The following is a 57,671-nucleotide window of genomic DNA, read 5'->3' as shown; positions in this document are numbered from 1 at the left end:
AAAGATGGTATCATAGGAAGACTGTATCACGATTTAAGATGGATATATGGTTTTTTCAGAGAATATATAGGCAGAATTGTTGCATATATCGGTGTTGAAATGATCCACATGATTGTAGAGTTTATTATTACCTACAAAATTGGAAAAATCGTTGATTATGCAGTAGAAAATGATGCAAAAAAAATACTAGTAATGGGTCTTACATATATAGGACTTTTCATTTTAAATGCATTAATCAGTATTGCATCTAACAGATTTGCTACATGGAATTACAATTCTATGCAATCGCATTTGGTTAAAAAGCTATTTGACAAAATTGTCAGAGCTGATTGGGAAGAACTCACCCGCTTCCATTCGGGAGATTTAATTACACGTTTGACAAACGATGTTAAGGTTATATCTGGAAATGCTAATGGATTTTTAACTACAATCATCACTAGCACACTGATGATACTTGCCTCTCTTTTTGTCATAATAATTAATGATGCAAGTATGCTTGTAGTAGTTATTATAGTTGCTCCAATAATTCTGTTTTCATCAAAGATATTCATGAACAAAATCTACGAATGTCAGTCAGAAATCAAAATTATCGAAAGTAAAGAAAATTCATACCATAAGGAATCATTCCATAATATTCAGGCCGTTAAGGCTTTTGGTCTTGCAGATGAATTCTACAGCAGGATAGAAGCTCTTGAAAAGGAAAGATATGCTGCAGATATGAAATCAAATGTATTCTCATTACTATCATGGGGAGTTACATATCTTGGCGGTATTTTTTCAGGAATCATTTGTATTGCATGGGCATTTTATAGAGTAAACACAGGTGTTATGACACTTGGAGCACTGACAGTAGTCATTATGATGGCTGTTAGAATAGCGACCTCTGGAAAAGTATTATTAAATCTTATACCAGTATCGCTTCAGATAGCTGTTTCGACAGAACGTGTCAAGGAAATACTTGATATACCAAACGAAGAACAAATTGTTACACCAGAGTTCAATGCACTTATGGATAAAGCAAAGAACACAGGTGTTGCTGTACAGGTAAAGGATATGAGCTTCGCCTACAAAAACAGCAGAAATATATTCAACCAGGTATCTCTCGAAGCGCATCCTGGCGAAATCATAGCACTTGTAGGTCCTTCAGGCGAAGGAAAAACTACAATGCTTAGAATTCTCCTCGGAATTCTTAATGTGCAGCAGGGAGAAGTATATGCATGTGCTGAAGGAGATATTACTTCAAAACGCAGTCTCTCACCTGAGACCAGACCACTCATTGCCTATGTTCCACAGGGCAACACAATGCTTTCCGGTACTATCGCGGAAAATATGCGACTCATCGCACCAGACGCAACAGATGAAGAAATTATAGATGCCCTGAAGCAGTCTTGTGCATACGATTTTGTTCAAAAGCTTCCTGACGGCATCTACCACAACATCGGTGAAAGTGGTATCGGCTTCTCAGAAGGTCAAAATCAGAGACTTGCCATTGCAAGAGCTATCCTTCGCAAGACACCAATCCTTCTTATGGATGAGGCTACATCAGCTCTCGACGTTGCCACAGAGCGTAAAGTATTAAGCAATATTATGCAAAAAGATAGCAAACGTACCTGTATCCTTACTACACACCGCCCTAGTGTATTATCGGCTTGTGACAGAGTGTATAGAATCAGCGATACCAAGGTTACAGTTATAAATGAAGCTGAAATCGCTCAGCTTATGAATGATTTTTAGGAGTATAAATAATGGAAGAGATTTTCGTCACCAAACCGGTCCTTCCGCCAATGGAGGAGTACATGAAGTATCTTCAGGATATATGGGAAACCCATAACCTGACAAACGTTGGCAAATACACAAGACTTTTTATGCTAGAGCTGATGGATTTTCTATCTGCAAAGCATGTCCTTCCAATGTGTAATGGTCACATGGCTCTTGAAATGACATTGCAAGCCATGGAGCTTAAGGGCGAGGTAATTACCACTCCATTTACATTTGCATCCACTACACATGCAATAGTAAGAAATGGCCTAACTCCGGTATTCTGTGATATCAGAGAAAGTGACTGCACTATGGATCCAGACAAAATTGAGTCATTAATCACAGACAAAACATCGGCCATTGTGCCGGTTCATGTATATGGTATGCCATGTGACGTAGAAAAAATCGAAGCAATTGCAAAAAAGCATAATCTAAAGGTTATATATGATGCAGCCCATGCCTTTGGAGAAAAGTTTAATGGTAAAAGCTCTGCAAAATATGGTGATGCATGTATGTTCAGCTTTCATGCTACAAAGGCTTTTAACTCTATAGAGGGCGGCCTTTCAGTGGTACATGATACAGCAACTCTCACCAAGGTTTATCAGCTTCACAATTTTGGAATCATGGATGAAGAGCATGTAGAATTTGTCGGTGCCAATGCCAAAATGAATGAATTTCAGGCGGCCATGGGATTATGTAATCTCAAACACTTTGAGGAAAATCGCTTAAAGAGGAAAGATTTATTTACGTATTACAGGCAGCGCCTTTCAGATATCAAAGGTATCCGCTTCCTTGATTATGACGAGGTTCGCAATGAGTTTAATTATACTTATTGCCCAATATTTATAGACAAAGAAACCTATGGTATGGACAGAAATGAGTTGTTTGAAATATTATCGTATAATCATGTCCATTCCAGAAAATATTTTTATCCAATTGTCAATGAATTTAATTGCTATAAGGATGCTGGTTTCAGGGGAGAAACACCTATAGCCAAAAAGCTATCTGAGGAAGTACTTACCCTTCCGCTTTATACAGATTTAAGGCTCGATCAGGTCAAGATGATATGTGATATTATCGAAGCCAATGCAAAAACTAAATAATATATTACGAGAGGTAATGTTATGAAATTAGGAATTATGCAGCCATATTTTTTCCCATACATTGGTTATTGGCAGCTGATGAATGCGGTAGATGAATATGTTCTTGCAGAAGATGTGAACTACATCAAGGGAGGCTATATTAATCGTAATTCTATACTTATGAATGGCGCTCCATCATATTTTAGAATTCCTGTAGTTAAGCAGTCTCAGAACAAAATGATTAATGAACATGAGGTTGGACTTACAGAAGCAGAAATTGACAAAATGCTCCTTACAATCCAAAGTGCATATGCCAAGGCGCCTAATTTTGAAAGAGTGTATGCTCTTATCAAAGATGTCCTTGATTATGGGCTCACAGAAGAAGGTAAAAATCTTGCGGCCTTTTTAGCAAATGCAATCAGACGCACTGCTAAAGCTTTAGGTATAGATACACCTATTATTCGCACTACAGATGATCCTTCTATAAGACTTCATAATGTCTATGCCAAAGAGCACTATGTAATTGCCATCTGCAAAGCCAGAAATGCAGATGAATATTATAATGCCATTGGTGGAAGAAAACTATATTTCCAGGATTTCTTCAGAGAAAATGGAATGGGTTTAAAGTTTGTACAGACTAATTCGGATATATCTTACCACCAGTTTGGTGATGAGTTTATTCCAAACTTATCAATAATAGACGTTATGATGTTCTGCTCAGAGGAACAAATAAAAGAATTACTAAATGCATTCACATTGGTAGATGGTTATGAATCTCCAAGCGATGTGCCGGAGGAGTAAAAATGGGAAATAAAAAAGTAAGCGTTGTTATAGCCACATACAACCAGGAAAAATACATTAGACACACATTAGAGAGTGTAGTTAATCAAAAGACAAATTTTGAATTTGAGGCATTGGTAGGAGATGACTGCTCTACAGACGGCACAGCTGCTGTTGTTAGAGAATTTGCAGAAAAATATCCAGATATAATTGTTCCATTTATTCGTGAGAAAAATCTTGGAATGGGTGGCAATACAGCAGACCTTGTTATGCGCACAACTGGTGAATATGTCGCCTTCATCGAGGGTGATGATTATTGGATTGATGACCACAAGCTTCAAAAACAGGTGGATTTCTTAGATTCTCATCAGGATTATGTGGCTTGCTTTGGACTTTGCCAGATTGTTGATGAAAACGAAGTGCGTCAGCCAGATAGGGAACAGTATAGCGGTTTCATGAAAGAAGGCGGAGAATATACTGTAAAGGCATTTCAGGACTATTTATTACCTGGACAGACTGCTACATCTCTGTACAGAAAGGTGGGATACGCAAAGCTTCAGGAAAAAATTACAAAGATTGATGTTGATCCAAGATTTTTGATTGATAGAAGCCAGGTTTTACTCATGCTTTCAGTAGGAAAGATGTACAACATGGGTGAGTATTTCGCAGCATATCGATATGTGCTAAATGCAAATAGTGGTTCATGGTCTTCAAAAAATGATTATTACAGCAAAGAAAATGTAATAAATTACCTTGAAGGTATGAAAATCATGGAAAAAATAGCAGAAGCTGTTGGGCTTGAGCTTGATTTTGATGAACGTCGAAATTATGAGCTTAATAAACTTGAGGATAATGCAAGCCAATTTAACAAAAATGATTATGATGAGATTCTTGGAAAAATCATCAATGATGCAAACAATACAAAATTTATAAAAGACCTACATAAGAAGAGACAGAGAAAAAGAGTTATTAATAAAATCCTTGGTAGATAACCAGGAAAAGTTTTATAGAAAGTTTAGTTAGGTTTTATATTATGAAGAAATTATTATTTTTAGGCAACAACTGCCACGTGGATGAACTTATTAAATATGCAAAAGCCAGAGGAGTTTACACTATCGTAACTGACAACCTTACAGTTGAGCAATCTCCAGTTAAGGCTATGGCAGATGAAGCATGGGATATTAGTGTATTTGATTATGATGTCCTCGTAGAAAAATGCAAAGAGGAAAACGTAACAGCTGTATTATGTGGTTCTTCAGAGGTATGTATAAAGGCCAATAAAGAATTATGTGAAAGACTCAATCTTCCATTCTATGCCAATGAGAAAGCATGGAATATCACAAATGACAAAATTTTATTTAAACAGGCCTGCATAGAATGTGGATTACCAGTTCCTAAAGATTATGATTTAGATATCAATTTTAATGCTGAGGACTTAGCAAATATAGAGTACCCGGTAGTTGTAAAACCTACTGATTGTTGTTCAAGTCTGGGACTTCACATTTGTAATAATGAGCAGGAACTCATTGAGGGCTACAAGGATGCATATGAAAAGTCTAAAGTCAAAAAGGTAGTAGTTGAGGAGTTCGTTGCAGGCGAACAGATTGGAATTATTTATGCCTTTTTAAATGGTCAATCACACTTTATTGCATCAGGTGATGATTGTGCATGTAAGCATGATGCATCTCGACGCGTATTTGGTTGCTCTCCTACTAAGCACAAGGATATTTTTGAGAAAAGACTTGAAAAGCAAATAGAAAAACTGTTTAATTTATTAGAAATAAAGGCTGGTACTGCCGGAATCCAGGTAATTACAGATGGTGAAAAAGCAGCAGTACTTGAGATGAACTACAGACTTCCAGGTGGAAAATTCCCAGGGGAAGAAATTCTTTGTACAGCCATGCTTGATAATGCCCTTGGAGAGGACAGTGGTATTTCTCCAGAGAGACAAAAGGGACAGTTTGCAAGCTATGCATTATGGCTTAAGCCAGGCAAGATTGCAGAAATCAAAGGCTTGGATGAGTTTAAAGCACAGCCACAAAAGTATAGTGTTCAGCAGTTTAGACAGGTTGGAGATGTGATTGAGGACGAAACAGGCATGCGACAGGTTCTTGGTTATATTATGGCCTTTACAGACCCTAAACATGCAGATGAATTTATTAAATCCGTAAACGATAATATTCAGGTTATTTCTGAGACTGGCGAGGATTTACTTTGCAGATATCGTTTTGAAAAAGGTTACGCAGTTTAATATTGGCCTTTTATAAATAGGGGAGACAAACAGGGGGATACTAAATGAGTGAAAGGTGAGAATGATGGACAAGATTTTATTTTTAGGCAACAACTTGCATGTGGATACTTTGCTAAGACTATCTAAGGAGAGAGGTATATACTCCATTGTTACTGATAATTTATCAGTTGAAGATTCACCAGTTAAGCAAATGGCAGACGAGTATTGGGACATTAGTGTTACTGAAATTGATGAGCTTGAAGAAAAGGCAAAAGAAGCTGGTATTACAGCAGTTTTGTGTGGTGCCAGTGAAGTATGTATGTCTGCTAACAGAGAGCTTTGCAAGAGACTTGGCTTCCCATTTTATGCTTCTGATGAAGCTTGGAAAATTGTCAATAACAAACAGCTTTTTAAGGAAGAATGTATTAAGTATGGCGTTCCTGTTGCTAAGGATTTTCAATTGGATATTAATCTTAAGGCTAGTGATTTGGCTGCAATAGAATACCCTGTAGTAGTTAAGCCGGTGGATGGATGCAGCAGCATAGGACTACATATTTGCTTCGATGAAGAGCAGCTTATTGCTGGCTACAGAGATGCCTATGAGAAGTCAGATGCAAAAAAGGTGGTTGTTGAGAAGTTCTTTGCCGGAGAAGAGGTGTCATTATTATTCTGTTTTGTAAATGGTGAACCTATTCTTGTCGAGTCTGGTGATGTATTAGGCGATAAAAAGGGCGGAAGACCTTTCCTATTTGGTGGAACACCAACAAACTATATGGCTCTAATTAAGGAAAAGTTGGAAAAACCATTGAAAAATCTTTTTTCAGGAATAGGATGTCAGGCAGGTGTTGGCAGTATTCAATTTATTATAGATAATGGCGAGCCTGCTGTTATTGAAATGAACTATCGTTTACCTGGCGCAAAGACTATGAGTAGTGAGTTTATATGCAATTGTATGATTGATTATGCTATAGGAGTTACTGAAGAAAAGGAAAAGCTTATGGGTAATCTCCCTGTAATACCTAATACAAAGGCATATTGTGTATGGGTAAATCCTAGCACAATTTCAGAGATAAGTGGACTTGACCTGATAAAGGAGAATTTGAATACATTATCACTAAATCCTAATTATAAGGTTGGAGATACTATCCCAGAAAATTCAGGAATGAGACAAATTTTCTTATATGCTGTTCTAGATGGTAATAAAGAGGATTTGGCCTCAGCTACTAATTATATAAATGAAAATCTGAAGGTCCTTGATGAAAATGGTGTAAATCTTATTTGCAAATATAACTATGAAATAAGTGATGTAACTCAGTCATTAATTGGCGAAACATCATTTGGTGTGGTATAAAGGACGCTGGCTGAAGTTAGTGTGTCAAATAACCATTATGCAGTATAATTTTGTACCATTTTTATGCACATTTTTTGCGCAAAAGATAGTATCATATATACACTTGTGAATAAACTGTGAACGATCGAATATTAGGCTGTATAAGTTCACAGAATATATGGGATAGGGAGACGGAGAGAAATGAATAAAGAAGAAGCAATTGAACTATTGGAAAAGGCTGGTCAGGGCCACGTAATGAATGGCTTTGATAATCTTTCAGACGAGAAAAAAGAATCTTTGCTTGCGCAGATTGAAAATATCAACTGGTCAGATTTCAAGCTTATTGGAAATGATTCAGCAGATGTTAGAGGCGAGTTTGCGGTACCACCAGCTATTGAGCTTCCAGAGATTGAGGCTAGAAAGGCTGAGTTTGAAGCTGCAGGTCTTGAGGCTATCAAAAAGGGTGAAGTTGGTGCGGTTCTTCTTGCAGGAGGAATGGGCACACGTCTTGGCTTTGATTTACCAAAGGGTTGCTACAATGTTGGACAGACACATGAGCTTTTCATTTTTGAGTGCCTCATTAACAACCTCATGGATGTAGTTAAAAAGGCTGATGCATTTGTACCACTTTATATCATGACTAGTGAGAAAAATGACGAGGCTACACAGGCATTCTTCAAGGAACACAACTATTTCGGTTACAACCCAGAATACGTTAAGTTCTTCATTCAGGATATGGCGTGTGCGGTTGATTACGATGGAAAGCTTCTTCTTGAAGAGGAAGGACGTCTTGCTACATCACCAAATGGTAATGGTGGTTGGTATGCATCAATGCTCAAGGCAGGTCTTAAGGGCGATATCGAGGCAAAGGGTCTTAAGTGGATTAATGTATTTGCTGTAGATAATGTTCTTCAGAGAATTGCTGATCCTCTATTTATTGGCGCTACAATCCTTGGTGGATATGTATCAGGCTCTAAGGTTGTTCGTAAAGTAGAGCCAGCTGAAAAGATGGGTCTTCTTTGCCTTGAAGATGGCAAGCCAAGCATCGTTGAATACTACGAGATGTCAAAGGAAATGTCTGAAGCAAAGGCAGAGGACGGAAGCCTTCTTTACAAATATGGCGTTATTCTTAACTACTTATTTGCAGTTGAGAAGCTTGATGAAATCGTTGATAACAACATGGTTGTTCATGTAGTAGAAAAGAAAATCCCTTACATCAACGAAAATGGAGAAAAGATTTCTCCAACAGAGCCAAACGGCTATAAGTTTGAGCTATTAGTTCTTGATATGATTCACATGATGGACAACAACCTTGCATTTGAGGTAGACAGAGTTCATGAATTCGCTCCTATCAAGAATCTTCATGGTGTAGATTCTGTTGATAGTGCCAGAGAGCTTCTTCAGCAGAATGGCGTAGTATTATAAAGGGGTTGTCTAATGTATAGAAAAAAGAAGAAATTTTGGGCAAAACATTGGGATTTCATCACATTAGACACATTGGCCGCACTACTTGCGTTGGGTTTAGCTTTATTTTTTAGATTTGACAGAGTTGTTTTTTCAGATATTGTTCCTCATGAATATATCTACGAAAACATGTTTATAATGATCATATTTGTCAGCATCTTAAACTGTTCTTTGCGAGATCCGTACACAGGAATAGTACACAGAAATAAGTGGCAGGAATTAATGGCTGTTGTAGTTCATTCATTTGTCAATCTGGCAGGCATCCTTATATTTTTGGTAGCCTTCAGATACACAAATCGCATTTCCCGCACAGTAATATTTGCATGGGCAGGCATGATGGTTTTAATCATGTTTGCATTCCGCATTGTTTTCAAAAGATTGATTCGCTACAGGAAGCATGATGATAGTACAAAATCTACAATGCTTATCATTGCAGACTCAAGCACTATAAATCATTGCCTAAGCCAGCTTGCAGGTTCAGACTACGTTGAATATAAGGTAGTAGGTTGCGCCATTATCGATAAAAACTGGGTAGGTAAAAAGATTCAGGGAGTTCCTGTTGTAGGAGATTGTGATTCTGTCTTTGAGTACATTCGTACAAATGTAGTCGATGAAGTGTTTATCGATGGAAAGAACAGATACAGCGAGGAACTTTTAGCAGAAAGACTTACTGATTTGGGATGTACAGTTCACATTTCCCTTATTCATACAGAACATCTGATGAAGAACCGCACAATAGAATACTATGGTGACTATATTACTATGACCACCAGTATGCATATGGCTACTAACAGAGAGGCATTTGCAAAACGTACACTAGATATCATCGGCGGTTTGGTTGGCTTGGTTTTCTGTGCTATAGCATTTGTATTTTTGGCACCTGTTATCAAGCTCCAGGCACCAGGACCTGTGTTCTTCTCTCAGACTCGTATAGGTAAAAATGGTCGTAGGTTCAAATTCTATAAATTCCGAAGCATGTACACTGATGCCGAAGAACGCAAAAAAGAATTGATGGATCAGAACGAAATGAATGGACTCATGTTCAAAATGGAAAATGATCCACGTATTTTCCCAGCAGGCCACTTCATCAGAAAATACTCTATTGATGAACTTCCACAGTTTTGGAATGTTTTAATAGGTGATATGTCATTGGTAGGTACTCGTCCACCGACAGAAAACGAATTCGTTCAATATGAGCTTCATCACAAAGCACGACTTGCCGGTCGTCCAGGTCTTACAGGAATGTGGCAGGTAAGCGGTCGAAGCGATATTAAGGACTTTGAAGAAGTTGTTGCACTAGACACAGAATATATTAGAAATTGGTCCCTTGGTTTGGACCTACAGATTCTTTTCAAAACAGTAGCAGTTGTTGTAAAGGGTTCTGGCTCTAAATAGACAAGAAGACCCCGTAAAGGTTATAATAATCTTTACGAGGTCTTTTTTAAATAAACTATAGGTTTCCGAAAGCAAAAGAGGAAACTCATTATTCTATAGGATGGGGCATAAATGAAAATAACAGTAATTACTCCCTTTTACGAGGGTGAAAAATATATGGCAACGCTTGTTAATTGCCTTCTTGCAAATCAGCAAAGCCTGCAGAAAAAAGGTCATGAGCTGGAAGCCATTTTAGTAAATGACAGTCCATGGAAAAGGCTAGAAGCGCCAAACATTCAGGGTCAGTTTTTTAAAGTCATTACAAACGAAAACAACAGAGGAATACATTACAGTCGTGTTGCAGGTCTGGCAGAGGCAACCGGTGATTATATCATGTTTTTAGATCAGGATGATTCGTTGGAAGGAGAAGCTTTGATAAAACTCCTGAAAGCTATTGCCACAGATGATGCAGATGTTGAGGTTGCTAATGCCAGACTGGAGCAAGCTGATGGTAGTGAGTTGTTGTGGTACAGAAACAGCTATCACAAGAAACTGATTGGGGATTTGAAAACATATTTAAAAGTAGGAATCCAAATCATTTCACCAGGGCAGTGTCTGATAAGAAAATCTTCTATTCCAGATTTCTGGAAGACACATATAATGTCAAAAAATGGTGCTGATGATTACTTCCTTTGGCTTTTAATGCTTGCCCAGGGAATGAAGTTTAAGTGCTTAGACGAGGCTTTATATACTCACAGATATACAGCCGCAAATATATCAGCAGATACCACTGTAACTGACGAATCAGTTTATGATTTTATAGATTTACTAAATGACTGTGATTATTTCAAACAGGAAGATATATATACTCTCCATGAAATGATTACCTACAAAAATCAGTTTAGGGCCAGCAATACCATTGGTAAAATAACATGCTCCCTGGCAAATCTGGATTTGTTTATTTACAATATTATCTACAAGAAAAAAACTGGGACAGGATACGGGTTTAACAGATAATGAAAGATGTAGCAGTGTTACTGGCCACCTACAATGGTGGTAGGTATCTAAAACAACAGTTAGACAGTTTGCTTGAGCAGACCTATCAGAATTTTCGAATAGTAATTCATGATGATGGTTCAACTGATGATACCGTAGACATCATAAATGAATACAGAGAAAATTATCCAAATAAAATAGAGATATATTTTGGTCACCCATGCGGCGGACCCAAAGAGAATTTCCTTTGGATGCTCACCAGAGTGCATGCTGACTACTACATGTTTTGCGATCAGGATGACGTTTGGCTGAAAGAAAAAGTCGAACGCTCTGTAGAAAAGTTAGAGAAAACAGAGTTTGACCTGATAAAGGCTAAAACTCATATGGATACCGATGAGTTTGACACCCCGATTTGTGTATTTACCGATATGAAGGTCGTAGATGAAGAGCTTAATATTCTTTCTGATTCTTTCATCAGATACATTGGACGATTGCCTTCAAATACTGCTTATACCCAGATTATTATTGATAATCCAGCGGCTGGTTGTACTATGTGCTTCAACAAACCACTCCGTGATTTAGTGGTAAAAATGTTGCCATACCTAGACTTAAAAAACATTCCTATGCATGATGCTCTGATATTAGAGTTGGCATCCATTAATGGAAAGGTGGTTGCTATTGATGAGCCTCTGGCGTATTATAGACAAACAGGGCAAAATGCAATGGGGGCGATAACTGAATCTGACTCCGAAAAGGCGGGCAGAAACATTCAGGATATTAAGCAGGGCAGCTTCTTTGAAAAAAAGAAGGAATTTGTTTCTGAATCCAGATTGTTTGCGAACGAAATAATAAAAGCAGATTTTTTGCCAAAGGACAAAAGAGATGTTCTTATGTGTTTCGCAAACATAGGACGTAAAAACAAATTACAAAGAATGTATTTTTATCGCAAGCATAATTTTACAAGGGCAGTACACAATCTTTGGTTTAGATTGTTTGTATAGGCCATGGCTATGCCGTAACGGGGAAATTCTTAAGGAGAACAATTAATGAAAAAATTACTACTATATATGAAGAAACATGCGGACTTCATAATATTTGATATGGTTGCACTGGTTTTTGGCTATTGGTTGGTGGTTCAATTCAGATATGAGCTCAGCACAGTACACCATGGAGAATTGTTTTTTGACTATGGTATAGTTCTTGCTGTGGTTTATTTCCTTATTTTGTTAATCAGCAAGAATTTGTCCGGAGTTATTAAAAGAAGCTTTTTCAAAGAATGCCAAACATTGTTAGCACAGGTATTTGTTAGCTGGGCTTTCTTCACAGTTGTACTTTATGGTATCAAGACAGCTCAGAACTTTTCACGAAGCGTATATGCCGCAGCCTTTGCTGTATGCTATTTATGTTTGCTATTTGAAAGAAGCGCTCTTAAATGCTTCATACGTTTCAGCAGATTTCACTCAGCGCTTTGTCCAAAACTAATCGTTGTCTGCGACAGTAACCATTCACAACAGGTAATCAAACGAGTCCTCAAGGGTTCATTTGAAAACGATTATGAAATTGTAGCAGTGGCGATGAATAATGAAGGCGCCTCAGACTACATCGATCATTTTGATTCGTTGATAGGTCTTGATAAGCTTGAAGAATTTATTGCCGATAAAAAGATTGACGAGGCCTTTATCGAGGTTGCCGATGCAGGGGTTGAGACTCATGTGATTAACCTTCTGTTAAAGCACAACATTATCGCTCATCGTAGTCTTCAGGATAGCACCATGAACTATGTTGAACAGGAGATTGATGAAATCAGCGGTCATTCCGTAATTACGATACGTGATACTCAGGTTTCATTTGTAACCAGAGCAGAGCGCCTCGAAACAAAACTATTTAGAAAGTTAACAAAAAAGGATTAATATGAAATCAGCAGTATTTTTTGATATAGACGGTACACTTTGGAACTACGACAAATACATCCCAGAAAGTACCAAACAGGCCATTAAAAAGCTTAGAGAAAATGGCCATCTCGCTTTTATTTGCAGTGGAAGAGCCAGATCATTTATTAATGACCCAGACTTATTAGCATTAGGTTTCGATGGAATAGTATGTTCTTGCGGTTGCCACATCGAAATCGATGGCAAAATCATTTATCAAAAGCTCTTAGATAAGGACTTCGCAGTAAAAACCATCGAGATGATACGAAGCTATGGATTTAGACCAATCCTGGAAGGCCCAAAGAAAATCTACATGGATGATAATGAATTTGGTCCTGAGGACGGATTTGGAAATATATTGCGTCGAGACTTAGGCCACAACTTGGTAGGTATCAATGGCGAACATTACGGCAATTGGGTAATCAACAAAATGTCATGCACAACAGATGTAGACCCTGAGAAGCGCATGGAGTGTTTTGACAGACTTGCTGATGATTTTGCAATTATAGTTCACAGTGATGATGTATGTGAATTAGTTCCAGCAGGCCACAACAAAGCTACAGGTATGCTCACAGCATGTGAGATTGTTGGTGTTGACCCAGCAAATACCTATGCTATCGGTGATAGTGAAAACGATTTAGATATGCTCACTGCGGCAGGTGTTGGTATCGCTATGGGCAACGGCACAGATAGAGCAAAGGCTGCAGCAGATTATGTAACCACAGCCTTTGATGAAGACGGCATCTACAATGCACTTAAGCATTACAAATTAATCTAAAATCTATCTTAAAACATTAATAGTTTACTTCTATATAATTGAATTGTACTGTGGATGAGCATGTTACGGTTTCGCCCAAGGCATGCCCGCCCCAGTTTTCATCTCGTGAATACATTTCCACTACTACGTAAACACCCTCTAATTCTTCATCTGAATATCCTGATAGATTCCAGGTGCACTCTGATGCTCCTGATTGGGCAATAAGTTCTTGCCTTGATCCTTTTAGTTCCCCGGTTATAGGATTCATAAGTCTGTAGATAATGTCATGGCCAACAGCATTTACTGTTATGGATTTTGCGCCTGCCCCAATCGCGCCTGATTTTAATGCTACAGTACCACTTGCGGTTGTGACTAATTGTACTGCATTTCCATCACCCTCATATACCCTGGTAATATTATGTGTTCGTCCAAAATTAGTTAGCTCAGATGAGGCTGATAAATATCCTGAATTAACAGATGGGGTAAATCTGGTGGCAAAGGATGATTGAGTAGGAGCAAAAACAGTATGAGATTTAGTGCCTAGGTTTGGAACACTGCTATGAGCGAAAGCTGCAGTGTATATAGTTGAATTTCCATTTTTATTTACTTTTAATTGGGTGTCCTTGTATTCGGCCTTGTGCCCGCAATTTTTACATATACCACTAGCTAAACAATAAGCAGGGATAGATGTTTTGTTATCATCTGTAATCATTTTCCCATCTGAATCATAAAAGTTATAGGTCCATGTGAAGTCATGATTATTAGCTACACAAGCAGAAACGTTGGCATAGGTAAAGTTGATGGTTGTAGTTCCATGATGGGTTTGAGGACAACTTCCACTTCTTTCTACGTGCCCTTGGTTACCATCGCGGTAATAGGTTATTCCTTCAATGGCGAGTGTTGAACTCCACACGTATTTTGCTGGAACTGTTATAGTTCTTGTTTTGGAAACTTCGCCAATTATGGATACAGTTCTGTTATTAGTAGTATCGTAAAGGCGATATGATATAGTGGAATCAACATTAAGCCCGTGAGTAGGAATGGTAAATGAAATTGTTTCGACTCCAAGTGGCTTGGCTATATTCCAACCTTGAACAGTTTGGTGTATACCACAGTCAAAGGCATTATCCCTGGTGTAGAGGATTTCTCCGTTACCACCATATACATTTTCAGGGCATGTTTTTCCACAACCACTCCAGGTGGCATTGCTGACAACTTCCGAAATAGTTTGCCCTGCTCTGGCAACAGCGTTGGCAAATTCATTTGAACTAGAGGCGGCTTTTGTGTTGTAGCGCATAATCCAGTCTTCCATTTGCGTGCGGGTTGTAGGATTTGTTGCAACTAGATTTTTTAGGTTTACCCAGTATGCTCCGGAGTCAAAACATATTTTATAGCAGAGCCAGTCATAGTCATTGTCCGCAGATTGTCCCTGGGGTTCTCTATATCCGATCCAGGAACTGTTGGTATAGTAGCAGTCTCCATCACTTAAATCCCATATAACAGACATATCAGTATTTGATGAAATATCATCAACACCCGTGTAAAGAGCAGATTTTAGTCCATGACTTTCGGTGGAGTTTGCAATGAATTCTCCTATGTTTGCATTTGTGTTATTTATACAGTAATCAAAAAATAATTGAGGATTGCTACTGTCATAAGCTTCAGCAGAAACTGCAATCATATTTAAAAGCTCCTCAGATTCTCCAGCTAGAGAATTGCTGCGGTTAGAAATATAATCTGCTATCATCCAACTGAAATAAGTTCTCACCCAGTCCTTTTGTGTTTTGTTCAGTTTTCTGTAATTGTTTCCCAATACTTTTAATATATCGATATCATATCCTGTTGCATTTGCAGCTGTAACAGACCACTTGGCGCCAGAACCATTTCCCTGATGACGATTTGTTGCAGTGGATGCAGCGCCTCTTAAAAATAAATTGTTTTTGGCATATTGTCCGTCACCTAAAAAATTGGTGTCTGAGTTGCTGCCTGAAGTTAAATCTATAATTGCCTTTGCAAAACCGGGATGAGATTTTACAGTCTTGCAATATTGCTTAAAGACATCAGGATTACTATTAATCCAATTGATAATGAAATCATCATTGCGTGTTATAGTTTGATACAAATAGGAATCAAATTGAGAATTATATGTGATATTCGTCCTATACGAAGAAGCAATTTTCCCATCGTTTGTAACGTAGTCAGAGTAATATTTATGCCCCCAGGTTAAATAAGGAGAACTATAGTAGGATTGCCCATTTCTCCAGTTTGATTCCTCAGAAAAAAGTTTTAACCATACATACTGCACGATGTCTGAATCCATAGAAGCATTTTCCGAAATATATTTAGCGTAGTAGCTTCTTGCAGGAATAAAGGTATAGTTATTACCAGTGTCTACTTTTGCAAATGATACTAAATTTGCTGAAAAAAGGGAGAATAGAGTTGATGCCGCAATGGCTATCTTTTTTAGTTTTTTAAATCTTTTAGCCAACAATTATTCCTCCTCTTCGCTAAATTTTTCTTCAGTTGGGACATCCATTGAAAACTCATCGTCGTCAAGGGTAGTTTTATCATCATTAGCAGGACATTCCTCATTGGTCTCATCAGAAGTTTCATTAAGTATAGCTTCATCAGCGCTGCTTTCATCATGGGAAGTTGCCTCATCGATACATTCCTCATTGGTAGAATCTGTGTTACCGGTCAATTTATCTACATCAGATTTTTCTTTATCATCTTTAACAACATCTGAATTCTCTATATCCTTTTTATCATTAGAGACCACATCCTTTTCAATTTTCTCAACAGTAGCTATTGATTTATAAACAGTTACATCGGTGGAATCCTGTTTGAGCGACTGTGTTTCAACAGAAGATATTGAAACCTTTCCCTCTAAATCTATACTGGCCTTAATGGTGTAGCCCGATGTAATTTCACCCTTAAGCTCTTGTACATTATCTAAAATCAAAGCTGTATCAGAGTTCATATCAATAGAGGAAAGAGAGGCACCGTATTCTAATTCGATAGTGGTATATAATGACATAGTTGTAGTTTCACCGGTTGGAATAAACCCATCATATATTTCGATTTCTTTTGTATAATCAACATTAATCGGGCAGACCTCTACAGTGTTTGTTTCAACCACTTCCACATCGGACTCTACAATAATTTTTTCAAACTTCTGATCATCAGAGACACCGTCCGTAAGACTATCTTTATCAAGGCTATCCTCCTCAAGACTATCTCCATCAGATTCATCTTCCACATCCCCATCAACAGCATTCGCTTCAAATATCGCCCCATCAACCATATTTTCCTCAGCAATTAACTCATTCGCATATACGATATTGCTTGTTGATGGTAGTGCAATAGTTGCAGCTAAAGCTAATGGTAATAAGCCCTTTTTTATAATAGATTTTAAATTCATATACTTTTACTCCTTACATCTCTAAAATGGTTTAAATGTGTTCATGCTATCGTAATAGCCATAGACACCATTTGAATATCCAAATCTAAATTCTGCTCCATTATCAGTTGTACGTTTGTGAAGTTTGTTTATCTCAGCCCAGAGCTGTTCATTATTTTCCTCAACAGTTTCAGAAAGCGAGTTGAGCTGATTTCCTAATTTTTCATTTTCACCTCTAAATTCTGTTGCATTATCTTCAATGAGTGTGTTTAGTTTTTCATCCTCCTGCTTGGATGTTTCAGAAAAATTGTTAATAAGTTCAGAAATATTTTTACTCTCAGATTGAAGCTTTTCCGTTAATTCGCTGATAAGACCCTTTAATCCATTCTCTTTTGAGTTTATATCTGAAGTCAAATTGCTCACACTTTTATCAAGATTGCCTTGCAACTCAGCGCTTTTAGCAGATGTTTCATCCTGGAGTGAGTTGAGCTTTTCATTAAAGTTTTTATTTAAATCATCAAGTTCCGGCATAGTGTTTTTGGAAAGATCTTCGATAATGGTATGAACATTTGTAAACTCATTTTCAGTTTTTTTATCAAGCTCAGTCAGGTCTTTAATTACTTCCTCAAATTTATTATTTGTCTTTGACTCAAGCTTATTTACATCAGAATTGGTTTTGTCGAATTCTTCCTTGGAGTTTTTCTCAAGGTTGTCAATATCTTCCTTGAATTTAGTCTGGTACTCTTCCGAAGTTTGCTTTGAGTCATTAAGAATGATGTCTATTTCACCGATGAGCTTATTAATTTCATCGACGCGCATATTGTCAGAGTTGGAAGATGCATTTAGTTTCATCTGAAGTTCTGATTTGATATCTTCCAAAGATTTCATGTTGGAATCATATTTGTCGTCGATAATCTGGTAGACAATATCCATGTCTTCTTCAGTTGTTACATTGTTTTTGTTGAAATAATCGTTGATGAATAAATCCAGAGCCTCTTTTTGAGAATCGGTGAAGCCGTCACTAGAGTCCACATAATTGTTAAGCTCCTTGACAGCATCCGCTGAAGTTAGTTCATTTGCGCTGGCATTTTTGAACAGGGTAAGTCCCTTAAAGCGCATTAATAGAAGCACGATTAACACGATGGCTAGTGCTGATAAAAATAGTGTGATTTTATTTATATACTTTGTCATTTCATTACTCCTTATCTGTTTTTGAGGTTAAGGAATATGAATGTGATTTTGAATGATTTAATTCCTGTGGAATATTTGGTTGATACAACCTGATTTATAAAAAAAGACAAGCGGTAATATAACACGGTTAAAAAATTATTGCAAGAAGAAATTTTTAAAAACATTAAAATTACATAACACTAGTACACGTATTCCTTGACATAAGCAAAAAATATTTATATCATTAATTAAGTTTTTAAATGCGATGATGAAGAGGAGTAGTTAGTGTCGTCCTGTAGAGAGGGTCGCTCACCGGCTGAAAGGTGACCTAGGAGCAGAGCTAATGAAGGTAGCTTCGGAGCAGGTGGTGAACAAAACGCTTATGCGTATAAGCCGTCCCGAGTCGTTCCCGTAAGGAATAAGATGAGTTATAAATGCAGGTGGTAACGCGACCATACCGTATATGTCGCCCTGTGTACGTAGTAATGCGTATACAGGGCTTTTTTAATTGCGTTAATAGTCTAGGTTCAGGAAAACATAGTGGATAGTTTTTAGCTACAGGTTTAATTTATAAAGCGGCTACACAACCTAGGCGAGCGCGAGCAGGAAGGCTCCGCACCGAGTGAGGACCCACTGGACCGCAGCGAGAGTGTGGAAGGTGGCCTGCGGGAGCATGAAACACTAAATGGCCGCTTTATTTAGAAAGGACAGAAAGATGAAAGAATTAGCAAAGACCTATGATCCAAAAGGTCTAGAGGATCGTCTTTATAAAAAATGGGAGGAAAATGGCTATTTCCATGCAGAAGTAGACCGCAGCAAAAAGCCATTTACAATTGTGATGCCACCTCCAAATATCACAGGACAGCTTCACATGGGCCACGCCCTTGACAATACAATGCAGGATATTCTTATCCGCTACAAGAGAATGCAGGGCTACTCAGCTCTTTGGCAGCCAGGTACAGACCATGCAGCTATCGCTACAGAGGTAAAGGTTATTGAGCACCTTAAGAAGCAGGGTATCGAAAAGGATAGCCTTGGACGAGAGGGCTTCCTTGAAAAATGCTGGGAGTGGAAGGATGAGTATGGTACTCGTATCATCAATCAGCTTAAAAAAATGGGTTCATCTGCTGACTGGGAGCGCGAGAGATTCACAATGGATGAAGGCTGCTCAAAGGCTGTAGAAAATGTTTTTGTTAAGTTATACAAGGAAGGCTACATCTACAAGGGCAACCGCATCATCAACTGGTGCCCGGTTTGTCAGACATCTATTTCTGATGCTGAGGTAGAGCATGAGGAGCAGGCAGGACATTTCTGGCACATGAAGTACGAAATCGTAGGAGAGCCAGGACGTTTTGTTACATTTGCTACTACACGTCCAGAGACAATGCTTGGTGATACAGCTGTTGCTGTAAATCCAAAGGATGAAAGATATCAGGATATCATCGGCAAGACTGTAATGCTTCCATTTGTAAATCGTGAGATTCCAGTTGTTGCTGATGAATATGTTGATATGGAATTCGGTACAGGTGTTGTTAAAATCACACCAGCTCACGACCCTAACGATTTCGAGGTTGGTAAGAGACACAATCTTCCAGTTATCAATGTCCTTAACGATGATGCTACTATCAATTCAAACGGTGGCGAGTTCGAAGGAATGGACAGATACGAAGCCCGTGAAATTATCGTTAAAAAGATGGATGAAATGGGACTTCTTGTAAAAATCGAAGACCATACACACAACGTTGGTACACATGATAGATGTAACACTACAGTAGAGCCAATGGTAAAACCACAGTGGTTCGTTGCCATGGAAGAGCTTGCAAAGCCAGCTATCGAGGCTATCAAAACAGGCGAGCTTACATTCGTACCAAAGAACTACGACAAGACATATTTACACTGGCTTGAAAACATCCGCGACTGGTGTATTTCACGTCAGCTTTGGTGGGGACACAGAATCCCTGCATATTACTGCGAGAAGTGTGGCGAGACAGTAGTTGCTCCTGCAGCAGAAGCTCCTACAGTTTGCCCTAAGTGCGGACACACTCACATGAAGCAGGACGAGGATACACTTGATACATGGTTCTCATCAGCACTTTGGCCATTCTCAACACTTGGATGGCCAGAAAACACAGAGGAGCTTGACTACTTCTATCCTACAGATGTACTTGTAACGGGTTATGATATCATCTTCTTCTGGGTTATCCGAATGGTATTCTCAGGCTATGCTCACACAGGAAAGAGCCCATTTTCTACTGTACTTATCCACGGCCTCGTTCGTGATTCACAGGGACGCAAGATGTCAAAGTCTTTAGGAAATGGTATTGATCCACTTGAGATTATCGACAACTATGGCGCTGACGCACTTCGTCTTACACTTATCACAGGTAACGCACCTGGTAACGATATGCGTTTCTACAATGAGCGTGTTGAAAACAGCCGTAACTTTGCAAACAAGGTATGGAATGCATCACGTTTCATCATGATGAACCTTGCTGATAACGAAGTTACAAAGCCAGCTGATGCCGACCTTGCAACAGAAGATAAATGGATTATCTCAAAGGTTAACACTTTAGCCAAAGATGTTACCGAAAATATGGATAAATTTGAGCTTGGTATTGCAGTTCAGAAGGTTTACGATTTTATTTGGGATGAGTTCTGTGACTGGTACATCGAAATTGTAAAGCCACGTATGTACTCTCAGGAATATACAGCAAGCAAAAATGCAGCACTTTACACAGCAAAGTATGCACTTACAAACGCATTAAAGATGCTTCACCCATTCATGCCATTCATCACAGAGGAAATCTTCTGCACACTTCAGAGCGAGGAAGAAACTATCATGCTTTCAGCTTGGCCTGAATATGATGAAGCAAACAACTTCCCTGTAGAAGAAGCAAAAGTTGAACGTGCAAAGGATGTTGTTCGTGGTATGAGACAGCTTCGTACAGATATGGATGTTCCACCTTCAAAGAAGGCTGCTATCCACATCGTTGCTGAGTCTGCAGAGGTACGTGCAATATTCGATGAAATCACACCAATATTTGCAAACCTTGCAGGTGCAACAGATGTAATCGTTCAGGCAGACAAGCTTGGCATCGGAGATGACGCTGTTTCAGCAGTTATTGCAGATGCAACACTTTTCGTTCCACTTGAAGATCTTGTAGATTTCGAAAAGGAAAAGGAACGCCTCACAAAGGAAAAAGAAAAGCTTGAAAAAGAGCTTGCTCGTTCACGCGGAATGCTTTCAAACGAGAAATTCATGAGCAAGGCACCAGAGGCAAAGGTTGCCGAAGAACGTGAAAAGCTTGCAAAATATGAAGCAATGATGGAACAGGTAGAAGCTCGTCTTGCATCAATGCGTTAAAAAATAATTAAAAGGGTGCCCTCATCAGTCACCTTCGGTGACAGCTTCCCCCAGCGGGGGAAGCCAAAGAATAGCCTTCCCCCGCTGGGGGAAGGTGCCCCGGAGGGGCGGATGAGGGGTCAGGAGGTAATCATGGATATTAAAAACATTTTAAGCAAATGCGATCACACTTTACTTGGGGTTGATGCAACATGGAACGACATCAAAGGAATCGTGGATGACGGCATGAAGTATGAAACAGCTTCAGTGTGCATCCCAGCCAGTTTTGTAAAGCAGGCAGCAGATTACGTTAAGGAGCAGGGTGGACACCTTCCAATCTGTACAGTAATCGGCTTCCCAAATGGTTATGCTACAACAGCTTCTAAGTGCTTCATGGCATCAGACGCTGTAGATAATGGCGCTGAAGAAGTAGATATGGTTATCAATGTTGGTTGGGTTAAGGAAGGACGTTACGATGATGTTCTTGCTGAAATCAATGCAATCAAGGCTGCCTGCAAGGGTAAGCTCTTAAAGGTTATTATCGAGTGCTGTCTTCTTACAGATGAAGAGAAAATCAAGATGTGTGAAGTAGTTTCAAACTCTGATGCAGACTACATCAAGACATCTACAGGCTTCTCAACAGGCGGAGCAACATTTGAGGATATCAAGCTTATGGCAGACCACATGACAAACGGCAAGCTTATCAAGGCTGCTGGTGGTATCGCATCACTTGATGACGCACAGAAGTTTATTGATCTTGGCGCATCAAGACTTGGTACAAGCCGTGTTGTAAAGGCCGTTAAGGGGCTTCCAAACGACGGAAAGTATTAATAACGCAAAAGTGAAATTTTAATGAAAAAGTAAAAAATTTCGTGAACATCATGACAAAGTAAAAATAGAGAATTATAATTGTACTATCTATATTGTGCGGTTTGCGCATGTAGATAGTACATTTTCTAGTTTATTATTTGGTTTAGGGGGTTCTTATGGCAGGGCCTATACCAGCTCAAGCACCAAAAGTTCAGGTATCATCCAATGGTTTGGAGGCTACATTGACCTTCAAGATTCCAGATGGAAAAAATGAAGTGCCCAGGTTTACTGCGTCTCAGTTACTTGGGTTCTTGCATAGCGCCAATGTTACTTTTGGAATTGATCAGGATGCCTTGGAGAGACTTGCGGATAATCCTATATATGGCCGCGCTATAAAGGTGGCCGAGGGAACACCTCAACAGCAGGGTACTCCAGGATATTTTGAATACACCTTTGAAACTAAATTTAATAGAAAGCCTACAATACGTCCTGATGGAACAGCTGATTACATGAGCATTAAGACTATTGAGACTGTGGAAAAGGGTGATGTTATCGCTATTTATCATCCTGCAATTCAAGGGTCTAGGGGTATGTCTGTCAGAGGCCAGATATTAGAGCCGAAACCGGTTCGTGATTTACCACCATTGTTTGGACGTGGCTTTGATCGTTCCAAGGATAACCTTACCTATACAGCGCTAATCTCAGGCAAAATTGAGGTTCAACAAGGCAAGATTTTAATATCTCCAGTACATGAGGTTCAGGGAGATGTTGGAATTGAAACCGGAAATATTAAGTTTAATGGTGACGTTATTATCCATGGCGGCGTTCATGATGGTGCGATTATCGATGCAGCAGGCAATGTTATCATTGATGGCCTAATCGAGGATTCGGAGATTCGCTCTGGTAAGGATTTGTTCCTTTTGTCCGGAGTAAAGGGCAACGAAAAAACAGTTATAAATTGCGGTGGCACCCTGACAGCTCAGTTTGTTGAGTACGCCACTATTACTTGCAATGGAAATATAACAGCGGATTATTTCTTTAAGAGCAAGATTAGTTGTAATGGTCGTGTGGAGTTGAATGGAAACAATGCGTCTATCATAGGAGGCTATGTTTCTGCAGTTCAAGGAATAGAAGTAAACGACATTGGTAATTCCTTTGGAACAATCACCAACGTTGCAGTAGGCGTTGATGTGGAAAGAATTGCCGCCTTTGAAATGTTGGCTAACAAAATCGAAGCCATCAATTCAAACGTAATGAAAATCAAAAAGGGTATAGAAGACTTTGATAAAATAGGGCAGGAGCGTGGAATCAACTACAAGGAAGATCCACGTAGAATGCAGCTTCTTAGAGTGCGTATTCGTGACGAAGCTATCGTTCTTGAAGAGACTAAACGTCTGTCAAAGATGAAAGAGATAATTGTCTCAGGAAAGGATGCTACTATCAAAGTATTCCGCAGACTCTATGCAGGTACCAATGTATCTGTTGATGATCACAATGTGGCCATCAATAGTGATCATGATCGCGTGGAAATCAGCAAGAGCCCTGAAGGAATAAAGTTGACAAGATTAGTTGGAGAAGCCAGTCTCCCGAAAAATAAAAAATAACTTCACTAGATAAAGAGGGAAAAATGATCGATTTCGAGGAAGAACTTAAAAAGTATGAGCCAGCCATTGAAGTAGAACAGGCGGAGGCAGATATCAAGGCCAGAGATTTAACAGACCTTACAGATTTGCTTTATAACATGACAGCTCAGAATAACACTACAAAGCAATAGCGATTTTTACGGAGAATAATATGCAATGTTTTATGTGTGGTGCCGAAGTAGCTAATAGTAAAATCTGTTACAACTGCGGCGCCGATATTTTGTTATACAAACAGATAATTTACACTTCTTACGTGTTCTATAATCAGGGCTTAGAAAAAGCGAAAGTAAAGGATATGACAGGTGCTATTGAGGCACTTAAATCATCTTTACAGTATTACAAATACAATACAAGAGCCAGAAATTTGCTTGGACTGTGCTACTATCAGATTGGGGAGACAGTCAGAGCTATTAATGAATGGGTATTGTCTAAAAATCTGCAGGAAAATGATAATCCGGATGCAGACAGATATTTGGCAGAGATAGAAAGCGACCCTGGACTTCTAAGTAAACTAAATTCCACTATCAAAAAGTATAATCAGGCAATTGAATACTGTAAGTCGGGCAACAGGGATTTGGCTACGATTCAGCTGAAAAAAGTAATTAGCCAGAATCCTAATCTTTTAAAGGCTCATCAGTTGTTAGGACTTATATACATCGAGGATGGTAAATTTGCAGATGCTAGAAAAGTTCTCACAGCTGCTGCTAAAATAGATAACAACAATACTACAACGATTCGTTACAATCATGAGATTAAGGCCAGATTAAAGGAAAGTAATAAAAGACACAAAAAGAAAAATGATGTCATCTCATTTTCTGATGGAAACGATACTGTTATCATGACGGAAACTTCTCTTAGAAGTATGCTTGATAACACCAGAACAAGTCTTGTTAATATTCTTCTTGGACTTGTTGTAGGACTTTTGATTTGCTTTTTCCTTGTAGTTCCAACTGTCCGTAGCAACATGACGGATGGTAACACCCAAACGGTTATCAGTTTAAACGAAACTTTAGCTGAGGCTCGTTCAGAAAATGATGCCCTACAGGAGGAGATAGATAAACTTAAAACAAGCCTTTCTGCGTTTGATAATAAGCAGGATGTTTCTACATCCTATGACAATCTCTGGGCGGCTCAGAATTATTATGCTTCAGGAGATAGCAAAACCGCCTGTGAATATATTCAGCTTGTCACAAAAGATGTTATGGGCGAGCAGGGACAGATTGCATACGACAATCTATATGCAGAACTTGGCCCGGCTATGACTGAAGGCTATTATGAAGAGGGCAACGCCTTCTATACAGAAGAAAATTACGAGAGCGCAATCATTAATCTAAAAAATGTTGTAGATACGGATGAAAAATACAATGAAGGTGCAGCATTGTTCCTACTTGGTGATTGCTACAGATTGACAGGGGATACAGACTCTGCAATGGAATGCTTCAATAAAGTTATTGAGTATTTTCCAAATAATAAATGGGGTCGTCAGGCAAAGGTATACATCGCAGCAGATGATACTGAGCTTAGCGCGGCCGAGATAGGTGATTAATATGACAGAAATTGAACTGATTAAGCTTGCACTTGAAGCTAGAGAAATGGCCTATACACCATATTCTCGTCATAAAGTAGGAGCAGCTCTTCTTACTACAGATGGCAAGGTTTTCAAGGGGTGCAACATTGAAAATGCAGGCTACACTCCAACAAACTGTGCCGAGAGAACAGCAATTTTCAAAGCAGTGAGCGAAGGCTACAAAACATTCGAGTCCATCGCTGTTGTTGGTGGTATGGACAAACTTAAAGCTTTACCATTTTGCGCACCATGTGGTGTGTGCAGACAGGTCTTAAGAGAATTTGTCGCTCCAGATACTTTCAAGGTTTATCTTGCAGAAGTTGATGATGTGACAGATTTAAACAATCTTACCGAAGACAAAGTCAGAATAAAAACAATGACTCTTAGTGAATTGTTACCACTTGGATTTGGACCTGAGAACCTTGAAATATAATCATTATATAATTATTTTCATTAGATAAAATAACTCTATATTGCAAAACTTACAAAATTCTTTATAATTTTATATAGGTGTTTTCAACTAATTACGAAAACAGGATAATAGGAGGAATTAAAGAATGAAGAAGAAGTTATTAAGCGTACTTCTTGTGGCTGCTATGACAGCTACTATGTTTGTTGGATGTGGATCATCTTCAGAGAGCAGTGACACTGCATCTTCAGATGCTGCAACAACAGAAGAGGGAGCAGGTAGCGCTGCATCTAGCGATTACAAGATTGCTATGATTACAGACTCTGGTGATATCACAGACATGTCATTCAACCAGACTACTTACGAAGCTTCTAAGGCTTTCGCTGAGAAAAATGGAGTAGACTTCCAGTACTACAAGCCAACAGAGGATTCTGATGACGCTCGTATCGCTTCATTTGAGAATGCTGTTACAGATGGTTATAACGTAATCATCGTTCCAGGTTACTTATTTGCTGGTATGATTGCAAACGTTGCTGAGGATTATCCAGACGTTACTATCATCGCTCTTGACTGCTCACAGGGTGACTTCGACGGCGCTGGTATGTCAGAGCTTCCAGAAAATGTCTGCTCATTCACATATCAGGAAGAGCTTGCTGGTTACATGGCAGGCTATGCAGCAGTTAAGGAAGGCTACAAAAAGCTTGGTTTCCTTGGTGGTATGGCAGTTCCTGCTGTTATCCGCTACGGTTATGGTTTTGTTCAGGGCTGTGATGCAGCAGCAGTTGAGCTTGGCAACGCATCAGATGTTCAGGTTAACTACGTATATGGTGGCCAGTTCTATGGTGATGATGCCGTAACAGCTCAGATGGATACATGGTATTCAAACGGCACTGAAATCGTATTCGCTTGTGGTGGTGGTATCTTCACATCAGCTTGTGAAGCTGCAACAAAGCCAGGCGTTAACGGTAAGGTTATCGGTGTTGACGTTGATCAGTCAGGTACAATCGAGAACGCTTACGGTGTTGAAGGCCTTTGTGTAACTTCAGCTATGAAGGGTCTTGCTGCAACAGTAGATGCAACACTTACAGACCTCTTAGCAGGTAACTGGTCTAACTACGCTGGAAAGATTGAAAACCTTGGTATCGTATCAGGAACAGATCCTTCACTCAACTATGTTCAGCTTCCAACTGACACATGGACAATGGAAAACTTCACAGTTGATGATTACAAGGCACTTGTTGCTTCATTAAACGATGGAACAATCACAGTTAGCAACTCTACAGATGCTATGCCAAAGACAGAAATCACTGTAAAGGAATATGACAATATTCACTAAACACAAGTAATTTCATTAAAAAATCTAAGGCTTTCCCAATTCGGGAAGGCCTTTTTTAGCATTATATTCTATTGTGTAAAACCAACAAAATTAGTATAATAAAGCGTGTACAAGACCATAAAAATGACCATTGAGCACAGTGGTTATTGTTATGGTTTTGCAGACATAGATTGCATTATCAGTATAAAAAATTAGAAAGGGTTCTAATATGGAAGATTATGTAATTGAGATGTTGCATATCACAAAAGAATTTCCAGGCATTATTGCAAATGACGATATTACTTTGCAATTAAAGCGTGGGGAGATTCATGCGCTTCTCGGGGAGAATGGCGCCGGTAAGTCCACACTTATGAGTGTATTATTTGGACTTTATACACCGGAAAAGGGAGTTATAAAAAAAGATGGTAAAGAAGTAAAAATCAACAACCCTAATGATGCTACAGATTTAGGTATTGGAATGGTTCATCAGCATTTCATGTTGGTAGATATTTTTACTGTACTTGACAATATTATCTTGGGTTCTGAGCCAAGCAAGTTTGGGTTCCTTACCAAAGCGGATGCTCGTAAAAAGGTACTTGATCTGTCAAATAAGTACAACCTCAAGGTAGACCCTGATGCACTTATTGAGGATATCACTGTTGGTATGCAGCAGCGTGTAGAAATCCTCAAGATGCTTTATCGTGATAACGATATTCTTATTTTTGACGAGCCTACAGCTGTGCTTACTCCACAGGAGATTGATGAGCTCATGAAAATCATGAAGGATCTTGCAGCAGAAGGTAAATCAATCCTGTTCATCACTCATAAGCTTAATGAGATTATGGAAGTTGCTGACAGATGTTCAATCCTTAGAAAGGGTAAATACATCGGCACAGTTGATGTAAAAAATACCACTAAGGAAGAACTTTCTTCAATGATGGTAGGACGTAACGTTAAATTTGCCGTTGATAAGGTAGAGGCAAAGCCTACTGATGAGGTACTTAAAGTAGAAAACGTATGTGTAAAGAGCAAGCTTCACTCAAATGATTCTGTACATAATGTGTCATTTAATGTACGTGCCGGTGAAATCGTATGTATCGCAGGTATCGATGGCAATGGACAGACAGAGTTCGTTGGTGCTCTTACAGGTCTTGATGATATTTCAAGTGGTAAGATTACACTTTGCGGTGAAGATATCACCAAAAAATCTATCCGCTACAAAAATACTCATGGTATGAGCCACATTCCAGAGGATAGACATAAACATGGTCTTGTTCTTGACTATTCACTGGAAGAGAACATGATTCTTCAGAGATATTTCGAGCCAGCCTTTAACAACAAGGGCATCATCAAAAAGGCTGAAATGAGAAAATACTCAGACAGACTTACAAAGGCCTTTGACGTTCGTTCAGGCCAGGGACCAAGGACAATAGTTCGCTCTATGTCAGGTGGTAACCAGCAGAAAGCTATCGTTGCCCGTGAGATGGACAGACAGCATGAGCTTTTAGTAGCAGTTCAGCCTACTCGTGGTCTAGATGTCGGTGCTATCGAATACATTCACAAAGAAATCGTTAAAGAACGCGATGCAGGAAAAGCAATCCTTCTTGTTTCTCTCGAATTGGATGAGGTTATGAACCTTTCAGACAGAATCCTTGTTATGTATGAAGGTGAGATAGTTGGTGAGGTTGATCCAAAGACAACTACACTTCAGGAACTTGGATTATACATGTCAGGTGCAAAACGAGACAACAGAAAGGAGGCTAAGTAATGGAAAAGACAAGCTTTTTCAAACGACCAGCAGTACAGACATTACTTGCTTCGATTCTGTGTGCTGTATTAGGTATCATCATCGGATACATTATTCTTTTATTTATGAATGCAGAGCATGCAGGTGAAGGTATGGCAGCTATCCTTACCAATTTCTTCAAGTATCGTATAGCCAGCCAGACTACTCTCATGAAGTACATGGGGTCATTCCTTGTAAAATCTGTTCCTGTAATACTTTGTGCTGAGGCTATTCTTTTTGCATACAAGGCAGGCCTTTTCAACATCGGTGTTGCAGGCCAGTATACAGTTGGTATTATTGCCAGCCTCTATACATCACTTGCACTTGGATGGAACTGGTTCTTATGCTTAATCGCAGCTATAGTAGCAGGTGCTGTATGGGGCTTAATCGCAGGTTTCTTCAAGGCATATTGCAATGTCAACGAAGTTATTGCAGGTATCATGCTCAACTGGATTGGCCTTTACATTTGTAATATTATCCTTGGTCTTCCATCATGTATGAATCAGTCTAAATCAGAGACCTACGATATCAAGGATGTTAATCCAGCAGGTCTTCTTCCAGCTTTCATGCGTGAATTCTTTGGAAAGAACGAATACATGACAATAGCTATTCCTATCACAGTTATTGTTGCAATCGTTATCCTTGTAGTATTAAACAAGACAACCTTTGGCTACGAGTTAAAGGCCACAGGTCACAACAAAGAAGCAGCTAAATATTCTGGTATGAATGCAAAGCGCAACATCATACTTACACTTGTTATCTCAGGTGCAATTGCTGGTATGGCTGCAGGTCTTTATTACCTTACAGGTATTGAGCACTTCAAAATCGCATCTTCAGTTCCAGGCATGGGCTTCAACGGAATCGCTGTTGCATTCCTTGGTGGTCTTCATCCAATCGGAGCTATTATTGCAGGACTTTTTGTTGAGTACATTACACTTGGTGGTCAGTATCTCAACACAAACTACTACAACCCTCAGGTTGCAGACCTTATGATTTCAATCATCATCTACCTCTGCGGTTTCGTATTATTCTTCAGAACAATACTTAACAGACCTGGCAAGGTAACTGTAAATGCTAACGCAGAGCCTGCAACAAACACAACTGACAACAAAGACAAAGAAAAGGAGGTGTAGAAGATGTTACTATTGATTCAATACACTCTCATTTTCTCAGCAGTACTTATTCTTGTAGCTTTGGGTGGTATGTTCTCAGAGCGAAGCGGTATCATCAATCTTGGTCTTGAAGGCATCATGGTATTTGGTGCCATGGCAGGAGCTATGGTAATGGTTCTCCTTCCAGCAGACGCATCAAGACCTACTATCATTATTCTTACACTTTTAGCAGCTGCAGCAGCGGGCATGCTGTCATCGCTCTTGATTGCAGTGGCATGTATCAATTTCAAGGCTGATCAGACTCTTATAGGTACAGCTCTTAACATGCTTGCTACAGCATCAGCTACTGTTATTGTAAAGGGCTTTAACACAGCTCGTTCAGGCGGCACAGATTTCTCTGCAAAGCTTGATTATGTTCGCGGTCACAATGCATTTATGTTTACCATCGGTAAGCTTCAGCTTAGCTGGTTCATCGTAGTGGCTGCTATCCTTCTTGTATGTGCAATCATTTTCTTCTACAAGACAAAGCTTGCACTTAGAATCCGCGCTTGCGGTGAGCATCCACAGGCTGCAGATTCAGTGGGTATCAACGTATACGCTATGAGATACATCGGTGTTTTAATGTCAGGTTTCCTTGGCGGACTTGGTGGTATCATCTACATCTGTGCTGCCAACTCCACATGGCATTTTGATTACGGTGTTGCCGGAGCAGGTTTCCTTGCTCTTGCCGTTATGATTTTTGGTCAGTGGAAGCCAGAGCGTATTGCATGGTCAGCAGTTTTATTTGCTTTATTCCGCTCATTATCAAATGTTTACATGGGAATTGGATTCTTACATGCGCTTCCAATTTCAGGAACTGTTTATAACATGTTCCCATATATTGTTTCACTTATCGTTCTTGCCTTTACATCTCAGAATTCAAGAGCTCCAAAGGCAGAAGGTATTCCTTACGATAAGGGAGCACGTTAGTAGTTTTATTAATCAAAGGCATTAAAAGGGAAATGAATCTTAGCGGGTTCATTTCCCATTTATGCATCAGTGGCTTTTGACGGGGTGAGTATGAAAAAGATAGCAATAGATGATATTAAACCTGGTATGTTTTTGGCTGAGCGTGTACTCAGTCCACGGGGACAGGTGTTGGCGGAGCCAGGTACTCCTATCACTGCACAGCAGTTACTACATTTTACTTATTACAATATACGTGAGCTTGCTATTCAGGACGAAGAGGAAGCTATAGACAAATATGAAGAAGAAGCTCCGGATGAATTTATAGGGGAGACTCAATCCTGGAGAATAGTAAATAGCGCAGAGTTTAGGGAATTCAAACGTGCCTATAATAAATGCGCTGGTAGACTTGAAAAAATAGTCACAGATTTTGTGGAAAAGAAAGTTCCAATTAACGATGAAGAGTTGATTGATGAAATACATATGGTCTTTGACAGACACTCAACCGGCCTTGGAATAATGGCAATGATGCTAAACATTCAGGAAATAGATACCACGACCTACATGCACTGTGTAAATGTGGCTATCATTGCCAGAGTGTGTGGCGGCTGGCTGGGAATCACAGACCCAAAAGAGTTAGATGTACTTACTATGTGTGGCCTTTACCATGACATTGGAAAATCATTGGTGCCACATGATATTTTAGTTAAACCATCAAGGCTTACGGCCGATGAGTTTGCCAGGATGGCGGAACATCCATTGCTTGGCTATAATCTGCTTGGGGATATAGATATAGACAGGCGAATAAAGCTGGCAGCGCTTCAGCATCACGAGCGCAACGATGGAAGTGGTTACCCATATGGACTTACCAAAGATTTTATAAGTCCATATTCTAAAATTATTGCTATTTCAGATGTGTACGATGCTATGACAGCAGACCGTACCTACAAAGCAGGCATTTGTCCATTTGAGGTTATTGCTCAATTCCAGCGTGAGGACAAAGCAAAATATGATCAAAATATACTTCAGGTATTTTTGAAAAATATCGCACATTCCTACACAGGCTCAGGGGTGCTTTTGTCAGACGGAAGTCGCGGTATCATTACTATGATAAATGAAAGGGCACTATCAAGCCCACTTGTTAAGCTTGATGATGGCAGTTTCATAGATCTTAATGAACGCACTGATTTATATATCCGTGCATGTATTTAATGGGGCTATAATCGAGGCAGCGGAACTCGATTTATAGAAATTTTTACAACATAATAGGAGGGGGAATAATGGAAACCTTAGTGACAGCATTGATTTGCTTTCCATTTCTTTGGGCGATTTTGCCTGCGTGTGTTCACAATTCAAAGCGCAGGGCTTTTTTCGTCTATCTCGGTTGTGGAATCGTAATGATTCTATCTATATTTACAGCTATTCGGTGGTACATTGACGGGGGTCAGACACTGAATTTTAGATTGCCATTCCAGGAGATGTTTGGACATATTTTTCTGGTGGGCGATGTTCTTTTGATGTGTTTTATTACATATCTTTCCTACAAATACAAAAGATTAATAATAGCGGTTTTAACAATAGTTTCAACTGTTGTTCCTACATTGTTAGAGTTTGTTGGACCAAAGCTTCCAAACACCTACACCATGCGATTTGATTATCTTACATTTATCATGGTTATTATTATCGGAGTGATTGGTTCGCTGATTGGTATTTATGCGGTAGGATACATGCATGGTTATCACATCCATCACCACAAGGAACTGACAGATAGAAGAAGTTTTTTCCTTGCCATGATATTTGTGTTTTTTGGAGCTATGTTTGGTCTTGTAACTTCTGCAAATCTTTTAAGTATCTATTTCTTCTGGGAGATTACATCGGTTACATCATTCCTTTTGATAGGATATACCAGAACTGAAGAGGCAATTACCAATTCCTTTAAGGCTCTTTGGATGAATCTGCTTGGTGGCTGTGGATTGGCGGTTGCTATATGCGCAGGATATTTGTGGTTAAACACTGTAAATCTTTTCGATATGATTCGCCTGGCAAAAATAAATCCGGGTGATATGCGCTATCTACTTCCGATAGCGATGTTGGCCTTTGCAGCGCTCACAAAATCGGCGCAATTTCCATTTTCAGGATGGTTGCTAGGTGCCATGGTAGCACCAACACCTTCATCTGCACTCCTTCATAGTGCAACAATGGTTAAGGCTGGTGTTTATCTTTTGATTAGACTTTCAACAGCAATGGTAGACAATTGTGTTGGAAATATGGTGTCTCTGATAGGCGGCTTCACATTCCTTGCAGCATCTTGCTTGGCTATTTCTGTGACAGACGGAAAAAAGGTGTTGGCATACTCTACTATCTCTAACTTGGGACTGATTGTTGCATGTACAGGCTGTGGATATGAGGAAACAATCTGGGCAGCAGTATTCCTTGTAATATTCCATGCGGTTTCTAAGTCAATGTTATTCCAGTGTGTGGGTGCAATCGAAAATACCACAGGCAGTCGTGATGTTGAGGATATGCAGGGACTTATGTCTATCTTCCCAAAGCTTGCGTTGATATTGATGGTCGGTATAGCAGGAATGTTTTTGGCACCTTTTGGAATGCTCATTTCAAAGTGGGCAGCCTTGAAGGCCTTCATTGATACAAAATCCGTTTACGTATCGACACTTATGGTAATGTTTATTTGCTTTGGTTCCGCTACAACAATGTTTTACTGGACAAAATGGATGGCAAAGATTCTTGGAGCTTCTAAGAGACCAAAGTCTAGAGACTTAACAAAAAAGAACGAATATATTTCCATGTTTTTCCACGCTTTTCTCATGGTGACATTAATCCTTGGCTTCCCATGGTTATCAGTCAATGTTTTAAAGCCATTATCCAGAGAAATGTTTGGTGTGGTTGAGCAGGTCATTTCAAGACAGAACATCATCATAATGATAGTGTTGCTGGTAGGTATTTTTGTTATTCCTTTAATCAATTATCTTATGACAAAAAATACAGGCTACAGACAAGTCTTAACCTATATGGGTGGTGCCAATGCAGGCGATAACATGAATTTTGTATCAGCCACTGGTGATCCACGAGAGATGCATGTTGCAAATTTCTATATGGAAGAAATTATGGGTGAGAAAAAGCTGTTCACCCCTGCAATTATGATTTCTACCTTCATCATAATTGTTTATTTGATTATTGTGATTGGAGGTACTTTGGCATGACTGTACAGATAAGAATAATACTTGCAATTTGCTATATTGTTGGAGCGCCTGTTGTAATCGGGCTGCTTGATGGTTTTGACAGAAAGCTTTCAGCCAGAATGCAGGGACGAAGAGGACCATCGGTGCTTCAGCCATTTTACGATTTAAAAAAATTATTTGAAAAAGAATTTTTAAGCGCCAATATAATGCAGCTTTTTATGATTCGCTCATATTTGTGCTTCATCGTGTTGTCGGGAATTCTTTTCTTTGCGGGATTTGATTTATTACTTGTGGTATTTGCACTATCTACATCAGCTATGTTTTTGATTTTAGCATCCACCACAACCCACTCGCCTTTTAGCACTCAGGGCACACACAGAGAGCTGATACAGATAATGGCATGTGAGCCAATGGAGCTTTTGGTAGCCGTAGGTTTTTATCTGGCTACCAAGCCAAAGACCTTTAATGTGGCAAATATTGTACTGAATAGTAACTATTCAAACATTGTATTTTTGCCGGGATTTTTTATAGGATTCGTATTTATCCTTACAATCAAATTCAGAAAATCACCATTTGATATTGCCACATCTCATCATGCACATCAGGAGGTAATCAAGGGTGTTACCTCAGAGATGGTCGGTAAGGAATATGCAATGGTTACGCTGGCTGAATGGTATGAAAATGCAATCCTATACGGAATTGTAGGACTGTTTTTAATAAACAAAAATCCGTTTTCAATAATTGGAGCCATTGCTGTAATTCTGGCAGTGTGGTTTTTAGAGATTCTTATCGACAATACTTCTGCGAGGGTCAAGTGGCAGCTGATGTTAAAGCTTGCTTGGGGAGTGACTTTGGTCGCAGCAGGAATGAATCTTTTCTTACTTGAGATAATCAGAAGTTAGGGGGAAGGATAATGAGCACAATACATAAATCGCCTTGGCTGCTTCACTATGATGGAAGCAGTTGTAACGGATGCGATATAGAAGTTTTAGCATGCACCACACCAGTTTATGATGTGGAGAGATTTGGAGTTATAAACACAGGAAACCCAATGCATGCAGATATTTTCCTCATAACTGGGGGCATCAACTCACAGAATGAATCGGTTGTTAAACAGATATATGACCAGATGCCTGAACCAAAGGTGGTGATAGCAGTTGGCACCTGTGCCTGCACAGGAGGCATTTTTAAGGAATGTTACAACATCAAAGGTGGAGCAGATACAGTGATTCCTGTGGATATATATGTTCCAGGCTGCGCCGCCAGACCAGAATCCATCATCGATGGTGTGGTAAAAGGTATAGGTCTATTCAAAGAAAAAGCAGCCGCTTTAAAAATGGCATCTAAGGCTAACTAGTTGGAGGAAATTATGCGGGAATTAAAAAAGGATTTATATTTGATAGATAAATCAGAGCTTCTACATGTGATAATGGAAAAGAAAAATGCGCTGTGGAGACTCTGTCAGATTTGCTGTTCATACCCAACGCTTGAAAAACATTTCGAAATTACGTATTCATTTGCAAATGGATATGAACTTGCAAATTACAGACTGATTGCAGAAAGGGATGAGGGGGTACCATCAATATCACGTGTGTATAAATCTGCTATCAACTATGAAAATGAAATGCATGAGCTCTGGGGGCTTAATGTAGAAAACATCAAAGTTGATTTACATGATAAGTTATATCGTATAGACGTAGAAACACCATTCTTGGAGAAGGAGGAAAAAGAAGATGGGCAATAGAAGTATAGTTCCATATGGACCACAGCATCCCGTTCTTCCTGAACCAATTCATCTGGATTTAGTACTTGAGGATGAGACAGTAGTAGCGGCCATCCCATCCATCGGATACATACATCGAGGTCTTGAAAGCCTTACCAGCAAAAAGGATTTCAATGAAATGGTATATGTTGCGGAACGTATATGCGGTATTTGCTCTTACATGCATGGCATGGCATATTGTATGGCGCTTGAAGATATCATGAACGTTGAGGTACCTCGCCGTGCCGATTACTTAAGAACAATATGGTCAGAGTTGAGCCGTCTTCACAGCCATCTGCTGTGGCTAGGATTGCTTGCAGATGCATTTGGATTTGAATCGTTGTTCATGCATTCCTGGAGATTACGTGAAAAAATTCTTGATATGTTTGAGGAATCTACCGGAGGGCGAGTAATTTTTTCCGTAAATACGATAGGAGGCGTATTAAAGGATATGCCAAAGGAAATGCTTGAAGGCTTTGTAAAGCAGTTAGATGAAATGGAAAAAGAAATCCGTGAGACCACTCGTATTTTCCTTGATGATTACACAGTGAAAAGCAGACTTGTGGATGTGGGAATAATCACTGGAGAGGACTCCATAAGACGTGGCTCCGTAGGACCTATGATGCGAGCATCTGGAATAAATGTAGACATGAGAAAGCTCGGTTACGCAGCCTACAACGATATTGATTTCGAAGTCATCACCAGCAACAAATGCGATTCCTACGCCCGCTGTGAGGTACGCATAGGCGAAATATTCCAGTCTATCGACATCATAAGACAGTGCGTAGCCAAAATACCTGACACCGAGATAAACACAAAAGTAACAGGAATGCCAAATGGAGAATCCATTATAAGAGTGGAACAGCCGCGTGGTGAAGCATTCTATCACGTCCGCGCCAACGGAACCAAATTCCTGGACCGCTTCCGCGTGCGCACCCCAACCTTCGCCAACATCCCAGCCCTAACCCAAACCCTCCAAGGCTGCCAATACGGCGATGTACCACTTCTCATCCTAACGATAGATCCGTGCATAAGTTGCACAGAACGTTAATTCGTAACAAATCGTTGCGACATATTTAGAAAAACCAGCTGGCTGAATGATTTAGAAAGTCTAGCCAGCTGCTATTTAAATAGCCTAGCTGATAGCTAACAAACTATGTGCCATTTTTGAGAGTATAGCGAAAGCGATGAAAAAATGGCACATAGTTTGTTAGCGTAATCAGCGGCATGTTTAGAAAACACTAGCTGGCGGGCTTTAGAAAGACTAGCAGATAGCTAGCAATTTATGTAGCATTTTTGAGAGTATAGCGAAAGCGATGAAAAAATGTTACATAAATTGATAGCTATCTGCGACCTACTTATAGCAATCTGCCAGCGGAATTTTTGCAAATCATGGAGAAAAACTATGGGACAGATATTACCTTTTACCAGGCAGGTACTGAAAAATTTATTTTCACAGCCCGCCACAACCAACTACCCTTTTGAGCCAAAGGATTACCCCGAAAGAACCCGGGGCCACATAGACATAAACAAGGATGCCTGCATTTTGTGCGGCATGTGCATGCGCAGCTGTCCACCAGGAGCAATAAAGGTGGATAGAGCAGGCAAAACCTGGAGTATCAACAGATTTGATTGTATCCAGTGTGGATATTGTACAGAAAAATGTCCGAAAAAGTGCTTAACTATTATTCCTGGATATCAAGAACCAGGACCAGCAAAATTTGTAGATACTGTAGAGGTTCCTTATGAACCTCCAAAGCCAGCAGCAAAACCAGCTGCAGCGACAACGAAAAACTAAAAAATAGCGGCAAGCCCCGCCTTGCCGCTATTTTAATGCCTTGTTTACTTTAGATCTGAAGCGATATCAATGTTGTCACCTGTGATACCAACCCAAGCATTGTCCTTAGCTTCCTTGCTGTCAGGATGTGCGATGAGCCATTTGTTAGTAGCTCTAAGAAGCTTATCTTCTGTGTTTGCAGGAGTAAATGAAGGGCAACCCACATTTGTACCCTTTGGAAGTCCAACAAGTACCTGGAAACCTGAATCTAAGCTAGCCTGACATGGAGCATAATGAAGTGCTGTTGCATATACTTCAATCATAGTTCCAGCTGGGCAGAAGAATGCTTTTACCTTGCTTGAATCGAGCTTAAAATCTTCTACTTCCTCTCGCTTTGCAAGAAGAAGAATGAAATCTGTAGCGCCAAGATTTATCTCACTTGAGCGGTGATACTCTAAGCAGTTAAGCTTTGTGTTGTGTCCGTTGCACCATCCAAACTGCATTGGTGAACCACCAAAGAGTGAGTTTGTAATTTTATCTGCTGCGGCAAGAGACTGAAGCTCCTTTTCCTCAGCAACATAATCTGTTCCTTCTGGGATAGGAGTCTTATTCTTTAAAGCCTCAACTATTGCTTTCTTCTCTTCTTCGTAACCCTCGATAATTCGTCCATAGTTTACAAACTCTGGATCTGATACATTATAAATTTTCATTATTATCCTCCTTAGATTTGATACGAGAAATTATGAAAATAGTATATACTAACCTAAGTATTTTCACCCATCAATATTCCACTAAAATAAGTTAAAAAATTGACTCTTAGTGATACAATTAATTGGTATAAAATAATAAAAAACTAAAGGCATTAACATGACTAGAAAATATACAATAAAGGGCTTGGTGCAGGGCGTAGGCTACAGGCCTTTTGTGGCAACCATAGCAGAAGAATTAAATATAACAGGCTGGGTGAGAAATACCGGTGGCATAGTGACTATAGAGGCCAGTGGTGTTGATAGTGCATTAGATGAATTATATAAGAAGTTATCCACACAGGTGCCTACGGGAGGCTTTGTTACTGACATTTTGGTGGAAGATTGTGCAAAAACTCAGGCTTTTGATGGCTTTAAAATACTCGAATCTGATGAGGATTATGGTAAAAATCTGCCATTGATTCCAGCGGATATTGCCACCTGTGACAAATGCCATGAGGAGTTATTTGATCCTGGAAATCGTCGTTTTGGACATCCATTTATTAGTTGCACAACATGTGGTCCCAGATACTCTATAATCGAAAAACTCCCCTATGACAGGGAATCCATTACAATGGCTGACTTTGACATGTGCTCATCATGTTTTCAAGAATATTCAGGAAAAAGGGATAGACGACGCCATGCTCAGACGATAGCTTGCCCTTCATGCGGTCCTAAGTTAGAATTTATAGAAATAAAGGACGAAAAATCAGACAATGTTACATTGCGTGGATATGTAGATAACTTAGTGGATAAACATAATGGAGGTGGCAAAAAACGTGAAATTGACATGGCTACATTTATACTCAATTTGGGTGGTATTGTAGCAATAAAGGACATTGGTGGATATCATTTAGCCTGCAATCCATTCCAGAAAAAAGCCGTGGAAGCCTTGAGAATACTGAAACACAGGGAAAACAAGGCCTTTGCAGTGATGTTTGAAAATGTGGATAATATTCGTGAATTTTGCATTGTGGATAACTTTGAACAGAAACTTCTGACATCACCCGCTAGACCTATAGTATTGATTAGACAAAATAAAAATAACTCTAAAAATCAGTTTGCAGACAACGTCTGTTTAACAAGCCCTTACATTGGCGCTATGCTTCCATGTAATCCAGTCCAAATGCTTCTGACTGCAGAATGTGGACCTCTTATTATGACAAGCGGAAATGCAAGTGGCGATGTGTTGGAAATTAACGACGAAAGCATGGAAAATTGGCTGAGGGCCAGAGTACAATCAGGTGAAATACCAAAAGATGTACCTATAGCAATCCTCAGACACAACCGCAGAATCCTTAGGCCCCTTGATGATTCTGTTATGCAGGTTGTGAAGGGACGGACTCAGTTCATAAGACGTGGACGAGGCCATGTTCCAACACCTATCCCTGTGGATATCTCAAGTGAGATTTATGCTACTGGTGGAGATCTAAAAAGCACATTCTGTTATGTCAAAAATGGCCTTGCCTATGTGAGCCAGCACTTAGGAGATTTAGAGTCAGTTAGCTGCCAACAGTTTTATAAAAAAGAAATGGAAGCCATGGCTAAAATCTTTGGATTTAAACCAAAGGCTATAGTAACCGATTTGCACCCTGGATATTTTAGTAGAGCCATAGGTGAGAATCTGGCGAAAAACAGTAGTCTTCCTATAAAACATATCCAGCATCATAAGGCTCATGTTGCAGCAGTGCTCGCAGAGCATAATCTAAAGGGACCTGTGCTTGGTTTTGCCTTCGACGGAACAGGTTATGGCGAGGATGGTACAATCTGGGGAAGTGAGATATTCCTCTGGGATGGAAAATCACCATTAGCAGAGATGAAAAGAGTACATCACCTAAAGCCAGTAAAGCTAATAGGTGGTGACGAAGGCGCAAAAAACTGTGATACCATATTAACTGGCATGCTTCATGCATGTGGGCTTGATGATATAGATGATAATCAAAACGCCAGCCTGATTACAGCTGCTATTGAAAAGGATATAAACGCTGTCACATCCACCTCCATGGGACGTCTCTTTGACGCGGTTTCCGCCATGCTTGATATTTGCCATTACAATTCCTATGAAGGCCAGGCCCCGGTGGAGCTCGAAAACATGGCAGTGACTGCAGATGATGGATACCCACTTTTCATAGGCGAGGATGGTGATACTACTTCATTATTTAAAGAAATAAAAAATGCTATATCCCAAAATATCTCAAAGTCCAAAATCGCAAGAGGCTTTATCGAGGCCGCTGCAAACTATGTAATTGGAATAGCATTAAGAAGTAATATCAACCAAGTGGTACTTTCAGGCGGTACCTTTTTAAATAGAATCCTTACTGAAAAGGTTATCACAGAATTAGAAGAAAAGCATTTCAAAGTATACATTGCAGAGCAACTCCCACCAGGTGATGGAGGCATCTGTTTAGGCCAGATTTTTCTAATGTAATTAAAAGTGATTAATATTTCAACTCAAATAGGCTATGTTAAAAAGTATCTGAATTTGATGAAAAAATTGCAATGATATTATTAATGCATATAATATTATATATTGTGTATTAAACCATAGGGAGGAAAATGATATGGAACAAAAAAGAAGCAGCTGGTTATCAGCACTAATTATAGGAGTATGTATTGTTGTAGCCTTCTCGGCTCTTGCGTTTGGTCTTTCGCATTTTAGAGCACAGAGCACCCAGGGAATATCTGCAACAGGTAGCGCAAGTGTTGATTTCGAGGCGGATTTAATTATCTGGAGAGGCTCATTTTCAGCAACTGCATATTCATCACAGGAAGCATATGCTGTAATAAAAGAGGATGCCAACCAGGTAAAGCAGTATCTTACTTCAAAAGGTGTATCAGAGGATGAAATCGTATTTGATGCAGTAGATATTGGAAGAACATATTCTGATATTTATGATGTAAATGGAAATTATGCTGGTTCACAGCCAGACGGATATGAGCTTACTCAAAGAGTAACAGTTACATCTGCAAATATTGATTTAGTGGAAAATGTTTCAAGAGATATCTCAACACTTTTGGATCAGGGCGTTGAACTGTCATCAGGCTCACCAGAGTATTACTACACGGGACTTGACGATTTAAAGCTTGATCTTATCGATAAAGCATCTGCAAACGCAAAAGACAGAATTGATATCATCGCAAAAAATACAGACACAAAGCTTGGAAAGCTTAAGAGCTCAAGCCTAGGAGTATTTCAGATTACAGCTCAGAACTCTGGTACAAGTAGCTATTCTTATGATGGCGCTTTTGATACCAGCTCACGTCATAAAACAGCTACCATCACAGTTCGACTTGAGTATGGGCTTAGATAATTAAGATACCTCGATATTTTTTACAATGAAATCAGTGCAGCGGTTTAGCTTTAAATTGGCACTGCCGCATTTAGGACATACATCCTTAAATTCATGACGGGTAAACTTATGATTGCAATTCTTGCAAACTACTGTGGATTCTTTAATGACAGCATCCACCTTTACCCCTGAAAGTGCAGTGCCTTCACTCATTACCTGAAGATATTCTTCTATGATTTCAGGCACATATTCGCACTGATCACCAAGCAAAAAATGAATTTTATCTACATGGCTGACGCCCGCTGCGTCAGCCTGTTTTTTTACTAAATTAAAAACATATTCTGTAACTGCAAGCTCGTGCATTTTATCCTCCCAAAACACAACAAATGTAGTAAAATTATAGCATACGCTATAAGGAGAGGGAATAATGTGTGTTGCAATACCAGGATTAGTTAAAAGATTAAAGGACGGCAAAGTCACTGTAGATTTCAACGGTAACGAGGTGGAGGCATACGCCGGACTTGTAAATGTAAAGGAAGGGGACTATGCACTGGTTCACGCGGGATGTGTGATTCAGACCCTAAAAAAGAGCGAGGCCGAGGAAATAATTGAACTGATGGGAGGCCTTGAAGCCTAATGGAAATATCTCAACTGGTCGATTATTTAAGAAATTATGATGGAAAGCCTGTCAGATTGATGGAGGTGTGTGGCAGTCATACTCATGCCATTTCAGAGCATGGAATCAGGGAATTGTTGTCACCTAAAATAGAGCTTCTGTCAGGGCCAGGCTGCCCTGTGTGCGTCACCCCTACGGCTTATATAGACAGGCTTATAGAGCTTAGCTTAGAGGTTGATACCACAGTGGTTACCTTTGGGGATTTGCTTAGAGTACCAGGTTCAAAAGAAAGCCTGAACGAAGCCAAGGGCAGGGGTGCAAGCGTAATTATGGTCTATTCCCCTATGGATGTGCTAAAGCTTGCCAGAGATAATCCACTTCGTAAATACGTATTTGCAGCAGTAGGTTTTGAAACCACAGCGCCCGTGTATACGCTGCTTTTAGATAGAGCCATTGAAGAGAAGTTAGATAATATCAGACTTTTAACAGCCCTTAAAACCATGCCAGGAGCTATCTCGTACCTGTGTGAAAAAGGAGCAAATATAGACGGCTTTATTGCACCTGGCCACGTCAGCGCAGTTACGGGAGCAGCTTATTTTGTAGATTTGGCAGAAAAATATCATATCCCATTTGCAGTCTCAGGCTTTAGCGCAAAGGAGCTTGTAGTAGCCATTTTTGGTCTGGTGAAAATGATTGAAAAGGGCGAGGACAAGGTTGCAAATTACTACACATCAGTGGTGGATTTAGAAAAAAATGAAATTGTGGAAGCCCAGTTTCAAAAATATTATAAAAAAGCGGATGTAGCTTGGCGAGGAATGGGGATTTTACCAGGAACAGGGCTCATGCTAAAAGAGGATTATGCACATTTTGATGCAGGAAGTGCAGGCCTTGATGTGGATAACAAAAAAAATATTGCCTGCCGCTGTGGAGATATCCTGATGGGTAAAGCAAAGCCGTCAGATTGTCCACTTTTTGGAAAGGTATGTACACCATCATCGCCACAGGGAGCATGCATGGTGTCCCAGGAAGGCAGCTGTAATAATGCTTTTTTATCTTAAGTATATATAATTGTTGTGAGGATTAATGGAAAAGATAATAATGGAGCACGGCTCGGGAGGTCGTGCCACTTCAGAATTAATAAAAGAGATTTTCGAGGCCGAATTTGATAATGACGTTCTATCTGAAATGGAAGATGCAGCAGTAGTGCCAGGGGCAGAGGCTATTGCCATGACTACAGATAGCTTTGTTGTAACACCCCTTGAATTTCCAGGTGGAGATATAGGAAGACTTTGCATCTGTGGCACAGTCAACGACCTGTGTATGAGAGGTGCGAGACCTAAATACATCACCTGTGGATTTATATTAGAAGAAGGCGTAGACATCGAACAACTCAAAAGAATTGTCAAATCCATGGCAGATACGGCAAAAGAAGCTGGTGTCAAAATAGTGGCAGGCGATACCAAGGTTGTTGAAGGAAATGGTGGTTTATACATAAACACAGCAGGTGTAGGTTTTATTCCAAGTGGAATAGATATCAAGGCCAAAAATGCGGCTGATGGTGATGTGATTATAGTCTCTGGAAATATTGGAGACCATCATGCTACAGTTTTAAGTCAACGCATGGAAATCAAAAACACAATCAAAAGTGACAATGCACCTTTGCAGGAAATGGTAGGGAAGCTCATTTCTAATAATATCCCTATTCATGTATTGCGAGATGTTACTAGAGGCGGCCTTGCTACCGTTTTAAAGGAACTTGCCCTGGCCAGTGGGAATAATTTTGAAATAGACGCAGAAAATATTCCAGTGGATCCACAGGTTAAATCCTTCAGTGGACTTCTTGGCCTGGATCCATTATACATGGGAAATGAAGGAAAGCTGGTAGCCATAGTTCCAAAAGAATATACAGACGAAGCACTAAATATTATTAAAGAATGTAAATATGGAGAAAATGCCTGTGTTATCGGAAATGTAAAAACTCCGGAAAACGAAAGTGAAACAGGCACGCTGGTACTTAACACTGAAATAGGTGGGCGCAGATTTCTTGATATTTTACAGGGAGAAGGATTACCTAGAATTTGCTAGTTCATAATCCTCACCTGGCGCCTACAGTTAACATAAATTTCATATTATTTTGGGTGGTTCCTATGCTATAATGTATCTACACATCCAAATTAACATTTTTCAGATAAGGAGGATGCAGTTTTGGGTAAAACAGTATTGGTTGTTGATGACTCCAGATTTATGAGAGCCGTCGTTAAAAATGAAGTAGAAAGAAACGGTTGCACTGTAATTGGTGAAGCAGATTGTAGTGACGGAGCAGTTGTTAAATACAAGGAACTCAGGCCGGATATCGTGACCATGGATATCACAATGACAGTGGATGGACATACTGTCGGCAGAAGTTCTAATGGCATTGATGCTATCAAGCAAATCAAGGAATTTGACCCAGATGCTAAAATCCTTGTAGTCAGTGCCATGGGGCAGAAGTGTTACGTTATCGAGGCCATAGAAGCAGGCGCCAAGGATTTTGTAATAAAACCTTTTGACGAGGTAAGATTCGCGGAGGCCTTAGCACATTTTACATAACTGAATATAACTATAAAAGCACCTTAACAAAGGTGCTTTTATTATTTGAATATATATATTAGTAAAAATTGTAATATATGCACAATAAATTATAGCTTGTGCGTATCTGGGTTGTGCACAATGGAAACTCCATGGAAACTGAAACGAAAAATCCAAAATGATTTAGAACAATCAAAAATAGAAAAAAGACCGAGCTTTCGGTCTTTTTGAGGGGAGTATAAATAATTAATAAGGGTGCAACGAAGGAAACTCTTCGTTACGCTTAGGATTATAATATAGAAATATTTTCAATGCAATAGTTCTAATAAAAGTTTGTGAAAAAAATATAGAAAAATACATATATGTATATTATACGACATATAAATTGTATAGTACCAATAAAAATTAAAAGCAAAAATAATAAAAGCAACAAAAGTAACGTAAGAAATTTGACTCTAATGCTTATAAAGGATAAGATTAACCTAGTATAATAATAAGCAAAAAGGAAATAATATATGCCAAAAACATACACAATCAGTTGCCCATGCCACTTTGGTCTTGAGGCACCATTAAAAAGAGAAATCTATGATCTGGGGTACGACATAACAGAGGTTACAGATGGAAGAGTAACCTTTACTGGTGATGCAGAAGCAATTTGTCGCGCTAACATCCACTTACGTACTGCTGAGCGTGTACTTGTGGAGGTTGGTCGTTTTCGCGCCACCACCTTTGAGGAGCTTTTCCAGGGAATCAAGGCATTGCCTTGGGAGGATTATCTTCCGGAAGATGCTCGCTTTTGGGTTACAAAGGCCACATCTGTAAAGAGCAAGTTATTTTCCCTTACAGATATTCAGTCCATTGCCAAAAAGGCCATGGTTGAGCGCATGAAATCCTATTATGATATTCAGTGGTTTAAGGAAGATGGCTCTGATTATCCTGTACGTATCTTCATATTAAAGGATGACGTTATAGTTACACTTGATTCTACAGGTATGCCTCTTCATAAAAGAGGTTATCGTACCTACACTAGCAAGGCGCCTCTTTCTGAAACAATGGCTGCAGCTTTGATTCAGCTGACACCATGGAGACCAGACCGAATTCTTGTGGATCCATTCTGCGGCTCAGGTACATTTTTGATAGAGGCAGCTATGATAGCAGCCAATATCGCTCCTGGTTTAAATAGAGAATTCACCTCCATGGACTGGTCAAATATCATTGAGCCGGATTTATGGAAGGAGCTTTTTGATGAAGCCAGAAGTGAGGTAGATACCTCTGTAGAATGCGACCTTCAGGGCTTCGACATAGACCCTGATATGGTCAAAATTGCCAGACTCAATGCAAAGCAGGCTGGGGTGGATCACATGATACATTTCCAGGTGAGAGATGTGGCAAAGCTTTCTCACCCTAAAAAGTACGGATTTATTTTGACAAATCCACCATACGGCGAGCGCCTTGAAGAAAAAAAGGATTTGCCTGAACTATATGGCAATCTGGGACGTTCATTTGCAGGTCTTGATAGCTGGTCTATGTTTGTAATCACAAGCTATGAGAATGCACCAAGAGATATAGGAAGAAAAGCAGATAAGAATCGCAAAATATATAATGGAATGATAAAGACATATTTTTATCAGTTCCTTGGACCAAAGCCTAAGAAAAAGGACTAGAAGATGAAATTTTCCAAGAGATTTCTGGCGTTTGCTTTAATCATAGCAATCACTCTATTTGGAAAAATAAATAATTGGAACGACAGATACGCAGCTGTCGATACTTTCAGAGGTGCAGCACTAAATAAAGATGTGCTGTATCCTTTGATGTCTAAAAATCTAAATGACTCCAGCAAGCTTAGAGTCTATATTAATGGAGAAGTTTATGCCAGCAATGGGCAGGATGCTATTTTGGATGATAGTCTTAATCCTGTTGGATCTCTGGAATTTATCAGAACAGTGATGTCTGGATCTGCATTTATGATGGATGAAAAAAGTGCATTAATCCAAATCACCAGCGATATCTACGAATTAGTTGTTGGTAGTAGAAGTGCCACTAAAAATGGCGAGGATATTGAACTAATCACTACACCATCTCTGCATCTTGGCGAAATGTATGTGGGGCTGGAGGATCTATGCAAAATCTTTGGCTACGAATATAGCTACAATACCAACGCCTATTCGGTAAACATTACTATAGACAAAACTCCCAAATTACCAAATGTATACGATTTAAGAACTGTAAACCGCGTCAGCTTCATCAGAAATCAGGGCTCTACAGCTACCTGTTGGGCTTGTGCATCTTTAGAGGCTCTGGAATCGTCTTTGCTTCCAGTAGCTGAGCACAAGTTTTCAGTTGATTCCATGATAAAAGATAATAGTTTTAAACTGGATGAATCAGCCGGTGGTGATTACACTATGGCATTGGCGTACCTTCTGTCTTGGCAGGGGCCAATAAGCACGGAGGCCAACACCAATATCCTTGATGAATTAACAGGCGAAACAAAAGGTCCTGAAATTCATCTTCAGGAAGCCCACTTTTATGATGCAGAAAACTTAGATGACATCAAACGTGCAGTATACAGATATGGTGGAGTTTCTACGTCTATTTATGCAAGTGTTTCTACTGCGAACCTTAATGGTTCAAGCAGTTACAATCGCGCTACCAATTCTTACTGCTACACCGGCAACTCAAAGCCAAATCATGACGTGGTCATAATCGGTTGGAACGACTCCTATCCTGCGGCCAATTTCAGCACAGATGTGCCTGGAAACGGAGCATTTATCTGCCAAAATAGCTGGGGTAGTGGCTTTGGAGATGATGGCGTTTTTTATATATCATACTACGATTCAAATATTGGAAATCAGGCAGTATCTTATGTTAAAGTAGATACCAACAATACATATAATTATATTTATCAAAGTGATCTCTGCGGTTGGGTTGGTCAGATTGGCTACAGCAAGGAGTGGGCTTATGGCGCCAACACTTTTACTGCTTCAGCTGCTCAACAGATAGAAGCAGCAGGTTTTTATAGCCTTGGACACAATACTACCTATCAGGTTTATTTTGTGCCAAATTATGTCAACACCAGCACACTTTCTTCGAAGGAGTTGGTTGCCCAGGGAACACTTGAACAGGCTGGCTATTACACTATCAAATTCGACCAGCCAAAAACAGTTTCAGAGGGAGAAAACTTCGCTATTGTGATTTACATCAACACACCTGATACGTTGCGTCCTCTTGCGGTGGAGTATGCCAGCGACTCAATGACCCAAGCTGTAGACATCACAGATGGCAAGGGCTTTATCAGCAACAATGGATTGGATTGGGAGAGCGTTGAAGATGTTGCGAAAGCAAATCTTTGCATTAAGGCCTACGCAAACAATGTGGTTGAAGTATTTGAGGGGCAGTAATGTAGCGAAGCAATAATTATGGAAGAAAAAGTTATGGGGGCGTTCACTGCACTTCTTGTGGCAGTGTTTATTGCGGTGAGCAGCTTGCTTATTTGTGTGCCGAATTTGCACAAATTGGCACTTAAAGCAAGGGACAATAGATTAGAAAGCGGCAGAATTTCTGTCATGGATATGCTTTGGACATCGGATAAGGAATTGGATGAAGATGACGAGTTGAGTCGCCAGAGCATTTTAAAAGGGCATCAGTTGCGATTGACCCTACCTCAAAATGTCACCAGTGACAATGTTACAATTGAAAATATTCATGTTAATAGGACAATCTCGATTACAATAGATGGTATAGGAAAGGACTATTTTTCTCAGTATCCTATTCGTGGAAATGCAGAGAATATCATGGATGTAACCTATATCAGTGAGGACTATGTAGGCGTAATCGAACTGTCCATGGATGATGTGGTTGAGGTTCAGATGACCTCAGAGGATGAATATATTTATCTGGACTTTGTAGATCCCCATCAGGTATATGAAAAGGTGGTAGTTATCGACGCTGGCCACGGAGGCGATATGCCTGGAGCCACTAAAATGGGCGTCTATGAAAAAGACTTAGATTTACAAATTGCACTTGAACTTAAAAAGGTTTTCGACAGAAGCGATAAAAACATCGGTGTGTATTATACTCGTACCGATGATTCTAACCCTTCTTTTGCGGCAAGAGTTGGTCTTGCCAATGATTCTGAGGCGGATGTTTTTCTGTCTATCCACAACAATTCCACAGCATCAGGGCGTATGTCATCCATAAATGGTACAGAGGTCATGTACGAAGGAGGAGACTCTACAGGTGCATCCAGGGAATTTGCCAGCATATGTCTTGACAAACTTGTTCAGGCGCTGGGCTCTAAATCCAAGGGAACTGTGGTAGGTGATGAAGTATACATCATTCGCTCCTCAAATGTCCCAGTAGCCCTTGTAGAAGTGGGCTTCATGACAAACACCCAAGAACTGAAAAACCTCCAAGACAAAGATTACCAACAAAAAACCGCGAAAGCTTTATACGATGCGGTAATTGAATATATATATTAGCCTTCCCCTTGAGGGGAAGGTGCCCGAAGGGATGAGATAATGCTTTAGCGTTATCTGCCACCCCGGCGAGGGGCGGATGAGGTGTCCTGACGGCTATAGAACAACTAAAACAAGGAGTCAAAATGAAAACCAAAATAATCTTTGCCACAGGCAATCCAAACAAATTACGAGAAATCAAAGAAATCCTTGGTGAGGAAAAATACGATATTCTCACAATGAAGCAGGCAGGCATAGACATTGATATAGTAGAGGACGGCAAGACCTTCGAAGAAAATTCACTCATCAAATCCAGAGCCATTGCCGCATACGCCAAGGATGCAATCGTACTTGCTGATGACAGTGGCCTTGAAATAGATGCATTAAATAAAGAGCCTGGAATATATTCTGCCAGATACTTGGGAGAGGACACCAGTTATGACATTAAAAACGCCAATCTCATAGAGCGCCTTAATGGAGTAGAAAAGCTGGACAGAAGTGCCCGCTTCGTTTGCGCAGTTTCAGCGGTGTTCCCAGATGGCAAAGAAGCGGTAGTGCGAGGCACTATAGAGGGCTATATCGGTTGGGAGCCTATGGGAGAAAATGGCTTCGGCTATGACCCGATTTTCTATCTTTGGGACAAGGATGTAAGCACAGCAGCTATCAGCCCAGAGGAAAAAAATGCTATCAGCCACAGAGGACAGGCTCTTAGAATGATAAAGGAAGAAATAATTAAACATGAAAATATTAGTTGTTAGTGATACTCATGGCAGTCCTGATAATTTAAGAACTGTCATCGACATAGAAAAGCCGGACAGAATCTATCATCTTGGAGATGGGCAGGGCGTTGAGGACAACCTTTGGATGATGTCTGAAGCACCAGCAGAATGTGTATGCGGCAATTGTGACTGGGGAGGAAATCTTCCAAATGAAGTGGTTCTGGATGTGGGTAACCACAGGCTTCTTCTCACCCACGGTCACTACTACGGTGTGAGCTATACTTATGAAAAGATTGCAGAAGCCGCTAAAGCAAAGGGCTGTGACATTGTATTATATGGCCACACCCATGTACCTACCATTGATCATTTTCAAGGTCTTGTCATAGCAAATCCGGGAAGTGTATCTTTTCCAAGACAAAACTCCCGTGAACACACTTATATGACAATTTTGGTAGATAATAGTGGTGAACTACAAATGGATTTACATTCCCTAGAGGAATACGAAAGAACTAAATGGAAATAAAAGTTGTTATTGAAGATGTTGTTCCTGAACAGGAATATATGTTAATGACCAAGCCTGGCGAAGCGATTTCTTTTGTTCAGGCTATGGATGACTTAGGTCTTAAATTCTATCGACCTTGTGGTGGCTATGAAAAATGTCTTAGCTGTGCCATAAGGTTCGTCTATGGTGCTCCTGAGATGACTTCAGCTGATGAGCGCGCTCTTGATTTTTCAGAAATGAGAAATGGATGGCGACTGGGCTGCAAATGTGTCATCACAAAGGATTGCAAGATTCAGGTTCCAAAGAGACTGGTTTCTGAAATTACATCGGTGGGTGTATCAGGCCAGGAAAATGAACTTCCTTTGGATAAAACCAATATAGCTATTGCCGTTGATATTGGAACTACCACACTGGCAGTAGCGGCTATCGAATTGAATACAGGAAAAGTACTGCGTCAGCAGACCTATACTAACGGTCAGCTGAAATATGGTGCAGATGTAATGAGCCGTATAAAAGCAGCTATTGATGGTCATGGCGAAGAACTAAGAGATATCGTCGTAAAGGACCTGATGGGGCTTGGTACCAGGATTTTAGGTGAGGATTTTTTAACACATAAGGTTGTAATTTCTGGAAATACAGTTATGACTCACCTGTTCCTAGGCTACCCGGTAGATGGCTTGGCAGCATATCCATTCGTGCCATATACGCTTGACTCTGTAAAGTTTAGAGAGAGCACCAGAGATATATTCTTTATGCCATCCATCAGCACTTTTGTAGGTGGCGACATTGTGTCTGGTTTATATTATGTAAGACAAAATTTAAAAAAGAAAAATCATGAAAAGGATAAGTTCCTGTTTGTAGATTTAGGAACCAATGCGGAGCTTGTGCTTTTTGATGGAACTACCTATTGGTGTTCATCTGCATCTGCAGGTCCTGCCTTGGAGGGCGCATCCTTAAGCTGTGGTGTGCCATCTGTAAAGGGTGCTATAAATCATCTGTCTATCAATCATTGCAATGTAACGTACAGCACCATTGGCAATGAAAAGCCTATCGGACTTTGTGGAAGTGGCGTAATAGACATGATTTATGAGCTTTACAGAAACGATATTATAGATGCCGGTGGACTTCTCAAGGATGAATATTCAGAAAGTGGATTCCCTATAGCTGACGGTATCGTTATCACAGGAGAAGACATACAGCAGGTGATTCTAGCAAAGGCCGCAATCGTATCAGGAATTCAAATGCTTTTTGAAGCAGCAAATCTGACTGCCGTACACATAGATCATCTCTATGTATCCGGAGGATTAGGCGCATCTGTGGGTGTGCTTTCCGCAGCAGGTATCGGATTATTCCCAGAGGCTATTCTTTCAAAATACGAAACCCTGGGCAATTCATCACTGCTAGGTGACATAGAATTCATAATGAACCCGGATGAGGACACTTTACAGGAAATAAAAGATAATTCAAAAGTAGTATTCCTCGCCACCGACCCTAAATTTGAACAGCTTTTCCTTGAAAATCTACATTTGTGAATAATCTAAGAACTATTAGTGTTTTTGAGTATTTACAGACTTCTTTATGCTATTATGAATAAAAGCCTTCCCCCTGGGGGGAAGGTGCCCGGAGGGAAGAGATAATGCTTTAGCGTTATCTGCCACCCCGGCGAGGGGAAGAGATAATGCTTTAGCGTTATCTGCCACCCCGGCGAGGGGCGGATGAGGGCTGTAACCCATGCCTTCCCCCTGGGGGGAAGGTGCCCAAAGGGCGGATGAGGGGTGTAGGTAACGTCCTTTATATTAACATATGTTCAATTTATTTCTGAAAGGAGTCAAAATTTATGGCAAAATACGTATGTCCAGTATGTGGTTATGTTCACGAGGGTGACAACCCACCTGATGAGTGTCCAGTATGTCATGTAAGTGGTGATAAATTCAAAAAGGTTGAAGGCGAAATTACACTTGCAGCAGAGCATGTATTTGGACTTTATGAAGCAACAGTAAAAAACAATCCTGAAGTCTCAGAAGAAGATAAGAAATATATTTTTGAACAGCTCAAAGCTAATTTTGAAGGTGAGTGCTCAGAAGTAGGCATGTATCTTTGCATGGCCAGAGTAGCTCACAGAGAGGGCTACCCAGAGATTGGCCTATATTGGGAAAAGGCAGCCTGGGAAGAAGCAGAGCATGCAGCAAAATTTGCTGAGATGTTAGGCTCAGACCTTGAAAAGAATATGACAGATTCTACTAAAAAGAATCTCGCTTGGCGTGTTGATTGTGAATACGGCGCAACAGGCGGCAAGGTTGATTTAGCAACCTGCGCTAAGAAAAATAACTTAGACGCCATCCACGACACAGTCCACGAAATGGCTCGTGACGAAGCAAGACACGGCAAAGCACTAGAAGGACTATTAAACCGCTATTTTAAATAAAAAAATAAGGCTTCCCCCACTGGGGGAAGCTGTCAGCGCAAGCTGACTGATGAGGGCCGAAGGCAAGCGTTTACTGCTTGCCTTTTTCTCTGTATTCACTAGGCGCTATCCCATAACCCCTCTTGAAAGCTTTAGAAAAAGTAAACACATCCACATACCCCACCATATAAGCTATAACTCCTACACTTTCATCCGACTCTTGAAGCAGGTTAGCTGCCCTTTTCAATCGAAACCGCATCAAATATGTCTGTGGCGACACCCCCATTTCCTGTTTAAATAATCGTGTCAAATAGCTTCTATTCAATCCGCAGGCTTCTGCAATATCCTTAACACCAATAGGCTCCGAATATTTTAAACTGATAAATCTAACTGCATTTTTCACATAATTTGGCTTTGGATCAACACTAGCGATTTTGGGTGTAGCAGAGCTTGATATTATAAAATCAAAAAACTCATAAACCTTTCCATAGCAGTATATTTCTCTATCACTCTTATCATATATTTCATTGATAATATCAAATATTTCCATAGAATCTGACACAGGCTTATACACTGGACTTTTAGTGATAAGCCCAGCCTTGGAAAAAAGTTCCTTTGCTCTTGGCCCATCTACATGTATCCATGCATATTCCCAAGGATCTGATGTATCAGCTTTATAGTAAGCTTTGGTATTTCCTGGAATCAAAAAGCCTTCCCCTGCATGAACCTGAAAAGTTTCATCTTCCAAAACAAGTATCCCCTGTCCCGAAATGACATAATGAAATATAGTATGATCTCTGATGACAGGACCATAGCTATAGTCACTTTGACATTTATAAAATCCCACTTCATACAGTGCAAAGTCATTTGAAGCGGTATAATCCAAAAATTTACCTCTGTCGATTCCAGAATAATTCATAAAATGCTCCTTCAAGAAATGTCACAAAATGACATCTATATAATTCATTATACCATAAACAAATTTTTCATAGGTAATATACTATAAGCATCGATTAGAGAACATCTATCTAAAGACAATCCAAAACACTATATGTAAAGAGTTACATAAAAACAAATACGAGGAGTATAAATAATGGGAATTAAAGTACATGAAACAGAAAAGCAGTTTCACCTTTACAATTCAAAGCTTAGCTATGTAATTGGTGAGTGCCGCGACGGTGAGATGGGGCAGCTTTATTTTGGTAGAAGAATAAATGAAAATCAGATTATCTATGGTTATCAGACACTTGCCGGCAGACCACTTTGCTGCGCAGTTACAGATGATGAGAATTACACAAAGGAATTAGCTTGCCTTGAATATCCAGCATTTGGTAATGGTGATTTCCATGGACCAGCTTATGAGATTATCCAACCAAACGGCTCAAGAGTAACAAATCTTATGTATGACTCATATCGTATATACGAAGGAAAGAAGCCAATTCCAGGCCTTCCAGCCAGCTACGTAAATACGGATTCAGAAGCAACTACACTTGAGATAGTTTGCATTGATGATGTGGCAAAAATCGAGGTCACACTTTACTACACAATCTGGGAAAACTATTCAATCATAACTCGTCATGCTAGTATCAAAAACATCGGTCAGGAAGAAGTAAAGCTCACAAAAGCATTCAGCTGCTGCCTTGATTTACCTGATTATGATTATGACTGGATGCAGTTCGAGGGAGCTTGGGGACGTGAGCGTTATCCTCATACACGTAGTATCGAAAAGGGCATCATTTCTATCGAGAGTATGCGTGGACACTCAAGTGCCAACTTCAATCCATTCATCATTATGAAGAGAAAAAATACAGATGAATTCCAGGGCGAGGCAATGGGAATCAATCTTGTCTACAGTGGTAACTTTATGGCGAAAGCAGAAGTGGATAACTATGGCAAGCTTCGCTTCACAATGGGGATAAATCCTAACTGGTTTGCATGGCCTCTTGCGTCAGCAGAGGAGTTTAACACACCAGAGGTTATTATTTCCTACACAAAAAATGGTCTTAATGATTTAAGCCAGAACATCCATGGCTTTATGAACAATAACCTTGTTCGTTCTCCATACAAGAAAAGGCCTAGACCAATCCTTCTCAACAATTGGGAAGCAACCGAGATGGAATTCGACGAGGAAAAGATTTTAAATATCGCTAAAAAGGGAGCAGAAGCAGGAGTTGAGCTTTTTGTACTTGATGATGGTTGGTTTGGAAAGCGCGATGATGATTATGCAGGACTTGGCGACTGGTACGTAAATACGAATAAACTTCCTGCAGGAATCACAGGTCTTGCTAAAAAGGTAAATGACCTTGGCTTGGATTTTGGTCTTTGGATTGAGCCTGAGATGGTAAATCCTGACTCTGATTTGTACAGAGCACATCCTGATTGGGTGCTTGCTGCTCCTGACAGACGCAGAACTCTTGGCCGTCATCAGATGGTTCTTGATTTCTCAAAGCCAGAGGTGGTAGATAACATTTATCATCAGCTATATGATGTTATTTCAAAGGCCAACATCAGCTACATCAAATGGGATATGAACCGTTCAATTACAGAATGCTTCAGCCAGAATGTAGCCCCAGAGTATCAGGGTATGGTTTACCATAAATATATCTTTGGTGTGTACAGTCTCTACGAGAGACTTATTCAGGACTTCCCTGATATTCTGTTTGAGTCATGTGCCAGCGGTGGTGGTCGCTTCGATGCAGGTATGCTCTACTATGCGCCACAGGCTTGGTGTTCAGATGACACAGATGGACATGAGCGCGTAAAGATTCAGTATGGTACAAGCTATGGTTATCCTATTTCTTCCATTGGTGCTCACGTTTCAAAATCACCAAACAATCAGACAGGACGCTCCATGGATGCTGATGACAGAGCAAATATTGCATGCTTTGGTACATTTGGCTATGAGCTCGACCTAAACGAAGTGTCTGAGGCAGAATTTGAGCAGGTTAAAAAGCAGATTGTATTTATGAAAAAATACAGAGAGCTTTTCCAATATGGCACACTTTATCGTCTACAGTCTCCATTTGAGAAAAATATCGCCAGCTGGATGGTAGTGTCTGAGGACAAAAAGCAGGCTATCGTAGTAATGTATAAAACTCACAAGACTCCAAATATCGGTATGGAAACAATCAAGCTTCAGGGTCTTGAGGAGAATACTATTTACACTGTAAATGGCAAAGAAAAAATATATGGCGACTTCCTTATGGAGCGTGGCCTTGGCACAATGGGAAGTGATGAGCCTTGGTACATGTCAGATGGTGATTTCACCTCAAGAATGTTCATTTTAGAGGCTTAACATGCCACATCGCCAGTATTGCTGACAGGCTTTAATAGATATATAATGTAACAAGGATTCTTTTAATGCGGTTTTTTAATAAAACCGCATTATTTTTACTGTAGTTGGGGTATTTACAACTAAAACTCTAACTTATTATGGGAGGAAACTATGGCAGTACATATTATTGAAAATGATTTATTAAAGCTTACCGTGGAGGAGCATGGCGCAGAGATTCGCTCACTTATCAGAAAGGCAGATGGAGCGGAGTTGATGTGGCAGGCAGACAGCAAATACTGGGGCCGTACAGCACCTGTACTTTTTCCGCTGGTAGGCAACTATTATGAAAAGAAGTCTGTTTATGCTGGAAATACATATGAGATGGGACAGCATGGCTTTGCCAGAGATATGGATTTTAACCTTGTAAGCCAGTCTGAGGATGAGCTTGTTTTTGAGCTTCAGGATAATGAGGAGACCCACAAAAAATATCCATTTAATTTTGTACTTTGCATCGGCTACAAGCTTGAGGGCACAAAGGTTACAGTTACCTGGATGGTAAAAAATACTAATCAGGAAACTATGTATTTTTCTATCGGTGGTCACCCGGCATTCAACTGTGATCTTGACACCTACACTCTCAGATTTGAAAAGAATGGTCAGGTGAATGATTGCATCAAGGCCAATATCATCGCAGGTGACGGCAGCGGATGCCTTTCTCCAAAGCAGGAGCACTTCCCACTTGATGAGGGTGTGCTTAAGATGTCAGATGAGCTTTTCAGTCAGGATGCTCTTATTTTTGAAAACAGACAGTCAGACGCAGTAACACTTGTAGATGCAGAAGGCAAGGACGTGCTTACAGTTACATGCCCTACACCTTTATTTGGCGTATGGTCACCAGTGGGCAAGCATGCTCCATTCGTATGTATCGAACCATGGTGCGGCCGCTGCGACAGAGTAGGCTTCAATCAAAAACTTGAGGAACGTGAATATGGCAATAGCCTTGCACCAGCTGAGGAATTCAAGACCAGCTATGATATAGTCGTAAAATAATTTTGCAAAAATTTGAGGGGCTGTCGCTTTAGATGATTAAATCATCTGGGCGAGGCCCCTTTTTCTTACCATGAATGGTGGACTTGATGAGTGAATATCTTTTCTGTTGT

50 protein-coding genes (1 of these 50 running past the window's edge) are annotated in these 57,671 nt (G+C 39.9%); 44 read left to right on the top strand and 6 right to left on the bottom strand.

From position 1 onward, the window contains the following. The 12 genes from BLV53_RS02995 to BLV53_RS02940 all read left to right on the top strand — a co-directional run. A protein-coding gene (locus tag BLV53_RS02995) for an ABC transporter ATP-binding protein (RefSeq protein ID WP_090296891.1) crosses the window boundary here: on the top strand, positions 1-1,734 show its 3' portion. It extends 33 nt beyond the left edge of the window; only the last 1,734 of its 1,767 coding nucleotides appear in the window; the start codon falls outside the window, past its left edge; its stop codon occupies positions 1,732-1,734. Between the two features lie 11 nt (positions 1,735-1,745). Next, complete coding sequence (locus BLV53_RS02990; protein ID WP_170830734.1) at positions 1,746-2,861, top strand: DegT/DnrJ/EryC1/StrS family aminotransferase; 1,116 nt, start codon at positions 1,746-1,748, stop codon at positions 2,859-2,861. 21 nt (positions 2,862-2,882) lie between these two features. Further along, positions 2,883-3,641 carry a WbqC family protein gene (locus tag BLV53_RS02985; RefSeq protein WP_090296883.1) on the top strand — a complete coding sequence of 253 codons (759 nt, stop codon included), beginning with the start codon at positions 2,883-2,885 and terminating at the stop codon, positions 3,639-3,641. Between the two features lie 2 nt (positions 3,642-3,643). Then, a complete protein-coding gene (locus BLV53_RS02980; RefSeq protein ID WP_090296880.1) occupies positions 3,644-4,612 on the top strand; it encodes a glycosyltransferase family 2 protein in 969 nt (322 codons plus the stop codon). Positions 4,613-4,653: 41 nt separating this feature from the next. Beyond that, positions 4,654-5,871 (top strand): ATP-grasp domain-containing protein, encoded by a 1,218-nt coding sequence (locus BLV53_RS02975; protein WP_090296879.1) that lies wholly within the window; start codon positions 4,654-4,656, stop codon positions 5,869-5,871. Positions 5,872-5,932: 61 nt separating this feature from the next. Then, positions 5,933-7,201, top strand: coding sequence for an ATP-grasp domain-containing protein (locus tag BLV53_RS02970; RefSeq protein ID WP_090296876.1), 1,269 nt, complete (start codon positions 5,933-5,935; stop codon positions 7,199-7,201). A 180-nt stretch (positions 7,202-7,381) separates the two neighbouring features. Then, entirely contained in the window at positions 7,382-8,605 is a 1,224-nt protein-coding gene (locus BLV53_RS02965; protein WP_170830733.1) for a UTP--glucose-1-phosphate uridylyltransferase, read from the top strand. A gap of 12 nt (positions 8,606-8,617) precedes the next feature. Then, entirely contained in the window at positions 8,618-10,039 is a 1,422-nt protein-coding gene (locus tag BLV53_RS02960) for a sugar transferase (RefSeq protein ID WP_090296872.1), read from the top strand. 111 nt (positions 10,040-10,150) lie between these two features. Beyond that, positions 10,151-11,035, top strand: coding sequence for a glycosyltransferase family 2 protein (locus BLV53_RS02955; protein ID WP_090296870.1), 885 nt, complete (start codon positions 10,151-10,153; stop codon positions 11,033-11,035). Continuing rightward, entirely contained in the window at positions 11,035-12,015 is a 981-nt protein-coding gene (locus BLV53_RS02950; protein WP_090296867.1) for a glycosyltransferase family 2 protein, read from the top strand. The genes BLV53_RS02955 and BLV53_RS02950 overlap by 1 nt, the downstream gene beginning before the upstream one ends. Before the next feature lie 45 nt (positions 12,016-12,060). Beyond that, positions 12,061-12,924: a Rossmann-fold NAD(P)-binding domain-containing protein gene (locus BLV53_RS02945; protein WP_090296865.1), complete on the top strand. Its 864-nt coding sequence runs from the start codon at positions 12,061-12,063 to the stop codon at positions 12,922-12,924. Between the two features lies 1 nt (position 12,925). Then, positions 12,926-13,720 carry an HAD family hydrolase gene (locus tag BLV53_RS02940; RefSeq protein ID WP_090296862.1) on the top strand — a complete coding sequence of 265 codons (795 nt, stop codon included), beginning with the start codon at positions 12,926-12,928 and terminating at the stop codon, positions 13,718-13,720. A gap of 16 nt (positions 13,721-13,736) precedes the next feature. Here BLV53_RS02940 and BLV53_RS02935 read toward each other — a convergent pair whose 3' ends face one another. From BLV53_RS02935 to BLV53_RS02925, 3 genes are read right to left on the bottom strand one after another with little or no spacing between them, the layout of a single operon-like run. Next, complete coding sequence (locus BLV53_RS02935; RefSeq protein ID WP_139298915.1) at positions 13,737-16,187, bottom strand: hypothetical protein; 2,451 nt, start codon at positions 16,185-16,187, stop codon at positions 13,737-13,739. 3 nt (positions 16,188-16,190) lie between these two features. Further along, positions 16,191-17,120: a hypothetical protein gene (locus tag BLV53_RS02930; protein WP_090296857.1), complete on the bottom strand. Its 930-nt coding sequence runs from the start codon at positions 17,118-17,120 to the stop codon at positions 16,191-16,193. 21 nt (positions 17,121-17,141) lie between these two features. Then, the gene (locus BLV53_RS02925) at positions 17,142-18,290 is read right to left on the bottom strand and encodes a hypothetical protein (protein ID WP_090296855.1); all 1,149 of its coding nucleotides are present in this window, start codon (positions 18,288-18,290) and stop codon (positions 17,142-17,144) included. A 694-nt stretch (positions 18,291-18,984) separates the two neighbouring features. Here BLV53_RS02925 and BLV53_RS02920 point away from each other — a divergent pair. The 17 genes from BLV53_RS02920 to BLV53_RS02845 all read left to right on the top strand — a co-directional run bounded on the left by BLV53_RS02920 (position 18,985) and on the right by BLV53_RS02845 (position 37,959). Beyond that, positions 18,985-21,633: a valine--tRNA ligase gene (locus tag BLV53_RS02920; RefSeq protein ID WP_090297721.1), complete on the top strand. Its 2,649-nt coding sequence runs from the start codon at positions 18,985-18,987 to the stop codon at positions 21,631-21,633. Between the two features lie 132 nt (positions 21,634-21,765). Further along, entirely contained in the window at positions 21,766-22,443 is a 678-nt protein-coding gene (deoC, locus tag BLV53_RS02915; RefSeq protein WP_090297715.1) for a deoxyribose-phosphate aldolase, read from the top strand. A gap of 155 nt (positions 22,444-22,598) precedes the next feature. Further along, entirely contained in the window at positions 22,599-24,026 is a 1,428-nt protein-coding gene (locus tag BLV53_RS02910; RefSeq protein WP_090296852.1) for a DUF342 domain-containing protein, read from the top strand. Between the two features lie 23 nt (positions 24,027-24,049). Then, positions 24,050-24,196: a hypothetical protein gene (locus BLV53_RS16955; protein WP_170830732.1), complete on the top strand. Its 147-nt coding sequence runs from the start codon at positions 24,050-24,052 to the stop codon at positions 24,194-24,196. Between the two features lie 20 nt (positions 24,197-24,216). Further along, positions 24,217-25,611 carry a tetratricopeptide repeat protein gene (locus BLV53_RS02905; RefSeq protein WP_090296849.1) on the top strand — a complete coding sequence of 465 codons (1,395 nt, stop codon included), beginning with the start codon at positions 24,217-24,219 and terminating at the stop codon, positions 25,609-25,611. Position 25,612: 1 nt separating this feature from the next. Further along, a complete protein-coding gene (locus BLV53_RS02900) occupies positions 25,613-26,065 on the top strand; it encodes a cytidine deaminase (RefSeq protein WP_090296847.1) in 453 nt (150 codons plus the stop codon). Between the two features lie 124 nt (positions 26,066-26,189). Next, positions 26,190-27,377 (top strand): BMP family lipoprotein, encoded by a 1,188-nt coding sequence (locus BLV53_RS02895; RefSeq protein WP_090296845.1) that lies wholly within the window; start codon positions 26,190-26,192, stop codon positions 27,375-27,377. A 208-nt stretch (positions 27,378-27,585) separates the two neighbouring features. After that, complete coding sequence (locus tag BLV53_RS02890) at positions 27,586-29,124, top strand: ABC transporter ATP-binding protein (RefSeq protein ID WP_090296843.1); 1,539 nt, start codon at positions 27,586-27,588, stop codon at positions 29,122-29,124. Then, positions 29,124-30,275, top strand: a complete 1,152-nt coding sequence (locus BLV53_RS02885) for an ABC transporter permease (protein WP_090296840.1) — start codon at positions 29,124-29,126, stop codon at positions 30,273-30,275. Before BLV53_RS02890 ends, BLV53_RS02885 begins: the two co-directional genes overlap by 1 nt. Positions 30,276-30,278: 3 nt before the next feature. Further along, positions 30,279-31,223 carry an ABC transporter permease gene (locus tag BLV53_RS02880; RefSeq protein ID WP_090296837.1) on the top strand — a complete coding sequence of 315 codons (945 nt, stop codon included), beginning with the start codon at positions 30,279-30,281 and terminating at the stop codon, positions 31,221-31,223. Positions 31,224-31,313: 90 nt separating this feature from the next. Next, a complete protein-coding gene (locus tag BLV53_RS02875; protein WP_090296834.1) occupies positions 31,314-32,411 on the top strand; it encodes an HD-GYP domain-containing protein in 1,098 nt (365 codons plus the stop codon). Positions 32,412-32,479: 68 nt separating this feature from the next. After that, positions 32,480-34,420: an NADH-quinone oxidoreductase subunit 5 family protein gene (locus tag BLV53_RS02870; RefSeq protein ID WP_090296832.1), complete on the top strand. Its 1,941-nt coding sequence runs from the start codon at positions 32,480-32,482 to the stop codon at positions 34,418-34,420. Beyond that, positions 34,417-35,301, top strand: coding sequence for an NADH-quinone oxidoreductase subunit H (locus BLV53_RS02865; protein WP_090296829.1), 885 nt, complete (start codon positions 34,417-34,419; stop codon positions 35,299-35,301). The genes BLV53_RS02870 and BLV53_RS02865 overlap by 4 nt, the downstream gene beginning before the upstream one ends. An 11-nt stretch (positions 35,302-35,312) precedes the next feature. After that, positions 35,313-35,756 (top strand): NADH-quinone oxidoreductase subunit B family protein, encoded by a 444-nt coding sequence (locus BLV53_RS02860; protein ID WP_090296827.1) that lies wholly within the window; start codon positions 35,313-35,315, stop codon positions 35,754-35,756. A 12-nt stretch (positions 35,757-35,768) separates the two neighbouring features. Then, positions 35,769-36,143 (top strand): NADH-quinone oxidoreductase subunit C, encoded by a 375-nt coding sequence (locus BLV53_RS02855; RefSeq protein WP_090296824.1) that lies wholly within the window; start codon positions 35,769-35,771, stop codon positions 36,141-36,143. After that, entirely contained in the window at positions 36,133-37,212 is a 1,080-nt protein-coding gene (locus BLV53_RS02850) for a hydrogenase large subunit (protein WP_090296823.1), read from the top strand. The genes BLV53_RS02855 and BLV53_RS02850 overlap by 11 nt, the downstream gene beginning before the upstream one ends. A 354-nt stretch (positions 37,213-37,566) precedes the next feature. Next, on the top strand, positions 37,567-37,959 hold the full coding sequence (locus tag BLV53_RS02845; RefSeq protein ID WP_090296820.1) for a 4Fe-4S binding protein: 393 nt from the start codon (positions 37,567-37,569) through the stop codon (positions 37,957-37,959). 44 nt (positions 37,960-38,003) lie between these two features. Here BLV53_RS02845 and BLV53_RS02840 read toward each other — a convergent pair whose 3' ends face one another. Then, positions 38,004-38,648 carry a DUF4867 family protein gene (locus BLV53_RS02840; protein WP_090296818.1) on the bottom strand — a complete coding sequence of 215 codons (645 nt, stop codon included), beginning with the start codon at positions 38,646-38,648 and terminating at the stop codon, positions 38,004-38,006. Between the two features lie 157 nt (positions 38,649-38,805). Between BLV53_RS02840 and hypF the strand changes: the two genes are divergently transcribed. Then, positions 38,806-41,112, top strand: coding sequence for a carbamoyltransferase HypF (gene hypF / locus BLV53_RS02835; protein ID WP_090296815.1), 2,307 nt, complete (start codon positions 38,806-38,808; stop codon positions 41,110-41,112). Positions 41,113-41,245: 133 nt separating this feature from the next. Next, positions 41,246-41,995 (top strand): SIMPL domain-containing protein, encoded by a 750-nt coding sequence (locus BLV53_RS02830; RefSeq protein WP_090296812.1) that lies wholly within the window; start codon positions 41,246-41,248, stop codon positions 41,993-41,995. Here BLV53_RS02830 and BLV53_RS02825 read toward each other — a convergent pair whose 3' ends face one another. Next, positions 41,996-42,337 carry a hydrogenase maturation nickel metallochaperone HypA/HybF gene (locus BLV53_RS02825; protein WP_090296809.1) on the bottom strand — a complete coding sequence of 114 codons (342 nt, stop codon included), beginning with the start codon at positions 42,335-42,337 and terminating at the stop codon, positions 41,996-41,998. It abuts the gene before it with no gap. 64 nt (positions 42,338-42,401) lie between these two features. Between BLV53_RS02825 and BLV53_RS02820 the strand changes: the two genes are divergently transcribed. The 11 genes from BLV53_RS02820 to BLV53_RS02765 all read left to right on the top strand — a co-directional run bounded on the left by BLV53_RS02820 (position 42,402) and on the right by BLV53_RS02765 (position 53,258). Further along, positions 42,402-42,611 (top strand): HypC/HybG/HupF family hydrogenase formation chaperone, encoded by a 210-nt coding sequence (locus BLV53_RS02820; RefSeq protein WP_090296806.1) that lies wholly within the window; start codon positions 42,402-42,404, stop codon positions 42,609-42,611. After that, positions 42,611-43,648, top strand: a complete 1,038-nt coding sequence (gene hypD / locus BLV53_RS02815; protein WP_090296803.1) for a hydrogenase formation protein HypD — start codon at positions 42,611-42,613, stop codon at positions 43,646-43,648. The genes BLV53_RS02820 and hypD overlap by 1 nt, the downstream gene beginning before the upstream one ends. Before the next feature lie 25 nt (positions 43,649-43,673). Further along, positions 43,674-44,675 (top strand): hydrogenase expression/formation protein HypE, encoded by a 1,002-nt coding sequence (gene hypE, locus BLV53_RS02810; protein WP_090296800.1) that lies wholly within the window; start codon positions 43,674-43,676, stop codon positions 44,673-44,675. Positions 44,676-44,795: 120 nt separating this feature from the next. Continuing rightward, positions 44,796-45,179 carry a response regulator gene (locus tag BLV53_RS02805; RefSeq protein WP_090296797.1) on the top strand — a complete coding sequence of 128 codons (384 nt, stop codon included), beginning with the start codon at positions 44,796-44,798 and terminating at the stop codon, positions 45,177-45,179. A gap of 494 nt (positions 45,180-45,673) precedes the next feature. Then, on the top strand, positions 45,674-46,822 hold the full coding sequence (locus BLV53_RS02800; protein WP_090296795.1) for a THUMP domain-containing class I SAM-dependent RNA methyltransferase: 1,149 nt from the start codon (positions 45,674-45,676) through the stop codon (positions 46,820-46,822). 3 nt (positions 46,823-46,825) lie between these two features. After that, the gene (locus BLV53_RS02795; protein WP_090296792.1) at positions 46,826-48,556 is read left to right on the top strand and encodes a lectin like domain-containing protein; all 1,731 of its coding nucleotides are present in this window, start codon (positions 46,826-46,828) and stop codon (positions 48,554-48,556) included. Positions 48,557-48,574: 18 nt separating this feature from the next. Beyond that, a complete protein-coding gene (locus BLV53_RS02790) occupies positions 48,575-49,636 on the top strand; it encodes an N-acetylmuramoyl-L-alanine amidase family protein (RefSeq protein WP_090296788.1) in 1,062 nt (353 codons plus the stop codon). A 122-nt stretch (positions 49,637-49,758) separates the two neighbouring features. Next, a complete protein-coding gene (gene rdgB / locus BLV53_RS02785; RefSeq protein WP_090296785.1) occupies positions 49,759-50,370 on the top strand; it encodes an RdgB/HAM1 family non-canonical purine NTP pyrophosphatase in 612 nt (203 codons plus the stop codon). Next, a complete protein-coding gene (locus BLV53_RS02780; RefSeq protein WP_090296782.1) occupies positions 50,351-50,854 on the top strand; it encodes a metallophosphoesterase family protein in 504 nt (167 codons plus the stop codon). Before rdgB ends, BLV53_RS02780 begins: the two co-directional genes overlap by 20 nt. Beyond that, positions 50,845-52,365, top strand: a complete 1,521-nt coding sequence (locus tag BLV53_RS02775) for an ASKHA domain-containing protein (protein ID WP_090296780.1) — start codon at positions 50,845-50,847, stop codon at positions 52,363-52,365. The genes BLV53_RS02780 and BLV53_RS02775 overlap by 10 nt, the downstream gene beginning before the upstream one ends. Positions 52,366-52,670: 305 nt before the next feature. Further along, a complete protein-coding gene (locus tag BLV53_RS02765; RefSeq protein WP_090296774.1) occupies positions 52,671-53,258 on the top strand; it encodes an NADH peroxidase in 588 nt (195 codons plus the stop codon). 70 nt (positions 53,259-53,328) lie between these two features. On the opposite strand, the gene BLV53_RS02760 is transcribed toward BLV53_RS02765, so the two are convergent. Then, positions 53,329-54,156: an AraC family transcriptional regulator gene (locus tag BLV53_RS02760; protein WP_090296771.1), complete on the bottom strand. Its 828-nt coding sequence runs from the start codon at positions 54,154-54,156 to the stop codon at positions 53,329-53,331. Between the two features lie 174 nt (positions 54,157-54,330). Here BLV53_RS02760 and BLV53_RS02755 point away from each other — a divergent pair, with 174 nt between their 5' ends. Both BLV53_RS02755 and BLV53_RS02750 read left to right on the top strand, forming a co-directional pair. Further along, positions 54,331-56,532, top strand: a complete 2,202-nt coding sequence (locus tag BLV53_RS02755) for an alpha-galactosidase (protein ID WP_090296768.1) — start codon at positions 54,331-54,333, stop codon at positions 56,530-56,532. Between the two features lie 150 nt (positions 56,533-56,682). Continuing rightward, positions 56,683-57,561, top strand: a complete 879-nt coding sequence (locus BLV53_RS02750; protein WP_090296767.1) for an aldose 1-epimerase family protein — start codon at positions 56,683-56,685, stop codon at positions 57,559-57,561. Positions 57,562-57,671 lie beyond the last annotated feature (110 nt).

The sequence above is a fragment of the Pseudobutyrivibrio sp. ACV-2 genome (genome assembly GCF_900107545.1).
GTDB lineage: Bacteria > Bacillota > Clostridia > Lachnospirales > Lachnospiraceae > Pseudobutyrivibrio.
The sequence above is the reverse complement of the archived record's forward strand: the minus strand, read 5'-3'. Positions and strand labels throughout refer to the sequence as shown.

Bases quoted from the DNA above. Each gene is read 5' to 3' on its own strand.
- BLV53_RS02850 (WP_090296823.1), top strand. From the start codon at position 36,133: ATGGGCAATAGAAGTATAGTTCCATATGGACCACAGCATCCCGTTCTT.
- hypD (WP_090296803.1), top strand. From the start codon at position 42,611: ATGGAAATATCTCAACTGGTCGATTATTTAAGAAATTATGATGGAAAG.
- deoC (WP_090297715.1), top strand. From the start codon at position 21,766: ATGGATATTAAAAACATTTTAAGCAAATGCGATCACACTTTACTTGGG.
- BLV53_RS02855 (WP_090296824.1), top strand. From the start codon at position 35,769: ATGCGGGAATTAAAAAAGGATTTATATTTGATAGATAAATCAGAGCTT.
- BLV53_RS02800 (WP_090296795.1), top strand. From the start codon at position 45,674: ATGCCAAAAACATACACAATCAGTTGCCCATGCCACTTTGGTCTTGAG.
- BLV53_RS02765 (WP_090296774.1), top strand. From the start codon at position 52,671: ATGGCAAAATACGTATGTCCAGTATGTGGTTATGTTCACGAGGGTGAC.
- BLV53_RS02845 (WP_090296820.1), top strand. From the start codon at position 37,567: ATGGGACAGATATTACCTTTTACCAGGCAGGTACTGAAAAATTTATTT.
- BLV53_RS02960 (WP_090296872.1), top strand. From the start codon at position 8,618: ATGTATAGAAAAAAGAAGAAATTTTGGGCAAAACATTGGGATTTCATC.
- BLV53_RS02750 (WP_090296767.1), top strand. From the start codon at position 56,683: ATGGCAGTACATATTATTGAAAATGATTTATTAAAGCTTACCGTGGAG.
- BLV53_RS02860 (WP_090296827.1), top strand. From the start codon at position 35,313: ATGAGCACAATACATAAATCGCCTTGGCTGCTTCACTATGATGGAAGC.
- hypF (WP_090296815.1), top strand. From the start codon at position 38,806: ATGACTAGAAAATATACAATAAAGGGCTTGGTGCAGGGCGTAGGCTAC.
- BLV53_RS02885 (WP_090296840.1), top strand. From the start codon at position 29,124: ATGGAAAAGACAAGCTTTTTCAAACGACCAGCAGTACAGACATTACTT.
- BLV53_RS02905 (WP_090296849.1), top strand. From the start codon at position 24,217: ATGCAATGTTTTATGTGTGGTGCCGAAGTAGCTAATAGTAAAATCTGT.
- BLV53_RS02830 (WP_090296812.1), top strand. From the start codon at position 41,246: ATGGAACAAAAAAGAAGCAGCTGGTTATCAGCACTAATTATAGGAGTA.
- BLV53_RS02950 (WP_090296867.1), top strand. From the start codon at position 11,035: ATGAAAGATGTAGCAGTGTTACTGGCCACCTACAATGGTGGTAGGTAT.
- BLV53_RS02890 (WP_090296843.1), top strand. From the start codon at position 27,586: ATGGAAGATTATGTAATTGAGATGTTGCATATCACAAAAGAATTTCCA.
- BLV53_RS02880 (WP_090296837.1), top strand. From the start codon at position 30,279: ATGTTACTATTGATTCAATACACTCTCATTTTCTCAGCAGTACTTATT.
- BLV53_RS16955 (WP_170830732.1), top strand. From the start codon at position 24,050: ATGATCGATTTCGAGGAAGAACTTAAAAAGTATGAGCCAGCCATTGAA.
- BLV53_RS02985 (WP_090296883.1), top strand. From the start codon at position 2,883: ATGAAATTAGGAATTATGCAGCCATATTTTTTCCCATACATTGGTTAT.
- BLV53_RS02940 (WP_090296862.1), top strand. From the start codon at position 12,926: ATGAAATCAGCAGTATTTTTTGATATAGACGGTACACTTTGGAACTAC.
- BLV53_RS02965 (WP_170830733.1), top strand. From the start codon at position 7,382: ATGAATAAAGAAGAAGCAATTGAACTATTGGAAAAGGCTGGTCAGGGC.
- BLV53_RS02775 (WP_090296780.1), top strand. From the start codon at position 50,845: ATGGAAATAAAAGTTGTTATTGAAGATGTTGTTCCTGAACAGGAATAT.
- BLV53_RS02825 (WP_090296809.1), bottom strand. From the start codon at position 42,337: ATGCACGAGCTTGCAGTTACAGAATATGTTTTTAATTTAGTAAAAAAA.
- BLV53_RS02895 (WP_090296845.1), top strand. From the start codon at position 26,190: ATGAAGAAGAAGTTATTAAGCGTACTTCTTGTGGCTGCTATGACAGCT.
- BLV53_RS02910 (WP_090296852.1), top strand. From the start codon at position 22,599: ATGGCAGGGCCTATACCAGCTCAAGCACCAAAAGTTCAGGTATCATCC.
- BLV53_RS02760 (WP_090296771.1), bottom strand. From the start codon at position 54,156: ATGAATTATTCTGGAATCGACAGAGGTAAATTTTTGGATTATACCGCT.
- BLV53_RS02875 (WP_090296834.1), top strand. From the start codon at position 31,314: ATGAAAAAGATAGCAATAGATGATATTAAACCTGGTATGTTTTTGGCT.
- BLV53_RS02970 (WP_090296876.1), top strand. From the start codon at position 5,933: ATGATGGACAAGATTTTATTTTTAGGCAACAACTTGCATGTGGATACT.
- BLV53_RS02795 (WP_090296792.1), top strand. From the start codon at position 46,826: ATGAAATTTTCCAAGAGATTTCTGGCGTTTGCTTTAATCATAGCAATC.
- BLV53_RS02980 (WP_090296880.1), top strand. From the start codon at position 3,644: ATGGGAAATAAAAAAGTAAGCGTTGTTATAGCCACATACAACCAGGAA.
- BLV53_RS02900 (WP_090296847.1), top strand. From the start codon at position 25,613: ATGACAGAAATTGAACTGATTAAGCTTGCACTTGAAGCTAGAGAAATG.
- BLV53_RS02975 (WP_090296879.1), top strand. From the start codon at position 4,654: ATGAAGAAATTATTATTTTTAGGCAACAACTGCCACGTGGATGAACTT.
- hypE (WP_090296800.1), top strand. From the start codon at position 43,674: ATGGAAAAGATAATAATGGAGCACGGCTCGGGAGGTCGTGCCACTTCA.
- BLV53_RS02925 (WP_090296855.1), bottom strand. From the start codon at position 18,290: ATGACAAAGTATATAAATAAAATCACACTATTTTTATCAGCACTAGCC.
- rdgB (WP_090296785.1), top strand. From the start codon at position 49,759: ATGAAAACCAAAATAATCTTTGCCACAGGCAATCCAAACAAATTACGA.
- BLV53_RS02990 (WP_170830734.1), top strand. From the start codon at position 1,746: ATGGAAGAGATTTTCGTCACCAAACCGGTCCTTCCGCCAATGGAGGAG.
- BLV53_RS02790 (WP_090296788.1), top strand. From the start codon at position 48,575: ATGGAAGAAAAAGTTATGGGGGCGTTCACTGCACTTCTTGTGGCAGTG.
- BLV53_RS02930 (WP_090296857.1), bottom strand. From the start codon at position 17,120: ATGAATTTAAAATCTATTATAAAAAAGGGCTTATTACCATTAGCTTTA.
- BLV53_RS02840 (WP_090296818.1), bottom strand. From the start codon at position 38,648: ATGAAAATTTATAATGTATCAGATCCAGAGTTTGTAAACTATGGACGA.
- BLV53_RS02780 (WP_090296782.1), top strand. From the start codon at position 50,351: ATGAAAATATTAGTTGTTAGTGATACTCATGGCAGTCCTGATAATTTA.
- BLV53_RS02755 (WP_090296768.1), top strand. From the start codon at position 54,331: ATGGGAATTAAAGTACATGAAACAGAAAAGCAGTTTCACCTTTACAAT.
- BLV53_RS02945 (WP_090296865.1), top strand. From the start codon at position 12,061: ATGAAAAAATTACTACTATATATGAAGAAACATGCGGACTTCATAATA.
- BLV53_RS02820 (WP_090296806.1), top strand. From the start codon at position 42,402: ATGTGTGTTGCAATACCAGGATTAGTTAAAAGATTAAAGGACGGCAAA.
- BLV53_RS02865 (WP_090296829.1), top strand. From the start codon at position 34,417: ATGACTGTACAGATAAGAATAATACTTGCAATTTGCTATATTGTTGGA.
- BLV53_RS02920 (WP_090297721.1), top strand. From the start codon at position 18,985: ATGAAAGAATTAGCAAAGACCTATGATCCAAAAGGTCTAGAGGATCGT.
- BLV53_RS02870 (WP_090296832.1), top strand. From the start codon at position 32,480: ATGGAAACCTTAGTGACAGCATTGATTTGCTTTCCATTTCTTTGGGCG.
- BLV53_RS02955 (WP_090296870.1), top strand. From the start codon at position 10,151: ATGAAAATAACAGTAATTACTCCCTTTTACGAGGGTGAAAAATATATG.